We start from the raw sequence: 57,192 nt of genomic DNA, 5'->3' as shown, positions 1-57,192 counted from the left end.
ATCGTCTGCGGCGCGCTCTGCGTGTGCAGCGTGCCGAACACGAGGTGACCGGTCTCGGCGGCGGTGAGGGCGACCGAGATCGTCTCGAGGTCGCGCATCTCGCCGATCAGGATGACATCCGGGTCCTGTCGCAGCACCTGGCGCAGCGCCACCTGGAACGACGCCGTGTCGTGACCCACCTCGCGCTGGTTCACGATCGAACGCTGGTGCGGGTGCAGGAACTCGATCGGATCCTCGATCGTCATGATGTGGTCGGCGCGGGTCTTGTTGATCTGGTCGATCAGCGCCGCGAGCGTCGTGGACTTGCCCGATCCGGTGGGGCCCGTGACCAGCACCAGGCCGCGGGGCATCTCGGCGAAGCGCTGGATGGCGCGCGGCATGCCGAGTTCGGCGAGCGACTTGATCTTGGTCGGGATGAATCGGAACACGGCGCCGGCCGTGCCGCGCTGCTGGTAGATGTTCGCGCGGAAGCGCGCGCCCGGCGACAGCGGGTACGCGAAGTCGAGCTCGTGCGTCGACTCGAACTGCTCGCGCTGCGCGGGCGTCAGCAGCGTGCGGATTTCGCGCAGCACGTCGTCGGATGTCCACACCGGCGCGTCGTCGATCGGCCGCAGCGACCCGTGCAGGCGCATCATGGGCGGCACGCCCGCCGTGATGTGCAGATCGGAGCCGCCGTCGGCGACCACCCGGTGCAGGGCGTCGACGACGGTGAACGACGGGGCGTAGGGGCGTCCGAACGAGGGCTCGGACGCGGCGGGGGAGACCATGTCCACGGGCTCACTGTATCGGGGCATCCGTGCCGTCCGCGGACGCTGCCGCGCTGACCGGGACGGGGCGCCGGCACGCGGGCGCCTGCGGGTCGTGTGTCTCGTCCACAGGCGGTGCCGGATGGGCGTTGTCCACAGGTGCGGATTGGGTGCGGGGTCGGCGGTTTCGTGGCGTCGGGAATGTCGGTGGTGGCTGGGACGATGGGGGTATGACGACGCAGGCGACCGCTCCGGGTTCGTGGGTTCCCACGCCCGGTGAGCGCGCGCGGGCCGGGGCGTTGCTGGATGAGTTCGTGGATGTGCAGCAGCAGATCTCGCGACTCCAGGCCCGGGCTGCGGCCGTGCTGGCGGGGTTGGCGGAGGTCGCGGCGGTGCAGGCCCGGCGGAGCGGGTCGGAGTCGGAGTACGAGTTCGCGTCGCGGTCGATGGCCGCCGAGGTGGGCGCCGCAGTGCGGGTGCCGGATGGGACGATCCGGGCGCGAATGGCCGAGGCGGTGACCCTGGTGACCCGGTTCCCGGCGACGTTCGCCGCGCTCGAGGAGGGGCGGATCGGCCAGGAGCATGCCCGGGTGGTCGTGGCGGCGGGTGAGCGGATCGAGGACGACGATTCCCGCGCCGAGTACGAGACGGTCGTGCTCACGCGGGCGGAGAGGATGACGGCGGGCCGGTTGCGCTCGCTCGCGAAGACCGTCGCGGACAAGATCGAACCCCTGCCTCTGGTCGAGCGTCACGCCGAGGCGATGACCCAGCGGGGCGTGTGGGTGACCCCGTTGGAGGAGGGGATGGGTGAGTTGCGGGTGGTCCTGCCCGCCGTGCTCGCGTTCGGGGTGCATGACCGGCTCACCCAGATGGCCCGCACCCTCAAACGCACCGCCGACGATGGTGACGACCGGACGGTCGATCACCTCCGCGCCGATCTCCTCGCCGACCTGCTGCTCACCGGCACCGCCACTGCGGGTGAGGGGCTGGATGCGATCAGGGCCACCGTGCAGGTGACCATCCCCGTCGACACGGTCACCGGCCTCGGCGACGAGTCGGCGTTCCTCGCCGGGTACGGCCCGGTCGACCCCGACACGGCTCGCCGTCTCGCCGGCAACACCGCCACCTGGGTGCGGTTGTTCACCGACCGCGACACGGGATGCCTCCGCACCGCCGACACGTACACGCCGACGGCGGCGCAGCGCCGGTTCCTCGCAGCGCGCGACGAGCACTGCCGGTTCCCTGGATGCCGTCAGCCCGCCACCCGGTGCGACATCGACCACACCATCCCGCATGCCGAACACGGGCCCACGGATGTCGGCAACCTCGCCCACCTGTGCGAATCGCACCACCGGCTGAAACACCACACGCCCTGGCAGATGAGTCAGGGCCCCGGCGGGGTCATCCACTGGACGAGCCCGCTCGGCCGCAGATACGCCCACCAGCCCACGCCGGCCGTCCGGTTCCAGGCACTCGACGACATCCCCATGCCCGACCTCGCGATCGGCGAGCCCGCGCCGTTCTGAGAGAGCGGCCGCTACGCCACGACGCGCAGGATCTCCTCGATCGAGGTGATGCCGTCGAGGGCCTTGAGCCAGCCGTCCTCGCGCAGCGTGTGCATGCCCTGGCTGCGCGCGGTGTGCGCGATCTCGGTGCTCGACGCCCGGGCGACCGCCAGCCGCTCGATCTCCTCGGTCACGGCCATCACCTCGTGGATCGCCGTGCGCCCGCGGTATCCGGTCTCGGCGCAGTGCTGGCATCCCACCGGGCGGTACACGGGGCGGCCGTCGCCCTCGGGTCGCTGGAACCCGTTGACGGCCAGCTCGTCGTCGGTCACGGCATCCGGCTGCTTGCACCGGTCGCACAAGCGCCGGATCAGTCGCTGCGCGACCACCACATCCAGCGCCGAACCCACCAGGAACGGCTCGACGCCCATTTCGATCAGACGGGTCACGGCGCTGGGCGCGTCGTTGGTGTGCAGGGTCGACAGCACGAGGTGGCCGGTCAGGGCTGACTCGATCGCGATGTTCGCGGTCTCGGCGTCACGGATCTCGCCCACGAGCATCACGTCGGGGTCGGAGCGCAGGATGGCGCGCAGCGCGTTGGCGAACGTCAGGCCCGCCTGCGTGTTGATCTGCACCTGGTTCACGCCGTTCATCCGGTACTCCACCGGATCCTCGATGGTGATGACGTTCACCTCGGGCTTGGCGAGCTCGCTCACGGTCGAGTACAGGGTGGTCGACTTGCCCGAGCCGGTCGGACCGGTGACCAGGATCATCCCGTACGGCTTGGTGTACGCCGCACGGTAGGTCTCGAGGTTGCGCCGCGACAGGTTGAGACTCTCGAGCGACAGCGCCGTGCCCGACTGGTCGAGGATGCGCATGACGATCTTCTCGCCCCACACCGTGGGCAGCGTGGCGACGCGCAGGTCGACCTTGCGCCCCTCGTGCTGCACCGAGATGCGGCCGTCCTGGGGGATGCGCCGCTCGGCGATGTCGATGTCGCTCATGATCTTCAGGCGCGAGATCACGCCCGACTGGATCGACTTCGGCGCGCTGGGCATCTCGTGCAGCACGCCGTCGATGCGATACCGCACGCGCACGCGGTCGGCCGTGGGCTCGATGTGGATGTCGCTCGCGCGGTCGCGGATGCCCTGGCCCAGCACGAGGTTCACGAAGCGCACGATCGGCGCGTCGTCGTCGCCCGCGCCGCCCGAGACGACGAAGGTGCTGTCGTCGGTGGTGTCCTCGTCGCTCGTCTCGAAGCTCGTCGACAGGGCCGTGAGCTCCTCGTCGGCGCGGTGATGCCGGTCGATGTACGCGTGGATGTCGCTGGCCGTGGCCACCACGATCGTCACGGGCATGCCGTACGCCACGCGCACGTCATCGAGCGCCACGACGTTCTCGGGGTTCGCCATCGCGAGCACCAGCCGCGAGCCGTCGCGCACCGACAGCGGGGCGATCTCATTGGCGTGCGCGAACGACACCGACAGCCGCGACAGCAGCTCGGGGTCGCCGCTCTCCTCCTCGAGCTGCACGAACGGCACACCGAACTGCACCGCCCGGGCCCGCGCGAACGCCTGCTCCGACAGCTCGCCCGACTCGAGCAGCTCGCGCAGGCGCTGCAGCTCGTCCCGCTCCGAGCCGGCCAGCTGCAGCGCGCGCTCGCGCGGCAGCGCACCCTGCCTCACGAGGATGTGGATGAGAGCGGCCACGTGACTGCCTTCCGGGGGATGCCTGCGGTTGCCTTCGGGGGGAGGGGGAGGGGCGGTCGTCTGCGTCGTATGCGGGGGCGGCTATCTTATCCCCGCGCGGTGCGATCCCCACGAGGGCGAATTCTGTGTGACACGCCCGGAAGGCGCGGTTCTGGCCCCGATTCGCGCCCGAGCGCAGTGCCTGGTAACGTAGTCCCTCGGTTCGCGAGAGTGAAAAACCTCCGGATCATGCACCTCTAGCTCAATCGGCAGAGCAACTGACTCTTAATCAGTGGGTTCAGGGTTCAAGTCCCTGGGGGTGCACCACCCGAGACCCCCTCGAGATCGTCGCGATCGCGAGGGGGTCTCGCTCTGTCTGGCGGCGGCGCCCGCGACGGAGGTACCCGCCGTCGGCGCGGATGCCCTTCCCGTGCGGAACTGCGGACAGAATGGCCGTGCGGAGCGGGCGTGCGACCCTTCGCTCGGAGGACGAATCGGATGTCGACGATGGTGGGGGAGGATCCCCGTGTCAGCGCGATCTTCCGCGCGCTCGCGACCGGCGACTACGACGAGGCGATCGACCTGAGCGAGCGGCACTGGGCGTTCGTCACGAGCTTCCGCCGCGAGGTCAAGCGCGCCGTGGCCGATTCGCTGCCCGACGAGGTGCTGGCCCGCCGACCGGCGTGGGCCGTCGTGAAGCTCTCGCTGGCCCACACCTTCCTGGGCCGGCTGCGCCCCACGATGTGGGCCGCATCGCTGCCGCCGCTCGCACCCGATGCGAACCTGTTCGATCGCCTGGCGGTGCACACGGCCCATGCCTCCGCGGCCCGCTCGGCGGGACGCCTCGACGAGGCGCTGGCGTGGGTCCAGCGCGCGCGGCGTCAGCTGGCGGCCAGCACGCCCGCCGAGCGCGAGGGCGCGAGCTGCGCGCTGGCCGAGATGCACCACGAGTGGGGCCTGGTGGCCATGTTCGCGGGACGCGGCGACGAGGCCATCGGGTTGTTCGAGCAGTCGTTCGACTGGGCCGAGCAGCTCGACCATCCCCGGGCGGCGATCAACGCCGCCGCTGAGCTGGCGTGGCTCGTCACCTTCGCCGGTCATCGCGGCCAGGCGCTGGGATGGCTGCGTCTGATCGAGCAGCTGCGCGCCGCGAACCCGGCCGTGCAGCAGACGCGCCGCACCGACCGCATCGCCCGCGCCCACCTGCTGCTCAGCGAGCTCGACCTCGTCGGCGCCCGCGCCGAGCTCGAGGCCGTCGGCGACGCGCACGAGCACGAGCTGCTGCGGTGCGCCGTGCGGAGCATGATCGACGCGCACGATCCCGACCTCGACCCCGCGACGATCCTGGCGCAGCTGCAGGCCGACGTCGAGGCGTTCCATGACGGCTGGTCGTCGGCCGACCTCAACGCGAACATGATCGCCGTCGCACGCGCACGCCTGCATCTGCGGACGGGCCACGGCGAACGCGCCCTGCACGCCGTGCAGGGGGTCCAGAGCGCCAGGGCGGATGAGCGCCCGATCGAATCGGGGCGCGCCGCCGCGGTGCTCTATCAGCTCGGCGAGCACGACCGGGCATACGCCATCGCCACGAGATATGCCGCCGAGGGCACGCCCTGGCCGCGCATGCGGGTGGATGCGCTCGTCGTGCGTGCCGCCGTCCTGCTCCGGCGCGGGAAGCGTGCCGAGGCGGCCGGGACATTCGCCGACGCCCTCGACCTCGTCGCGGACAACCGCCTGCTGGTGGGCCTCGCGATCCTGCCGCCGTCCGAGCTGCGCGAGCTGGCCGACCTGCTGCCCGCGCACGATGAACGCGCGCAGCTCGCCCTCGCTGTCGCCGAGGCCCGCATCGCGTTCCCCGCCGGCGGGAAAGACGAGCGGCTGACGGCGCGCGAGCGGACGGTGCTGGGCGTGCTGGCCGAGGGAGTGACGGTGCCCGAGGCCGCGCGGCGCCTGACCGTGTCAGCGAACACCGTCAAGACGCAGCTGCGATCGCTGTACCGCAAGCTGGGCGTGCACGACCGGCAGGCGCTTCTCCTCGTCGCACGCGAGCGGGGCCTGCTGTGAGCCCCGACCCGCTCGTCGCCCAGGCCTACCTCGCGCTGGCGGACGCGCAGTGGCAGCGGGCCGTCGCGCTGGCCGAGGACAACTGGGACGCCCTGCTGGACTCGCGTGCGACGGTGCTGCGCGTGATCGCCGAGGCCGTGCCGGCCGAGCTGATCGCCGGGCGTGCGCGGTGGCAGCAGCTGCAGGCGCACACGCCGTACCGCCCGGCGCCGCCGCCGGGGCGCGCCGCCCGGCCCCCGGCCCACCCCGCGTGGCAGAGGATCGCCGATCTCACGGCCCTCAGCCGCACGGCTCGCATCTCGGGAGACATCGCCCGGGCGCTCGAGTGCGCGTTCGAGGCACGCGACATCTTCCGTCGCACGCGCACCGCCGTCGAAGCGCCTGCATCCGCCCCCCGGCTCATGTTCGAATGGGCCCTCGCGTTCGTCGTCGGAGGGCCCGTGGCGCGCGCCGGCTGGGAGACGCATCCCGAGTCTCAGCTCGAGGAGACGTTCTCGTGGGCCGTGGCCTGCGATGATCGCGAGATCGCCTCGCGCTGCGCCGCCGAGCTCGCCTGGCTGCACGCGTTCGCCGGTCGGGCCGACAGCACGGCGCAGTGGATGGAGCGCGCGTCGTTCATGAGCGCCGCGGCCGGGCAGCGGGAGACCACGACGCCCGCCCGCCTGGCGCGCTCGATGCGGCGCAGCGACGCCCTCGACTTCGAGGGCGCGCTGGAGACCGTGGCGACGCTGTCGGGCGACCACCTCTACGACCACCGCATCCTCGTCGCCGGCGCCGCCACGATGTACGCGGTGCATCTGGGCGGCACCGCCATCGCGCGCAGCCGGGAGGAGCTCGCGCGCGTGTGCGAGGCGTCGCCGGAGGGTGCGCGCAGCGCACCGCTCAACAGCGGGGCTCTGGCCTACGCCGAGTCGTACCGCCTGCTGCTCGAGCAGCGCCCCTCCCAGGCGCTGCGTCTGCTCGCTTCGGCCCCGGGCGGCCGGCTGCCGCTGTACGCCGAGGCGCGGCGCGGCACCGCCCTGCTGCAGCGCGGCGACCTGCGCGGGGCCGAGCTCGCGGCCATGGCGGCCATCGAGGAGGGCGGTGCCATGCCACGCTTCGCGGTCGAGGCCTGGGCCACGATCGCGGCCGTGCGGCTCCGGTCGGGATCGCCCGACGCGGCCGGGCAGGCGTTCGGTCGCGCCGTCGATCTGGCCGACCGCAACGGGCTGCCCGTGGCGCTGGGCCTCATCTCGACGGCCGACCACGAGGCGCTGCTCACGCTGCTCGAGGGGCGAGCGCACAGCCCGAGCCTCGCCGCGCTGCGCACGCACGCCATGCGCCGCCCCGAGCCCGTCGCCGCTCCCGCGCCGCTGACGGCGCAGGAGCTGCGTGTGGTCGAGGCCATGGGGGCGCACCGTTCGGTGCAGGATGTCGCCGTCCGGCTTGACGTCTCGGCCAACACGGTCAAGACGCAGCTGCGCTCGATCTACCGCAAGCTCGGCGTCTCGCGTCGCTCGGACATGCTGCGCGTGGCGCGCGAGCACGGTCTGCTCTGAGCGGACCGCGCGCGCTCAGGCGAGCGTCACTCGTCGCTGATGCCGTATTGCGCGCGGAGCGCCTGCTCCGCCGCGTCGGCGTCGCCGTCCCGCACCGCGTCGCGCAGCGTGCGGATGTTCTCCGCGAGCTCCTCGACGGTGTCGAGCGGCATGGTGGTGGCCGCGAGGTTGCGCTGGATCGCCATTGAGACGTCGTTCGACATCATCGACATGAAGGCGTTGCCCGCCAGAGCGACCAGCAGCGCGTGCAGGTCGCGGCGTGCCACAGCCGTGCTGCCGTCGCGCTCGAGGTGCGAGACGATCTCGTCGATCGCCCGGGCCGCGTCCGTGCGCTCGTCGGGGGTCATCCGCGCCAGGGCCATGCGCACGAGCGAGACCGAGTAGTGGCCCGAGAACTGGCGTGTGGCCTCCGCGAGGTCGGGCGTCACCTCGGTGACGCGCGTGTAGCGGCTCGCGGCCGTCTCGATCAGGCCCACGCGCTGCAGTCGCTGCAGCGCCTCGCGCACGGGCATGCGGGAGACGCCCAGCTGCTCGGCGAGGTCGTGGTCGCGCACGCGCGATCCGGCCGGGATGGTGCCGTCCATGATGGCCGACGCGATGCGCTCGGCGACCATGTCGCTGAGCCGTACGGGAGTGATCTCGAGGGTGTCGATCATCGTCTGCTCCTGAATCCTGTTGCGGGGGAGTCCGGAGACGGACGTGCGTCCTGGGTGCGGACGTGCGCGAGCCGGAAGGCGTGCGCGTCACGGTCGTCGTGCCGGTGCACGGGGCGGAGGCGAAGGTGGGACGGGGGAGGGGGGATCCGGCATCCGGCCACGTGCGGTCAGGCCACGATATGCCGGATGGTCCGGATCCCGGTCGTGGTCCGGACCATCCTCAGGTTCCCCCGGCGAAATTCACCCGCTGCATCACCTGATCGCGCGGCTGCTCGCAGCAGGGACGCCGGATCGCGAGATCCGGCGTCCGAGAGGTCTGCAGTCTGCGGCGTCAGCGGCGCGTCCGCTTCGCGACGTCCTTGTCCGCCGCCTGAGGGGAGTAGTACTTCGACTCCTTGCCCTTGATCGGCGAATCGTCCGACACAGGCCGGCCGCGGCTTGCCTTGCGGATGTCGAGGATCGTCCCGATCGTGAGCGCGAAGGTGATGCCCCAGCTCACCCACCCGAGCGCGGTGCGCCACGTGAACGTCTGTGCGTTCGCGCCCCGCAGCAGGGCGTAGCCGCTCGTGATCGTGCCGATCAGTCCCGTTCCGCTGAGGTATTTGCGCAGTGCCATAGCGTCCACGCTAGCGCTCACGCCCGCGCGGCGCAGGGGCTTGCGCGGGCACCGTCGCCCGTGGCAGCGGTCCATAACCGCCCGGGCATGCACCGTCAACCCCCGGCCCCCGGGTCGAGCCGCGAAAAGCCCGCTGATACGGTGAAACCAGCCCCCGAGGAGGAGCCCCATGTCCCGTGCAGATCTCGTCGTCGTCGCCAATCGTCTCCCCGTGGATCGGGTGATCACGCCCGACGGCGAGGAGAGCTGGCGCCGTTCGCCGGGCGGTCTCGTCACGGCCCTCGAGCCCGTCATGCGCAAGCCGGATCGCGCATGGGTGGGCTGGGGCGGCCAGCCCGACCTCGACATCGAGCCCTTCGATTTCGAGGGTGCCCGCCTCGTGCCGGTGCCGCTCAGCGCGGGCGAGATCGAGTCGTACTACGAGGGATTCGCCAACGGCACGATCTGGCCGCTGTACCACGACGTGATCGCGACGCCCGTGTACCGGCGCTCGTGGTGGGAGTCGTACGTGCGCGTCAACCGGCGTTTCGCCGAGGCCGCCGCCGAGACGGTCGAGCCGGGCGGCGTCGTGTGGGTGCAGGACTACCAGCTGCAGCTCGTGCCGAAGATGCTGCGCGAGCTGCGACCCGACGTGACCATCGGATACTTCCACCACATTCCGTTCCCCGCATACGGGCTCTACTCGCAGCTGCCGTGGCGGCGGCAGGTGTTGGAGGGGCTGCTGGGCGCCGACGTCATCGGCTTCCAGCGCCAGGCCGATGCGGGCAACTTCCAGCGCTCGGTGCGCCGCGTGTTGCACTACACGACCCGTTCGAACGAGATCGTGGTCACCTCCGCGCAGGACGGGAAGGACGAGTCGCGCGTCGCGATCGCCAAGGCGTATCCGATCTCCATCGACGCGCAGTCGTACATCGAGCTCGCCCAGGACCCCAAGGTGCAGGCGCGCGCCAAGGAGATCCGGCAGCAGCTGGGCGACCCGAAGACCATCCTGCTCGGCGTCGACAGGCTCGACTACACGAAGGGCATCCGCCACCGTCTCAAGGCGTTCGGCGAACTGCTGCAGGATGGCCGCCTCTCGGTGGGCGACGCGACGCTGGTTCAGGTCGCCAGTCCGTCGCGCCAGCGCGTCGAGGCCTACTCCGACCTGCGCGACGAGATCGAGCTGACCGTCGGGCGGATCAACGGCGACTACGACACGATGCACCACACGGCCATCCGATATCTGCACCAGGGCTTCCCGCGCGAGGAGATGGTGGCCCTCTATCTGGCCGCCGACGTGATGCTGGTCACGGCGCTGCGCGACGGCATGAACCTCGTCGCCAAGGAGTACGTCGCCTCGCGCATCGACCACAGCGGCGTGCTGCTGCTGAGCGAGTTCGCGGGCGCCGCGGACGAGCTCACGAGCGCCCTGCTGGTCAACCCGCATGACATCGACGGCATGAAGGACCTGATCATGCGGGCCGTGCAGATGTCGCCCGGAGAGCAGTCCCGCCGCATGCGCGCCCTGCGCCGACGGGTGCTCGACCATGACGTCGAGGACTGGTCGCACGACTTCCTCAGCGACATCGACAAGGTCCGGACCGCGCGCACCGGGCGCTGAGCCCACGGCGCCGAACCGCAACGGAGGGCACTCTGCCATGACACGCTCCTGGGCCGCGGAGGTGGACGAGCTGGCTCGCACCGAGAGACTTCTGGTCGCGCTCGACTTCGACGGCACGCTCGCTCCGCTCGGCGACGACCCGATGGCGGTGCGGGCGCTGCCCGAGACGGCGGCGGCCGTGCGGCGCCTGGTCGCCCTTCCCGACACGACGGTCGCGTTCGTGTCGGGGCGTCAGCTCGCCGACCTGCGGGTCATCGGCGAGCACGCGGACGACTCGCTCGTCTGGCTGGCGGGCTCGCACGGGGCGGAGCACTGGCGTCCGTCCGGTGTGGCCGTGGCGGAGTTCGAGGCCGAGGTCGAGCGCAGCACGATGGCCGACGATGCGGAGCACACGGCCGGCGCCGACGCCCTTGCGGCGGAGGCGGAGCGTGCCCTCGACGGCATCGCCGGGGCATGGATCGAGCGCAAGGCATACGGGTTCGCGCTGCATACGCGCCTGGCGGAGAGGGGCGACGCCGAGCGCGCGCAGGAGCTCGTCGACGCGCTGGTGGCCCAGAGGGCGCCCGACTGGCGCCGCCGCACGGGCAAGGACATCCTCGAATACGCCTGGCGGCATGAAGGCAAGGACGCGGCCATCGCGCGGCTGCGCGGGGAGACGGGCGCCACGGCCGTGCTGTTCGCGGGAGACGACGTGACCGACGAGGACGCCCTGCGCAGCCTCGGAGACGGAGATCTCGGGGTGCGCGTGGGCGAGGGCGAGACGGCCGCGCGCGTGCGCGTGGCCGACCCGTCCGAGCTCGGCGAGTTGCTCACCGCGCTGGCCGTCGCGCGAGCATCCTGAGCCGCTCCGGGGCGGGCCGTGGAGCGGTTTGCGCGCGCGTCGGGGCGCCCTGCGGCGCGGGCATAGACTTCCCACATGGTCGACCTCGCAACACCCGCCGGTTCCCCTGACATCAAGCCCCGCAGTCGCGTCGTCACGGACGGCATCGAGGCCACCACATCCCGCGGCATGCTGCGCGCGGTCGGCATGGGCGACGCTGACTGGGAGAAGCCGCAGATCGGCATCGCGTCGAGCTGGAACGAGATCACCCCCTGCAACCTCAGCCTCGACCGCCTCGCGCAGGGCGCCAAGGAGGGCGTGCACTCGGGCGGCGGCTACCCGCTGCAGTTCGGCACCATCTCGGTCTCCGACGGCATCTCGATGGGCCACGAGGGCATGCACTTCTCGCTCGTCTCGCGCGAGGTCATCGCCGACAGCGTCGAGACCGTGATCCAGGCCGAGCGCCTGGACGGCACCGTGCTGCTCGCCGGCTGCGACAAGTCCATCCCCGGCATGCTCATGGCCAGCGCGCGCCTCGGACTGTCGAGCGTGTTCCTCTACGCCGGCTCGATCGCCCCCGGATGGGTCAAGCTCTCGGACGGCACCGAGAAGGACATCACGATCATCGACTCGTTCGAGGGCGTCGGCGCGTGCCGCGCGGGGCTCATGAGCGAAGAGGACCTCAAGCGCATCGAGTGCGCCTTCGCGCCGGGTGAGGGTGCCTGCGGCGGCATGTACACCGCCAACACGATGGCGTCCGTCGCCGAGGCCCTGGGGCTGAGCCTTCCCGGCTCGGCGGCGCCGCCCTCGGCCGATCGCCGCCGCGACTACTTCGCCCACCGCTCGGGCGAGGCGGTCGTGAACCTGCTGCGCCAGGGCATCACCACCAGGGACATCCTGACCAAGGAGGCCTTCGAGAACGCGATCGCCCTCGCCATGGCCCTGGGCGGTTCGACCAATGTCGTGCTGCACCTGCTCGCGATCGCGCGCGAGGCCGAGATCGACCTCACGCTGCACGACTTCAACCGCATCGGCGACAAGACGCCTCACGTGGCCGACATGAAGCCGTTCGGCAAGTACGTCATGAACGACGTCGACCGCCACGGCGGCATCCCCGTGATCATGAAGGCCATGCTCGACGAGGGCCTGCTGCACGGCGACGCCCTGACAGTGACCGGCAAGACGCTCGCGGAGAACCTCGCCGACCTGAATCCCGACCCGGTCGACGGCGACGTGATCCACACGTTCGACAACCCCATCCACGCGTCCGGCGGCATCACGATCCTGCACGGCTCGCTCGCGCCCGAGGGTGCGGTCGTGAAGTCGGCCGGCTTCGACGCCGACGTGTTCGAGGGCCCCGCGCGCGTGTTCGAGCGCGAGCGCGCCGCGATGGACGCCCTCGCCGAGGGGCGCGTGAACGCGGGCGACGTGGTGGTGATCCGCTACGAGGGCCCCAAGGGCGGCCCCGGCATGCGCGAGATGCTCGCCATCACGGCGGCCATCAAGGGCGCCGGCCTCGGCAAGGATGTACTACTCTTGACGGACGGTCGATTCTCAGGCGGCACAACCGGACTGTGCATCGGCCATGTTGCACCCGAGGCGGTGGACGGAGGTCCGATCGCCCTGGTGCGCGATGGTGATCTGATCAGGGTCGATATCGCGGCTCGCACTCTCGACCTACTCGTCGACGACGCAGAGCTCGAATCCCGCCGTTCCGGCTGGGAGCCCCTGCCCCCGCGCTACACCCGAGGCGTTCTGGCGAAGTACTCGCGACTCGTGCGCTCCGCTGCGGAGGGCGCGACGACCGGCTGACATCCGCGCGTCCCCACGCGGATCCTCGACCCGACTCAAGGAAGCATCACCATGCCGTCCGATACCCCCTTCGACGCGGCCAAGGTCCTGCCGCGGCCTCCCGCCTCCCGCTCGGCGACGCCCGCCGCGCCCGTCATCACGGGCGCGGAGGCGGTCGTCCGCTCGCTCGAGCTGCTCGGCGTCACCGACGTGTTCGGGCTGCCCGGCGGCGCCATCCTGCCCGTCTACGACCCGCTGATGTCGGCTGCCACGCTGCGCCACATCCTGGTGCGCCACGAGCAGGGCGCGGGCCACGCGGCCGAGGGCTACGCCTCGGCCAGCGGCAAGGTCGGCGTCGCGATCGCCACGTCCGGCCCGGGTGCGACCAACCTCGTCACGGCCATCGCCGACGCGTACATGGACTCGGTGCCGATCGTCGCGATCACGGGCCAGGTGTTCTCGACCCTCATGGGCACGGACGCGTTCCAGGAGGCCGACATCGTCGGCATCACCATGCCGATCACGAAGCACTCGTTCCTGGTGAAGGACGCCGCCGACATCCCCGGCGCCATCGCGGCGGCCTACGAGATCGCCTCGACCGGACGTCCCGGCCCCGTGCTCGTCGACATCACGAAGGACGCGCAGCAGGCCGAGGCGCCGTTCGTGTGGCCGCCGAAGATCGATCTGCCGGGCTACCGTCCCGTGACCAAGGCGCACGGCAAGCAGATCCAGGCGGCCGCGGCGCTCATGGCGCAGGCCGAGCGTCCGGTGCTCTACGTCGGCGGCGGCGTGATCCGCGCCCGCGCCGCCGAGGAGCTCAAGGTGCTGGCCGAGGCGAGCGGCGCGCCCGTCGTCACGACGCTCATGGCGCGCGGGGCATTCCCCGACTCGCACCCGCAGCACCTCGGCATGCCGGGTATGCACGGCTCGGTGCCGGCGGTGCTCTCGCTGCAGGAGGCCGATCTGATCGTGGCGCTCGGCGCGCGATTCGACGACCGTGTGACCGGCAAGGCCGCGCTGTTCGCTCCCAAGGCCAAGGTCGTGCACGTCGACATCGACCCCGCCGAGATCTCGAAGATCCGCACGGCCGACGTGCCGATCGTGGGCGACCTCAAGGATGTGCTCGTCGATCTCGAGGGCGCCCTGCGTGCCGCGGGCGAGAAGAACGACATCTCCGAGTGGTGGGCGTACCTGCGCGGGCTGCAGGACCAGTACCCGCTGGGGTACGCGCCCACCAGCGACGGCCTGCTCGCGCCTCAGCACGTCATCCAGCGCATCGGCGAGCTCACCGGACCCGAGGGCGTGTACGCGGCGGGCGTGGGCCAGCACCAGATGTGGTCGGCGCAGTTCATCAAGTACGAGCGTCCCAATTCGTGGCTCAACTCGGGCGGCGCCGGCACGATGGGCTACTCGGTGCCGGCCGCGATGGGCGCCAAGGTCGCCCAGCCCGACCGCGTGGTGTGGGCGATCGACGGCGACGGCTGCTTCCAGATGACCAATCAGGAGCTGGCGACCTGCGCGATCAACAACATCCCCATCAAGGTCGCGATCATCAACAACTCGTCGCTCGGCATGGTGCGGCAGTGGCAGACGCTGTTCTACGACGGCCGCTACTCGAACACCGACCTCAACACGGGTCACGACTCGATCCGCATCCCCGACTTCGTGAAGCTCGCGGAGGCGTACGGATGCCTCGCCATCCGGGTCGAGAAGCCGGAGGACGTGGATGCCGCCATCCAGACCGCGCTCGAGACCAACGACCGGCCCGTCGTGATCGACTTCGTCGTGAGCGCCGATGCGATGGTGTGGCCCATGGTGCCCCAGGGCGTGAGCAACAGCTACGTGCAGTACGCGCGCGACCACGCCCCGGCGTTCTCGGAGGAGGACTGATATGACGACGCACGTGCTGAGCCTCCTCGTGGAGGACAAGCCCGGTCTGCTGACCCGCGTCGCAGGTCTGTTCGCGCGCCGCGGCTTCAACATCGAATCGCTCGCGGTGGGCGTGACCGAGGTGCCGGGCCTGTCCCGGATCACGGTGGTCGTCGACGTCGACGAGCTGCCCCTCGAGCAGGTCACCAAGCAGCTCAACAAGCTGATCAACGTGATCAAGATCGTCGAGCTGGATCCGGCTTCGAGCGTGCAGCGCGAGCACATGCTCGTGAAGGTGCGCGCCGACAACGCGTCGCGGTCCAACGTGCTCGAGGTCGTGAACCTGTTCCGCGCGAACGTGGTCGACTACGCGCCCGACGCGCTCGTGATCGAGATCACCGGCGACAAGGGCAAGGTCGACGCGTTCCTGAGGGCCATCGAGCCGTTCGGGATCCGCGAGCTCGCCCAGTCGGGCCTGCTCGCCCTCGGCCGCGGATCCAAGTCCATCACCGAGCGCGTCCTGCGCGGCTAGAACTCTGCAGACCCCAACCCCACCAAGGAGAACCACCAAGTGAGCACCGAGATCTTCTACGACGCCGACGCCGACCTGTCGCTCATCCAGGGCAAGAAGGTCGCGATCGTCGGGTACGGCTCGCAGGGCCACGCGCACGCCCAGAACCTGCGCGACTCGGGCGTCGAGGTCGCCATCGCGCTCAAGGACGGCTCGAAGTCGGCTGCCAAGGCGCAGGACGAGGGCTTCGAGGTCAAGAGCGTCGCGGACGCCACCGCCTGGGCCGACCTCATCATGATCCTCGCCCCCGACCAGCACCAGCGCGGCATCTACTCGGAGTCGATCGCGCCGAACCTGACCGAGGGCAAGACGCTCGCCTTCGCCCACGGCTTCAACATCCGCTTCGGCTACATCGACGCGCCCGAGGGCGTCGACGTGATCCTCGTCGCCCCCAAGGCGCCGGGCCACACGGTGCGCCGCGAGTTCGTCGCGGGTCGCGGCATCCCGGACATCATCGCCGTCGAGCGCGACGCGTCGGGCCAGGCCTGGGACGTCGCCCTGTCGTACGCGAAGGCCATCGGCGGCACGCGCGCGGGCGTCATCAAGACCACGTTCACCGAGGAGACCGAGACCGATCTGTTCGGCGAGCAGGCCGTGCTCTGCGGTGGCATGAGCCACCTCGTGCAGGCCGGCTTCGAGGTGCTGACCGAGGCGGGCTACCAGCCGCAGATCGCGTACTTCGAGGTGCTGCACGAGCTCAAGCTGATCGTCGACCTCATGTGGGAGGGCGGCATCGCGAAGCAGCGCTGGTCGATCTCCGACACGGCCGAGTTCGGCGACTACGTGTCGGGCCCCCGCGTGATCGACGCGGGCACCAAGGAGCGCATGAAGGAGATCCTCGCCGACATCCAGTCGGGCGCCTTCGCCAAGCGCTTCATCGACGACCAGGACAACGGGGCGCAGGAGTTCCTCGCGCTGCGCGAGAAGGAGCAGGGCCACCCGATCGAGGCGACCGGCAAGGAGCTGCGCGCCCTGTTCTCGTGGAAGAACACCGACGACGACTACGTCGAGGGCTCGGCTGCGCGCTGACCTTCCCCATAGACCGCTCCACCAGAGCCGGATCAGACCCCCGCACCCAGCCGGTGCGGGGGTCGCTCCGTCTCTCGGGACGACCGGCGTACGCTGACGGGATGCCTCCCGTGACCGACGAGATCCTGCGGCGGGCGCGCGAGCGGCTGGTCGCCGCGCGCGAGGAGGCCGAACGGCGGCTCGCGGCGCGGGCCACAGACCTCTCGGGCGTCGCCGCCGCACGCGGCGACGCGACCGCCGACGACGAGCATGACCCGGAGGGCGCGACGCTCTCGGGGGAGTGGTCGCGGCTCGCGGGTCTCAGCGCGGCGGCGCGGCGCGAGCTGGCCGACATCCACGCGGCGCTCGCGCGCGTGGACGGCGGCACGTACGGCGTGTGCGAGGTGTGCGGACAGCCGATCGCCGAGGGGCGGCTCGAGGCGCGCCCCACGGCGACCCGCTGTGTGCGCTGCGCTCAGCCGTAGTACTCGTCGCACTCCTCGGGCGTCAGCCCCGCGTCCTCGCACACCTGCTGGATGAAGTCGGGGTTGTCGGTGCCGTACTGCTCGACGTTGCCGATGACCCAGCTCGTGAAGGCGATGCTGATGATGGTTCCGGCGACGAGTCCCACGGCGCCGAGGATCAGAGCGGCGATGGCCATGCCCTTGCCGGGGTTCTTCTTGACCAGCACGATGATGCCGATCACGATCGCGGCGATCAGCAGCAGGCCCGCGAAGAGCACGCCGTACGGGAACAGCGAGCCGAGGAAGCCGACGATGCCGAGCACGAGGGCTGTGATGGCGAGCCCCTTGCCCGCCGGGCGCGGCGCGCCGTAGGGCGCACCGCCGTAGGGGGCGCCTGCATAGGGGGCCGCGCCGTACGGGGAGCCCGGATCGGCGGGCGGGGCCGGCTGGTCGGAACCGTACGGCGGCACGGGCGCTCCCGGATGACCCGGTCCTGCAGGCGCGCCATACGGCGGCTGAGGCGCGCCGGGGAAGCCTGGCGGGGGCGGCGGAACGGACCCGTCCCCCGCGGGCGGCGGAACCGGCGGGGTGGCGCCGTCCTGCGGATGCTGCGGATGCTGCGGATCCTGGGGCTGCTGGGGCCGCTGGGGCTCGTGCGGGTGCGGGGGCTCGTTCGGAGGAAGCGACATGGGGGAACCTTAGCGCGGAGGTCGGCCTCGATCGATGCGGCCGAAGCGCCCCGGTCAGCGGAGCACCAGCTGGGGCTCGACCAGCACGTGGCGCGCGCCGTCGGGTGCTGTGGCCGAACCCGACGGATCCAGCAGCAGGTCGAGCGCCGCCGATGCGACCTGCTCCGGAAGCTGCTCGACGCTGCTGAGGCCGATCGCCTCGGCGGCGGGAGTGTTGTCGAACCCCACGATCGGCAGGTCGGCCCGGCCCGCGGCGACCGCCGCGAGGTGCGCACCGATCGCGAGCGAGTCGCTCGCGCACACGAGGGCGTCGATCGCGGCGCCGGACGCCAGCACGTCGGCGACGACGGCGCGCGCGTCGCCGACGCTCTCCTCCGACACGAGCCGCAGGCCCGCCTGTGAGGGGAGCGCCGAGCGCCAGCCGAGCTCGCGGTCGTCGCCCGTGCCCGACCCGGCGGGCCAGCCGAGGAACGCGACGCGGGGCCCGGCAGCGTCCAGCGCCCACGCGGTCGCCTTGCGGGTGCCCGCGGCGCCGTCGACGTCGACCCAGGAGTGGTGATCGTCCTCACCCCACGGGCGGCCGAAGGCGACGAACGGCGTGCGGCGCGCGGCCAGCCAGCGGGTGCGCGGATCACCGTGGAACGTGCCCGTGATCACGGTCGCGTCTGCCTCGCCGCCGTCGAGCAGCTCGGCCAGGCGCGCGATCTCCTCATCGTGGTCACGCCCCGTGTAGAGCAGCACCCGCATGCCCCGTTCGCCGGCGAGGTCGGTGAGCGCGTGCACGAACCGGTCCAAGACCACACCCGAGATGCCGCCGGCGTACGGGTCGAGATGCATCGCGATGGTCGAGCTGCGCCGCGTGCGCAGGCTTCGCGCCGCGGCGTGGGGGCGGTAGCCGAGGTCGGCGATCGCGCGGCTGACCCGCTCTCGGGTGTCCTCCCGGACCAGCCCGGGGGAGTTGATCACGTTCGACACCGTCTGCCGAGACACCCCTGCGGCCGCGGCGACGTCCTGCAGTCGCGGCGCTCGTTCCACGTCATCCCCCTCTCGCGCCCGGCTTGCGAGCGCGGGCGCGCGACTCATCCTAGGGCCGATCGCGGAGCCGTTGACACGGCGATTGGAACGTTCATACACTGACCCTGCACCGCCAAGTGGAACGTTCCAATCCTCGGGTCGGTGCGATGTCAGCCCTCATCAAAGGAGAAGAGACGCATGGCACGGCACACGACATCCCGGGTCCTCGGCACCGCGGCCATCGCGGCGTCCACGGCGCTGCTCGCCACCGGCTGCGGCTCCGGCTTCGACGACGGCGGCGGGGGAGGCGGCACGGGCGGTGCTGACCCGTCGCCCACCGGTGAGCTCACGCTGCTGATCGGCTCGTCGGGCGATGCCGAGACCCAGGCGGTGCAGGATGCGGTCGCCGCGTGGTCGGAGGAGTCCGGGGTCGCGGCGAACGTGCAGGTCGCGAACGACCTGCCGCAGCAGCTGTCGCAGGGCTTCGCGGCGGGTTCGCCGCCCGACCTGTTCTACCTGTCCACCGACGCGCTCGCGGGCTACGCCGCGAACGGCTCCCTCGCGCCGTACGGCGACCAGCTGCAGAACAAGGACGACTTCTACCCGTCGCTCGTGGAGAACTTCACGTACGAGGGCGAGTTCTACTGCGCGCCCAAGGATTTCTCGACCCTGGCGCTGGTCATCAATCGGGCCGCGTGGGAGGAGGCCGGTCTCGCCGAGGACGATGTGCCGGCGACATGGGACGAGCTCGCTGACGTCGCCCAGCAGCTGACGACGGGCGATCGCGTGGGACTGGCCTTCGGAGCGGAGTATCAGCGCGTGGGCGTCTTTATGGCCCAGGCGGGCGGCGGGCTGATCGAGGACGGCGCGGCGATCGCCGACAGCGACGCGAACGTCGAGGCCCTGCAGTACGTCAAGGACCACCTGAGCGACGGCTCGTTCGCCTATGCGACCGACATCGGAGCGGGCTGGGGCGGCGAGGCCTTCGGCACGGGCGCCGCCGCCATGGTGATCGAGGGCAACTGGATCACGGGCGCCATGACCAACGACTATCCCGACGTCGACTACATGGTCGCGCCGCTTCCGGCGGGCCCCGCCGGCGAGGGCACGCTGCAGTTCACGAACTGCTGGGGCATGGCGGCCGACAGCCCGAACCAGGAGGCGGCCCTCGAGCTGGTCGAGCACCTGACGAGCACCGACCAGCAGCTCGCGTTCTCGGAGGCCTTCGGTCCGATGCCGTCGATCCAGTCCGCCGCCGCCGACTGGCAGGAGGCGAACCCCGAGCTGGCGCCGTTCCTGGACGGTGCGGAGAGCGCGCAGTTCCCGCCGAACATCGAGGGCGCCGCTGACATCATCACCGACTTCAACGCGCAGCTGGAAGGCCTGCGCGAGGGGGATCCGGCCGCGATCCTCGAGTCGGTGCAGGGCAACCTCGAAGCCGCGCTCGGCTGAGCCGACGGTCATGACCGCGGCGACGACCCGCGCGCCTCGCCGCGCCCGATCCTCCGGGATCCGGCGCGGCGAGGCCGCGGCCGGCTGGATCTTCACGCTGCCGGTGGTGCTCATCCTGGGCGTGTTCCTGCTGGTGCCCGTTCTGATGGCGCTCTGGGTGAGCGTCAGCGACTGGACGGGCCGCGGCAGCCCGCTGTCCTCGTCGGTGTCGTTCGTCGGGCTCGACAACTACGCCGCCGTCACGAGCGGAGGCGGGCTCGCCGAGCGCGACTTCGGCACCGCGATGCGCAACAACGTCTGGTACGTCGTGCTGGTCGTGCCGCTGCAGACCGCGCTCTCGCTGCTGCTCGCGGTGCTCGTCAACGGCGCGGCCCTCCGGGGAAAGGGGTTCTTCCGCACCGCGTTCTACTTCCCGTCGGTGACCAGCTCCGTCGCGATCACCGTGCTGTGGCTGTTCCTGTTCTCCACGAACGGCGTCGTCAACCGCGTGCTGTCGTACGCGGGAGTGGCGGGACCGAACTGGTTCAACGAGCCGCGCGGGGTCATCCACCACGCACTCGCCGCGATCGGCGTGACGCGCCCAGCCGGTGCGCTGACGGAGGGCGGGATGCTGGGCATCAGCTGGTGGGACTGGCTCGCGGGCCCCTCGGTCGCCATGAGCGCGTTCATCCTCATGGCCGTCTTCACCACGTCGGGCACCTTCATGCTGCTGTTCCTCGCGGCCCTGCAGAACCTGGGCGGCGACGTGCAGGAGGCCGCGATGGTGGATGGCGCCGGCGCGTGGCAGCGGTTCTGGCGCGTCACCCTGCCCCAGCTGCGACCGACCCTGTTCACCGTGCTGACCCTCGGCCTGATCGGCTGCTGGCAGGTGTTCGAGCAGATCTACACCGGCACGCAGGGCGGCCCGAGCAAGACGACGCTCACGCCCGCCTACCTCAGCTATCACGCGGCGTTCCGGTCGCAGGAGTGGGGCCAGGGCTCGGCGATCGCGTTCATCCTGTTCGCGATCATCGTCGTCATGACGCTCGTCCAGCGGTGGGCGCTGCGAGAGCGGCCGGTGTCGCGCCGGCGGATGCGGATGTACGAGGGCGTCGCGCGCCGGGGCGGTGCCCGATGAGCGGCGCGGCGATGCGTGTGGGCAGGTCGCGCGGCGTTATCGCCCGACAGGGCGCGCTGTACCTGCTGCTGATCGCGCTCGCCGTCGTGTACATCTACCCGTTCCTGGTGCAGGTGGCCACATCGTTCAAGCCGGACGCGGAGGCGGCCGTCTCGCCCGTCTCGCTGTTCCCCGCGACGGTCACGTGGGCGGCGTACGAACGGCTGTTCCTCAACTCGGACTTCCCGGTGTGGTTCGCGAACTCCGCCGTGGTCACCGTGCTCGTCACGCTCGGGCGCGTGTTCTTCAACTCGCTGGCCGGCTACGCGCTCGCGCGGCTGCGATTCCCCGGCCGCGGCATCGTCTTCGCCGCCGTCATCGCGGTGATGTCGGTGCCGACCGTCGTGCTGCTCATCCCGAAGTTCCTCGTGATCAACCAGCTCGGCATGTACGACTCGTACACGGGCATGGTGCTACCGCTCCTGGTGGATGCGGCGGGCGTGTTCATCATGAAGAACTTCTTCGAGTCGATCCCGACCGCGGTCGAGGAACAGGCGCGCATCGACGGCGCCGGAGTGTTCCGCACGTTCTGGTCGGTCGTGCTGCCGATGGCGCGGCCCGCGCTCGTCACGATCGTGATCCTGTCCTTCCAGGGATCGTGGAACGAGCTCAGCCACTTCATCGTGTCGACGCAGTCTCCCGAGCTCACCACACTGACCAAGGGCGTCGCCTCGCTCGCGAGCGGGCAGCTGAGCCAGGGCAGCCAGTACCCGCTCAAGCTCGCGGCGGCCGCCATCATGACCATCCCCGTCGCGGTGCTGTTCTTCGTCTTCCAGCGTCGCATCATGAACGCCAGCCAGGGAGCCGTGAAGGAATGATGTCGTACGAGCCGCAGGCTCAGCCGCCGCTGCAGCCGCTGCTGCACGATCGCGAGATCGCGCTGCGAGCCCCGACCCAGGTGTGGTCGGGACCGGGCGGCGATCTCGGCGCCGCTCCGATCGACGGCGTCTACCACGGGGATGTGCGCCACATCCGCGCGCTCGCGCTCACGTGCGACGAGTCGGCGATCGAGTGGGTCGGCACCGCCCGACACGGTGCCTCCCATGCGGTGTTCTCGGCGCTGCTGCGTGGCATCGACGACGCGACGCCCGACCCGCGGGTGCGGCTGATCCGCGAGCGGATCGTCGAAGCGGGCGTCGTGCGGGAGCGCCTGGCCCTGCGCAACGGGCGCGACACCGCGGTCGCCGCCACGCTCCGCGTGCGCCTCAGACCCGACTTCGCGTCGCTGCACGACGTCAAGGCGGGCCGCGCCGGTGCCGTCGCGTTCGAGATGCTCCCCGCCGACGGATCCGCGGCCGTCAGCTCCGGGGCTCAGCGCTTCGTCGTCAGCGCCGAGCGCGGCCGGGCGCGGACCGGGGAGGAGCAGATCGAGCTCGAGTGGCGTCTGCGTGCCGACGCGCGGGGGGAGGCGACCGCGGCGTGGTCGGTCGCTCTCGCCGACCAGACGCTCGTGGTGCGCGCCCCCTCGCGCCCGGCGCCGTGGGACGTGGGCGACCTCGCGGCGTCGGTCCCGCGCTCCGAGCCGCGGCTCGCGCGGTGGCTCGAGACCGCGCTCGATGACCTCGACGCGCTGCGGCTCGCCCTGCCCGACCATCCCGACGACGAGTTCTACGCGGCGGGCGCGCCGTGGTTCTTCACGCTCTTCGGGCGCGACTCCCTCTGGGCGGCCCGCCTGCTGCTGCCGATCGACGTGCGTGTGGCGGCATCGACCCTGCGGGTGCTCGCGCGGCTGCAGGGCACGCAGGACGACCCGGATGCCGCGCAGGAGCCCGGCAAGATCCTGCACGAGCTGCGCGCGACCGTGCTGGAGATCCCGGGGGAGGACGTGAGCCTGCCGCCGCTCTACTACGGCAGCGTCGATGCGACCCCGCTGTGGATATGCCTGCTGGCGGACGCCTGGCGAGCGGGGATGCCGGACGACGAGGTGCGGGCGCTGCTGCCCGCCCTGCGGCGAGCCCTCGCGTGGCTGACGGAGCGCGGCGACAGCGACGGCGACGGGTTCGTGGACTACCTCGACAGATCGGGGCGGGGCCTCGCGAACCAGGGCTGGAAGGACTCGGGCGACTCGATCCAGTGGCGCGACGGCAGGCTCGCGCAGGGGCCCATCGCGCTGTGCGAGGTGCAGGGCTACGCGTACGAGGCGGCCCTGGCAGGGGCGGACATCCTGGCGCACTTCGGCGAGGACGCCGGAGAGCTGCGCGAGTGGGCGTCGGCCTTGCGCGCGCGTTTCCGCGAGGCGTACTGGGTGCACACCCCCGAGGGGCGATACCCCGCGGTGGCTCTCGACCGCGATAAGCGGCCGGTCGACGCGCTCACCAGCAACATCGGGCACCTGCTGGGCACGGGCATCCTGGACCCGGACGAGGAGCGGCACGTCGCGTCGCTGCTGCTGCGGGAGACGATGGCGTCGGGCTACGGCCTCCGCACGATGTCGACCGGCGCCGCGGGGTACTGGCCCCTGTCGTATCACGGCGGCAGCGTCTGGACCCACGACACCGCGATCGCCGTGCACGGCATGCTGCGCGCGGGCCTGGCTGACGAGGCGCGGGCAGCGGCGGAGGGCCTGCTCGCCGCCGCGGAGGGATTCGGGTACCGTGTGCCGGAGCTGCACAGCGGGGACCCCCTCTCCGAGACCGGGGCGCCGACACCGTACCCCGCCGCGTGCCGTCCGCAGGCCTGGTCCGCGGCCGCCGCGGTCGTGGCATGGAGCGCGCTGGACGGCTCCCGCGCCAGGCCCTGATTCTGGTACCCTGGAGTGTCACGCGTGTGCGCGTCGCCCGGAGTCTTCCGGGAGGGACCACCGCGGGATGCACGAAGACAATCCAACTGCCGCGGTTCGCATCGTGGCCTCGCGCGTCCGGGAGACCGGAGGTGAGGGGCTGAGCCACGGCCCGAGTAAACATCCAACAAGGACAACCCACTACATGACTAACGCAACGACCGCCCCGGCCACCAAGCAGGTCGCGATCAACGACATCGGCTCTGCTGAGGACTTCCTGGCCGCGGTCGAGAAGACCCTGAAGTCTTTCAACGACGGCGACATCATCGAGGGCACGATCGTCAAGATCGACCGCGACGAGGTTCTGCTCGACGTGAGCTTCAAGACCGAGGGCGTCATCCCCTCGCGCGAGCTCTCGATCAAGCACGACGTCGACCCCAACGAGGTCGTCAGCGTCGGCGACGTCGTCGAGGCCCTGGTTCTCCAGAAGGAGGACAAGGAAGGCCGTCTGATCCTGTCGAAGAAGCGCGCGCAGTACGAGCGCGCCTGGGGCGACGTGGAGAAGATCAAGGAGAACGACGGCGTCGTGACCGGCACCGTCATCGAGGTCGTCAAGGGCGGTCTCATCGTCGACATCGGCCTGCGCGGCTTCCTGCCCGCGTCGCTCATCGAGCTGCGCCGTGTCCGCGACCTCACGCCGTACCTCGGCCAGGAGATCGAGGCCAAGATCCTCGAGCTCGACAAGAACCGCAACAACGTCGTGCTCTCGCGCCGCGCCCTCCTCGAGGAGACGCAGTCGGCCACGCGCACGCAGTTCCTCAACAACCTGCACAAGGGCCAGGTCCGCAAGGGCGTCGTCTCGTCGATCGTCAACTTCGGTGCGTTCGTCGACCTCGGCGGCGTGGACGGCCTCGTGCACGTCTCGGAGCTGTCGTGGAAGCACATCGAGCACGCCTCCGAGGTCGTCGAGGTCGGCCAGGAGGTCACCGTCGAGATCCTCGAGGTCGACCTGGACCGCGAGCGCGTCTCGCTGTCGCTGAAGGCGACCCAGGAGGACCCGTGGCAGGTCTTCGCCCGCACGCACGCGATCGGTCAGATCACGCCGGGCAAGGTCACCAAGCTGGTTCCGTTCGGTGCGTTCGTCCGCGTCGCCGACGGCATCGAGGGCCTCGTGCACATCTCGGAGCTGTCGTCGAAGCACGTCGAGCTGGCTGAGCAGGTCGTGTCGGTGGGCGAGGAGGTCTTCGTCCGCGTGATCGACATCGACCTCGACCGTCGCCGCATCTCGCTGTCGCTCAAGCAGGCGAACGAGATGGTCGACCCCAACGGCACCGAGTTCGACCCGGCGCTGTACGGCATGGTCACCGAGTACGACGAGAACGGCGAGTACAAGTACCCCGAGGGCTTCGACCCCGAGACCAACCAGTGGCTCGAGGGCTTCGACGAGGCTCGCGAGAAGTGGGAGCAGGAGTACGCCGCCGCGCAGGCCCGCTGGGAGCAGCACAAGGCCCAGGTCGCCAAGGCCCTCGAGGCCGAGGCGGAGGCGGGCGACGAGTTCGGCGGCGCCGCCGGCTCGTTCAGCTCGGAGTCGGCCGGTGCCGGCACCCTCGCCGACGACGAGGCCCTGGCCGCGCTTCGCGAGAAGCTGGCCGGTCGCTGATCCTCAGCTGACACCCCCGCAGAACGGGGCCGGATCCCTCGGGATCCGGCCCCGTTCTCTGTTGGCACGGTGCTCTCGATCGGAGCGCGCCCGTCCGCGCGGAGCGAATGTGTCGCTTCGTTTCGCCCCGATTCGGCCGGTCGCCCAGGGGCCGGGAGCATGGGGGCATGCCCGCCCTCACCGCACGCGACCACACGGCCTCGGTCGGTGCCGTGCGCCTCTCCGGCGTGGGGCGGACGTTCCTCGCGCCCGGCGGAGCCCGAGAGGTGCTGCGCGGCGTCGACGTCGACCTCGCCCCCGGCGAGATCGTCACGGTCATCGGCCCGTCGGGCTGTGGCAAGTCGACCCTGCTGCGCCTCGTCGCGGGGCTCGACCAGCCCACGCAGGGCTCCATCGCGCTCGACGGCACGGCGCTGTCCGACACCGACGAGCGCACGGCCGTCGCGTTCCAGGAGCCCCGCCTGCTGCCGTGGCGCACCCTGGCGCAGAACGTCGAGCTCGGACTGCCGCGTGGTGCGTTCGCCGGACGCGTCGGTCGTCGGGCCGGGCGCGAGCGCGTGCGCGAGCTGCTGCACCTGGTGGGCCTCGATCACGCGGCCGATCAGCGCCCCCGCGAGGTGTCGGGCGGCATGGCCCAACGCGCCTCGCTCGCCCGCGCGCTCGCCCGCAATCCCGGCGTCCTGCTGCTCGACGAGCCGTTCGGAGCCCTCGACGCGCTGACCCGCCTGCGCATGCAGGACCTGCTGCTCGAGATCCATGCGGCCCAGCCGCTGACCATCCTGCTCGTCACGCACGACGTGGAAGAGGCCCTCTATCTCGGCGACCGCGTGCTGCTGCTGCGCTCGCTGCACGGGCCGGGCCTCCACGACGAGCCGGCACGGCCGACAGCCGCTCCGGAGCACCGGGCACGGGTGGTCGCGCTCGGCTCGGACGCCGGCATCGGGGCATCGGGCGCCTCGCTCCCCGCCGCGGTGGAGCGTCACGACGCCGTCCCGGCTGTGGCGCCCGGCGCACCGGGCTCCCTCGCCCGGATCGTCGCCGTGCCCGGCAGACGACCTCGCGACCGCGCGGACCGCGCGCTCGCGGACCTGCGCGCCAGCCTGCTGGAAGGGCTCGGCGTGCCCACCCACCATCACCCGCTCGCCCCCAAGGAGAACCGATGAGCACCGTCATCCGCCGTACCGCGCCCACGATCACCCTGCTCGGCGCGATGGCGATGCTGGCCACGGGCTGCGTCGCGGGCGAGAACGCCGGATCCGGTGCTGCCGGTGCCGCCGGGGACGCCGGCGCGGGGGAGTGGTCGACCGACACCGTGACCCTCGACTGGGCCACGTACAACCCGCTGAGTCTGGTGGTGCGCGACCAGGGTCTCGTGGAGGCCGCCCTCGGCGACGACGTCACCGTCGAATGGGTGCAGTCGGCGGGATCGAACAAGGCGAACGAGCTGCTGCGCTCGGGCTCGGCCGACATCGCCTCGACCGCGGGCTCGGCGGCCCTCTTCGCGCGCGCCAACGGCTCGCCCATCAAGGTGATCGACATCTACTCGCAGCCGGAGTGGTCGGCGATCGTGGTCGCGCCAGGCAGCGGGATCACGTCGGTCGCCGACCTCGAGGGCGCGTCGGTCGCGGCGACCAAGGGCACGGACCCCTACTTCTTCCTGCTGCAGGCGCTCGAGGAGGCCGGGCTCTCCCTCGACGACGTCGAGGTGCAGAACCTGCAGCACGCCGACGGGCGCGCGGCACTCGAGGGCGGATCGGTGGACGCGTGGGCGGGTCTCGACCCGATCATGGCGGCCGCCGAGGTCGAGTCGGACGCCGAGCTGATCTACCGCAACGTCGACTTCAACACGTACGGGTTCCTCAACGCCACGGAGGACTTCATCGACAACCACGCCGACGTCGCGCAGGTGGTCGTCGACGCGTACGAGGAGGCGCGTACGTGGGCTCTCGCTCACCCTGAGGAGACCGCTGCCCTTCTGGCGGACGCCGCGGGCATCGCTCCCGAGGTCGCCACCACGGTCATCGCCGAGCGCTCGAACCTCGACGTCTCTGGCGTGCCCGGAGCCGACCAGCTCGCCGTGCTCGAGAAGATCGCGCCCGTGATCGTCGACTCGGGCGATGTCGCGGGCGGGCAGAAGGCGGTGGACGACGCGCTGGCCTCGATCATCGACGACTCGTTCGCCACGCGGGCCACGGGCGAGTGAGCGAGACGGATCGGGCGCACGTCGCGATCGGCGGCTTCGGCTCGTCGGTCGCGACCGTGCGTGCCGCACGCCGCCGGCCCGGACGCGGCGTCGAGGCGCGCGCGCCGCGCGGCACGTGGGCGCGCGTCGCGGGCGGGCTCGTGCTGCCCGTGGCCGTGCTGCTCGTCTGGCATCTCGCGTCCACCGCGGGCCTCGTGCCGGCCTACCGCCTTCCCGCACCGGGCGCGGTGGTGCAGGCGGGGGGCCAGCTCCTCGCCGACGGAAGCCTCTGGCTGCACATCGCGATCTCGACCCAGCGCGTCGTGATCGGCTTCCTGGCGGGGGCCGTGGTGGGTCTCGCCGCAGCGGCGGCCGTGGGCCTGTCGCGAGCGGGAGACATCCTGCTCAGCCCGACGCTCGTCGCGCTGCGCGCCGTGCCGTCCCTCGCCTGGGTGCCGCTGCTGATCCTGTGGCTGCGGATCGGCGAGGAGTCGAAGATCACGCTGATCGCGATCGGCGCCTTCTTTCCCGTGTACACGACCGTCGCGAGCGCGCTGCGGCGGGTCGATCCCCACCTGGTGGAGGCGGGACGCTCGTTCGGGCTGCGGGGCTGGTCGCTGCTGCGCACGATCCAGCTGCCGGCCGTCGTGCCCTCGCTCGTGGCGGGACTGCGCCTGGCCCTCGCCCAATCGTGGCTGTTCCTGGTGGCCGCCGAGCTGATCGCGTCGTCGATGGGCCTCGGATGGCTGCTGACCGATTCGCAGCAGACGGGCCGGGTCGACCGCATCCTGCTCGCGATCGTGCTGCTCGCGCTGCTGGGCACGCTCACGAACGCGCTGCTCGTGCTGTTCGAGCGGGCGGTGCTGAGGAGGTGGCTGTGATGGCCGAGACGCTGATCGACCAGGAGGCTCGCCTCGTGGAGACCCGCTCGTACCCGGCGCCCGAGGCGTTCGCCGCGCAGGCCAACGTCGGCGCCGAGGCCTATGAGCGAGCCGCCGCCGACCCCGTGGGGTTCTGGGAGGAGGCCGCGCGCCGGCTCGACTGGGCCGAGCCGTGGCACACGGCGCACGAGTGGCGACCGCCGGTGCCCGGCGCGGACGGCGAGCTCAGCGTGCCGGCTGCGCGGTGGTTCGACGGCGGGCGCCTCAATGTCGCCCACAACTGCGTCGACCGGCACGTCGCCGCCGGGCGCGGCGACAAGGTCGCGCTGCACTTCGAAGGCGAGCCGGGCGACCGGATCACCGTGACCTACTCCGACCTGCGGCGGCGCGTCGCGCAGGCGGCGAACGCGTTGACGTCGCTGGGCATCGGGCCGGGCGACCGCGTGGTGGTCTACCTTCCCGTGCTGGTCGAGACCGTGGTGGTCGCCCTGGCGTGCGCGCGCATCGGAGCGGTGCACTCGCTGGTGTTCGGCGGGTTCTCCGCCGAGGCGGTGCGCTTCCGCATCCAGGACACGGGCGCGAAGCTGCTCGTCACCTCGGACGGACAGTGGCGTCGAGGCTCGGCCGTCCAGGTGAAGTCGGCCGCAGACGCCGCCGCGGAAGACGTGTCGCACCTCGAGCACGTGCTCGTCGTGCGCCGCACGGGGCAGGATGTGCCCTGGACCGAGGGTCGCGACGTCTGGTGGCACGAGGCCGTCGAGACCGCGAGCGAGGAGCACGAGGCGCGCCCCTTCGACGCCGAGCATCCGCTCTTCATCATCTACACCTCCGGCACCACCGGGAAGCCGAAGGGACTGGTGCACACCTCCGGCGGCTATCTCACGCATGCCAGCTGGGCGCACTGGGCGCACTTCGACGCCAAGCCCGACGACGTGCACTGGTGCACGGCCGACCTCGCCTGGGTCACGGCCCACACGTACGAGATCTACGGGCCGCTCTCGAACGGCCTCACCCAGGTGATCTACGAGGGCACGCCCGACACACCCACGCAGGAGCGGCACCTCGAGATCATCGAGCGCTACGGCGTGACCGTCTACTACACAGCGCCCACGCTCATCCGAACGTTCATGACGTGGTGGGGCGACCGGCTGCCCGGAGGGCACGATCTGTCGAGCATCCGGCTGCTGGGCACGGTGGGCGAGGCGATCAACCCCGAGGCGTGGGTGTGGTTCCGCCGCAACCACGGTCGCGACGAGGTGCCCGTGGTCGACACCTGGTGGCAGTCGGAGACGGGCGCGGCCATGATCGCGCCGCTGCCGGGTGCGACGACGCTGAAGCCCGGATCGGCCAGCGTGCCGCTGCCGGGCATCGACGTGGCCGTGGTCGGCGAGGACGGCCGCGAGGTCGCGCCAGGCCGCGCCGGCACGCTCGTCGTGCGTCGCCCGTGGCCCGGCATGGCCCGCACGGTGTGGGGCGACCCGGCGCGCTACCGCGACTCGTACTGGGCGCCGTACGCGGGACACGGCGAGCACGGCGCGTACTACGTGGCGGGCGACGGCGCGACGGTCGACGAGGATGGGCACGTGTGGATCCTCGGCCGTCTCGACGACGTGGTGAACGTGTCGGGACACCGGCTGTCCACGATCGAGATCGAGTCGGCGCTCGTCGCGCATCCGGCTGTGGGCGAGGCCGGCGTCGCGGGCGTCGCGGATCCCCTCACCGGCCAGGCCGTGGCGGCCTTCGTGGCCCTGAGTGGCAAGGTGGATGCCGACGAGCTGCGCGCCCAGGTCGCCCGCGAGATCGGACCGGTGGCGAAGCCGAAGCACATCGTGTTCGTGCCGGAGCTGCCCAAGACCCGCTCGGGGAAGATCCTGCGCCGCCTGCTCGCGCAGCTCTGGCAGGGGGATGCGCTCGGCGACACGACGTCGCTGCAGAACCCCTGGGCCGTCGACGGCGTGCGCGTCGCCCTGCGACAGAACGAGGCCGCCGCGGCGGCCGGAAGGAGAACCGATGGCTGACGAGCACCGCTTCGGCTTCCGCACGCGTGCCCTGCACGCGGGCGGCACCCCGGACGCCGCCACGGGCGCGCGCGCCGTGCCGATCTACCAGACGACGTCGTTCGTGTTCGACGACGCGCAGGATGCCGCGAACCTGTTCGCCCTGCAGAAGTACGGCAACATCTACTCGCGCATCGGCAACCCGACGGTCGCGGCGCTCGAGGAGCGCCTGGCGTCTCTCGAGGGCGGCATCGGCGCGGTGGCCACCGCCAGCGGGATGAGCGCCGAGTTCATCACCTTCGCCGCGCTCGTGGGCGCGGGCGACCACGTGGTCGCATCGGCGCAGCTGTACGGCGGCACGATCACGCAGCTCGATGTCACGCTGCGCCGGTTCGGCGTCGACACGACGTTCGTCGCCTCGAGCGACCCGGCCGACTTCGCGGCGGCCATCCGGCCGAACACCAAGGTGGTCTACACCGAGGTCATCGGGAACCCCGGCGGCGAGATCGCCGACATCGCAGGCCTCGCCGACGTCGCGCACGCCGCGGGCGTGCCGCTCGTGGTGGATGCCACCCTCGCGACGCCCTACCTCGTGCGCCCGATCGAGCACGGAGCGGACATCGTGATCCACTCGGTCACGAAGTTCCTGGGCGGCCACGGCACGACGCTGGGCGGCGTGGTGGTCGAGGCCGGCCGGTTCGACTGGGGCAACGGGAAGTTCCCCACCATGACCGAGCCCGTGCCGTCGTACGGCGGCATCCGCTGGTGGGACAACTTCGGGGAGTACGGCTTCCTCACCAAGCTGCGCACCGAGCAGCTGCGCGACATCGGCCCGGCGCTCAGCCCGCAGGCCGCGTTCAACCTGCTGCAGGGCGTGGAGACGCTGCCGCAGCGCATCGACGCGCACGTGGCCAACGCGCGCGTCGTGGCCGAGTGGCTCTCGACCGACCCGCGGGTCTCGTTCGTGACCTGGGCGGGACTCGAGGGGCATCCGCACCACGAGCGCGCGCAGCGCTACTTCCCGCTCGGCCCGGGCTCGGTCTTCGCGTTCGGCGTCGCGCCCGCGGGGCAGCACGCGGACGAGGCGGAGCGCGTCGCGGCGGCGCGCCGGGCCGGAGAGGCGTTCATCGAGTCGGTGCGCCTGGCCTCGCACCTCGCCAACATCGGCGACGCACGCACTCTGGTGATCCATCCCGCATCCACCACGCATCAGCAGCTGACACCCGAGCAGCTCGTGGCGGCCGGCGTGCCGGCCGACCTCATCCGCATCTCGGTCGGTCTCGAGGACGCAGAGGACATCATCTGGGACCTGGATCAGGCCCTCACGCAGGCGACGGGAGCAGTTCGATGAGCGAGACGACGTCAGGCATCACCCCGGGCGGCGCGGGCATCGTCGCGTGCGAGCTGCCGCGGGCCGCCGCGGCCGCGCCGGGACGCACCTGGTCCGGGCCGAACGCCCAGGAGCGCTACGACATCCTGCGGCGCACGAAGTCGATCGCGATCGTCGGCGCGTCCGACAACCCGGCGCGCGCCAGCTACTTCGTCGCCACGTACCTGCTGGGCAGCTCGCCGTACGACGTGTACTTCGTCAATCCGCGCGCGACGACGATCCTCGGCCGGCCCGCGTACGCGTCGCTCGCCGACCTGCCTGTGACGCCCGACCTCGTCGACGTGTTCCGGCGGCACGAGGACCTCCCCGCGGTCGCACAGGAGGCGGTCGACGCGGGAGCGCAGACGCTGTGGCTGCAGCTCGGCTCGTGGAACGAGGAGGCCGCGGCCATCGCGGAGGGCGCCGGCCTGGCCGTCGTGATGGACCGCTGCGTCAAGATCGAGCACGCGCGGTTCCACGGCGGACTGCACCTGGCCGGCTTCGACACGGGCGTGATCAGCTCGAAGCGTCAGCTCGGCGCGCGCTGAGCCGGCGGCAGGTCAGCCCTCGTAGCTGCCCTCGAACAGGCCGATCACGTTGCCGTCCGGGTCTTCGAACAGGGCCCACCAGCTGGTGTCGCTGATCGCCTCGCGCTCTTTGAGCACGGTGCCGCCGGAAGCGGCGACCTTGGCCAGCGTGTCGTCGATCGAGTCGACCTCGACGATCGAGCGCGGCTGGGTGAACCCGTCCTCGCGCGGGGTCAGCGCGCCCCCCGACACCCTGTTGGGCGCCTGCCACATCGGGTACTCCTCGAACCCGGGCGGGGCCTGGAACTCCCACCCGAACAGCGCCGAATAGAACTCCTTCGCGCGCTCGAAGTCGCCGACGGGGATCTCCAGGTGGGTGACGTCGCCGTGTGCCATGAGAGGCCTTTCTGCATCGGTGGATGGGCGGACGCGCTCACCGTAGTGCCGGCCGCCGACAGCGGCAAGGGTCGCCGCGGACCGGCCCGGACGCCGTGTGTGACGTTCTATGAAGCGCCGTATGACGCTGTGTGAACGCCACGGCCCCTCGATCCGTCTGGTGATGCTGGACTGGCCGTCCCCCTACCAGAGGAGACGCTCACATGCCCCGGAACCCCCGGTCCCTCCGCAGTCGTGTCGGTCGCGCGATCCGCGCCACCACGATGCTCGCCGCGGTCGCTTCGCTCGTCGCGGGCTGCGCGGCCGGGCAGTCCGGAGACAGCGGTGCTCCGGTCGGCGACCCCGTCGCCGGCGGCAGCCTCACCTATCTCGAGCCCCAGACCTGGACGACTCTGTACCCGCCGTCCGCCGGGTTCTATCCGAACGGCGGCATCGTGAACAACATCACCGACCGCCTGCTGTACCAGAACCCTGAGACGCTGGAGCTCGAGCCGTGGATCGCGGCCGAGCTTCCCGAGGTCAACGAGGACGCCACGCAGTACACGTTCACGCTGCGCGAAGGCGTGACCTACTCGGACGGCACGCCGGTCGACGCCGAGAACGTGGCCAAGAACTTCGACCTGTTCGGCAAGGGCGACGCGGAGCGCGCACTGCCGGTGTCGGAGGCGATCAACAACTACGACCGCGCCGAGGTCGTCGACGACCACACCGTGACCTTCCACTTCTCGGCTCCGGCGCCCGGCTTCGCCCAGGCGACCTCGACCATCAACTCGGGCCTGCTGTCCAACGCGACGCTCGACAAGACGGGCGAGGAGTTCGGCCCGGGCAACGCGACGACGGTCATCGGGTCCGGACCGTTCGTCATCTCGGACGAGAAGATCGGCACCGAGGTCTCGCTCGAGGCGCGGGAGGACTATGACTGGGCGCCGCCGTCCCTCGCCCACCAGGGTCGCGCGCTGCTCGACGGCGTGAACCTCGTGGTCGCCGGCGAGAGCAGCGTGCGCGTCGGCACGGTGGTCGCGGGACAGGCGGATGTCGCGCGCGGCATCGACGCTCCCGACGAGCCGCAGTTCGCGGCCGACGGGCTCGCGCTGCACTCGGCGGCCACGAACGGCGTCAACAACGGCTTCAGCTTCCGCTTCCGCAACGACATCCTGTCCGACGTGAAGGTGCGCCAGGCGATCATCGCGGGCGTGGATCGTCAGGCGATCGTCGACACGCTCTTCACCGAGAGCTACCCGCTGGCGACCGGTGCGCTGGCCAAGACCGCGCTCGGCTACCTCGACACGTCGGAGTACTACGCATACGACCCCGAGAAGGCGGCACAGCTGCTGGACGACGCGGGATGGACGGCGGGTCCGGACGGCATCCGCGAGAAGGACGGGGAGCGCCTGCACCTCACCTTCAACGAGGCTCTGCCCCAGCCGCGCTCGAAGGACGTCGTGACGCTCGTGCAGGAGCAGCTGGCCCAGCTCGGGATCGAGGTGGAGCTGTTCCCGGGCGACCAGGCCGCGCAGACCGAGGCCTCGCTCTCGGCCGACACGATCCAGGTGTACCACTCGATGGTCGGGCGCGCCGATTTCGACGTGATCAAGTCGCAGTTCCACAGCGACAACCGCAACGCCCTGCTGAACCGCTCGAACGAGGACGACAGCGTCGGCGACCCGGAGCTCGACGAGCTCCTCGCGGCAATCGCCTCAGCCCCGACGACCGAGGAGCGACAGACGGCCTCGGAGGCGGCGCAGCGGCACATCGCCGAGAACGCCTACTTCCTGCCGATCTTCGAGGAGCCGCAGGTATTCGGGCTCCGCGCCGACGTGCAGGGCTTCGAGACCGAGTCCGTGGGACGCCCGTCGTTCTACGCGACGTGGCTGAACCGCTGACGGTCCGCATGGCGTACATCCTGCGGCGGGTGGGCCGGGCGCTTCTCGTGCTGGCGCTCACCTACACCGTGGCCTACCTGCTGCTCGCGGCGCTGCCGGGCGATGCGGTGCTGGCGCGGTACGGCAGCCCCGAGCTCGGCCTCTCCAAGGAGCAGCTGGCTGAGATCCGGGCCGCCTACGGCGCGGATCGCAGCCTGGTCGAGCGCTACGTCGACTCGACGCTGGGCGTGCTGCGCGGCGAGTTCGGCTACTCGGTGGCGAGCGGGGCGGCGGTCGGCGCCCTGATCGCCACCGCGCTGCCATCGACTCTCGTGCTCGCGGGGCTCGGCCTGGCCGTCGCGGTGTTCCTCGCCGTGACGATCGCGTTCACCGCCACGTACGGCGGCGCGGCGTGGCTGCGCCGGCTGTTCCGCGGCATCCCGCCGTTCCTCGTCTCGCTGCCGGTGTTCTGGATCGGGATCGTGCTCGTGCAGGTCTTCTCGTTCCGGCTCGGGCTCGTCCCCGTCATCGGGGCCGACCCCGTCGAGGCGCTCATCCTGCCGGTCGCGACCCTCGCGATCCCGATCGCGGCGCCGCTCGCGCAGGTGCTGATGCGCAGCATCGACGAGGTGCGCGAGCAGCCCTTCGTCTCCGTCGTGCGCGCCCGCGGGGCGAGCACATCGTGGCTGCTGTGGCGCAACGTCGCACGCAACGCGCTCGTGCCGACGCTGACCATGGCGGGACTGCTGTTCGGCGAGCTGGTGGGCGGCGCGGTCGTGACCGAGGCGGTGTTCGCGCGGGCGGGGATCGGCCAGCTCACCGCGCAGGCCGTGGCCAACCGCGACACGCCGGTGCTGCTGGCGGTCGTGATCCTGTCGACCGTGGTGTTCGTCCTCATCAACCTCGTGGTCGATCTGCTGTATCCCGTGCTGGATCCGCGGCTGCGACCGTCGCGGTCGTCGCGGCGCCGCGCCCCGGCCGGTCCCGATGAGGTCCTGTCGCCCGCACCGAGGGAGGTCGTCCCGTGACGCTCGCCGTCTCCGTTCCCCGCGGCCTCAGCCGCATCGACCCGCGCGCGCTGCTGCGTCCCGGCACCCTCGTGCCGGTCGTCGTGATCCTCGCGGCGCTCGCCTGGGCGCTGGCGCCGGGCGTGTTCGCGCCCGGCAGCCCGACCGAGTCGACCGGGGTGGCGCTGCAGGCTCCGAGCGCCGCTCACCTCTTCGGCACGGACGCCACCGGCCGCGACCTGTACACGCGGGTCGTGCACGGCGCTTCGCAGTCGATCACCGGCGCGCTCGTCGCGGTGCTCGTGGGGCTCGTGGCGGGCACCGCCCTCGGCGTGACCGCGGGTGCGGTGGGTGGCGCCGTCGAGGAGGCCCTGATGCGCGTGGTCGACGTGCTGCTCGCGATCCCCGCCCTGCTGCTGTCGCTCAGCGTCGTGATCCTGCTCGGCTTCGGCACCACGAACGCGGCGATCGCGGTCGGGGTGACATCGATCGCGGTGTTCGCCCGTCTGGCGCGCTCGCAGGTGGTGAGCGTGCGCGGCTCCGAGTTCGTCGAGGCCGCCTACGGCTCGGGCGGAACCTTCTTCAGCGTGCTGTGGCGGCACATCCTGCCCAACTCGCTCACGCCCGTGATCGCACTGGCGGCCCTGCAGCTGGGATCGGCCATCCTGCAGATCTCGACGCTCGGCTTCCTGGGATACGGCGCCCCGCCGCCGACCCCTGAATGGGGGCTGCTGATCGCCGAGGGGCGCAGCTACGTCGCCACCGCGTGGTGGCTCACGGTGCTGCCCGGCGCGATCGTCGCGCTCGTCGTGCTGGCCACCAACCGCCTGAGCCAGGCCATCGGAAGAGAGGATCGCGGATGACCCGCCCGCTGCTGGAGATCCGCGACCTGCGGGTCGCGTACCGGACGGGCCACGGCGAGGTGACGGCCGTCGACGGCGTCTCGTTCGAGGTGGAGGCGGGCCGCACGACCGCGCTGGTCGGCGAGTCCGGATCGGGCAAGTCGACGGTCGCCCAGACCGCGATCGGCCTGCTCGCGCGCAGCGGACGCGTGGCCGGTGGCAGCATCCTGCTCAACGAGCGGCGCGAGGGAGTGACGGAGCTCGTGGGACTGTCCGAGCGCCGTTGGCGTGGCCTGCGCGGTCGCTGCGTGGCGCTCATCCCGCAGGATCCGGGCACCTCGCTGAACCCCGTCGCGACGATCGGCGCGAGCGTGGGCGAGGCGCTGCGCATCCACGGGTGGAAGGACCGTCGCAAGATCGAGGCGCGCGTGCTCGAGCTGCTCGAACGCGTCGACATCGACGACCCCGAACGGCGCGCGCGACAGTACCCGCACGAGCTGTCGGGCGGCATGCGGCAGCGCGTGCTGATCGCCGCGGCGCTCGCGCTCGAGCCCGAGCTCGTGATCGCCGACGAGCCGACGAGCGCGCTGGACGTGACGGTGCAGCGGCGCGTGCTGGACCTGCTCGACCGGCTGCGGGAGGAGTCGGGCAGCGGTGTGCTGTTCATCACGCACGACCTCGCCGTCGCGGCCGACCACTCCGACGCCCTGGTCGTCATGCGCGGCGGGCAGGTGGAGGAGACCGGGCCGTCGGCTCAGGTGCTGACCGCGCCGTCGGCCGATTACACTCGCACGCTGCTGTCGGACGCGCCGTCGCTGGCCCGCATCGTCGAGCGCGCGCCGCACCAGCCGGCGCCGGGGGAGCGGCCGCTCGTCGAGGTGCGCGGCCTGCGTCAGGAGTACCGTGGCGGCGCGCGCGAGCCGTTCGTCGCGGTCGACGACGTGTCGTTCACGGTCGCGCGCGGCACCACGCACGCGCTGGTGGGCGAGTCGGGTTCGGGCAAGACCACGACGGGGCGCAGCATCGCGGGCCTGAACCGGCCCACCGCCGGGTCGATCCGGGTGGGCGACGTCGACGTCACCGGCGCGCACTCGGCGCGCGCGTTCCGCCGCGTCGCCCAGCTGGTGTACCAGAACCCGTACGCGTCGCTGGATCCGCGGCAGTCGATCGGACGCATCCTGGCCGAGCCCCTCGAGAACTTCGGCCTCGGCTCGCGCGCCGACCGAGCCGAGAAGGTGGCGCATCACCTCGAGCAGGTGGCGCTCGCGCCCGAGATCGCCCATCGCCGTCCGAGCGAGCTGTCGGGCGGGCAGCGGCAGCGCGTCGCGATCGCACGCGCGCTCATCCTCGAGCCCGAGCTCGTCGTGCTGGATGAGGCCGTCTCCGCGCTCGATGTGACGGTGCAGGCGCAGATCCTGCGGCTGCTGGCGCGGCTGCAGGATGAGCTGGGGCTCACCTACGTCTTCATCTCCCACGACCTGGCGGTTGTGCGGCAGATCGCCGACACGGTGTCGGTGCTGCAGCGCGGCCGGCAGGTCGAGCACGGGGCGACGGCGCGCGTGTTCGACGCGCCCGAGCACCCCTACACGCGGCGGCTGATCGCCGCCATCCCCGGCGTGGCCTTCCGGCCCGCCCTCGTCTCCCAGGAGGACGCCGAATGACTCCCGCCCCCGACGGACCGCGCATCGGATTCTTCAGCCGGCTGCTGGAGCAGGCCCCGGCCGCCGACCGGTACCGCTTCGCGATCGAGCAGATCGCCCAGGCCGAGGCATGCGGCTTCGCGTCGGCCTGGGTCGCGCAGCACCACTTCGGCGAGCATGAGGGCGGCCTGCCCTCGCCGTTCGTGCTGCTCGCGGCCGCGGCAGAGCGCACGTCGCGCATCGCGCTCGCGACCGGGGTGGTGACGCTGCCGATCGACGACCCGCTGCGGGCGGCCGAGGACGCGAGCGTGCTCGACGCGCTGAGCGGCGGACGCGTGCAGCTGGGCGTGGCATCCGGCGGCACGCCCTCGTCGTTCGCGCCTTTCGGGCGCGCGGCGGATCGGCGGCGGGAGATCTTCGCGGACCACTTCGCGGTGTTCCGCGACGCGCTCTCCGGTCGCGGCATCCGCGGCACCGACGCGCGCATCTACCCCGCGGGCGGCGACCTGGACCGCCGCATCTGGCAGGCCACCTTCTCGGTCGACGGCGGCGTGCGCGCGGGCCGCGACGGCGACGGGCTGCTGCTCTCGCGCACGCAGCCACGTCCGGGGGGTCAGGACCTGCCGCTGCACGATCTGCAGCTGCCGATCATCGAGGCGTACCGCGAGGCGCTCCCCGAGGGCGCGCCCTTCCGCGTGCTGGCGTCGCGCACGGCCGTGGTCGTGGACGAGGAGAACCGCACGCGCGTGCTGGAGCTGGCCGAGCGCGGGCTGCGCGAGCTGGCCGAGGGCATGCTCGGGGTCGACACGGCCGGTCTCGGCATCGACGAGGTCGCGCGCCTGACCGACACGCACGTGGGCACGCCCGACGAGGTCGCGGCCTCGCTCGCCGCCGACCGGGCGATCGCCGCCTCGACCGACGTGTCGTTCCAGGTGCACTCGATCGACGCGCCGCACGAGATCACGCTGCGCTCGCTCGAGCTGCTCGCCACCGAGGTCGCACCGCGCCTCGGGTATGTCACAGGGCCCGCGGCGTTCGACGCGCTCGGTGCCGCACATCTCACCCACGGAAAGGCGACCGCATGACCACGCAGCAGACCCCTGGCGGCACCGCGCCGCAGGCCGACATCGTCGATCTGCTGGCCGGCATCGCGCCGGGCAGCCGGCTCGACGCGGTGCGCGCGCAGCGCCCGCAGGCGCGCGAGAACGCGCAGCGCAGCTTCGCGGCGCTTCTCGAGCCCGCCGAACCGGGGGCCTTCCCGCTCGGAGAGCGATACGCCGTGGCCGCCTTCGTGGCAGACCTGCACGGGTTCGACCGCGCTGCGGAGTTCTATGCCGACCTGCTGGCCGACGAGGATCCGGCTCTCGTCGGCGTCGTCGCGGCCGCGGCGGCCGACGGAGCGAGCTCGGGGCCCTACGGCGTCTACCGGGAGCCGGGGCTCGCGCGGGAGAGCGCGTCGGGGCCCGCGTGGAGCGCGCCGGCCGACGACCTCGGGCCTCGCCTCGCCGCCGCCTTCACGCACGCGCACCTGCTGGTCTTCCGCCCGCGTGAGGCGAGCGCCGCCGCGATCCGTGCGCTCGTCGAGGCCGGATGGAGCGCCGACGACATCGTGACGCTGTCGCAGCTCGTGTCCTTCCTGAGCTTCCAGCTGCGCCTGGCGTGGGGCCTGCGTGCGCTCGACCAGAACCCGGCCACCGGCCATGAGACGGCCGGCTCCGCCACGACCGAAGGAGCAGTGCGATGACCGAGCTCGTGACCGAGTACCCCGAGCTGGCGCGGCCCGATCGCTTCACCCAGGAGGGCCTGGGGTGGGTGCCGTGGCTCGCCCCCGTGCCGGAGGACGAGCTGACCGACGAGCAGCGCACCGCGCTGATCGAGCCGGCGCGCGCGAAGATGCCGTACTTCCGGCTGCTCGCGCGGGATGCCGCGGCGCTCGAGGCGCGCACGCTGACCGATCTCGACATCTTCTTCAACACCGAGGGCGGGGCGGCCCGTGCCGAGCGCGAGCTCGCCGCGGCCGCGACGTCGCGCCACAACGGCTGCGTGTTCTGCGCCTCGGTGCACGCCGCGGCCGCCACGCGCGAATCAGGGCGTCGCGACGACGTGCAGCGGCTGCTCGACGAGGGCGTGGGCGCCGATCTCGGCGATGAGCGATGGAACGCCGTGGTGGCGGCCTCGGTGGCCCTCGCCGACACGCCCCTCGCGTTCGGCTCCGACGACATCGCGCGACTGCGCCGCGCGGGGCTCGACGACGCGGCCATCGCGGACGTCCTGGGAGGTGCGGCGTTCTTCAACTGGGCCAACCGGCTCATGCTGTCGCTCGGCGAGCCGGAGGTGCCCGCTCGTCGCGCGGCGAAGGCCGACGGATGAGCGTGCCGCGGCTGCTCGACCACGTCGTCATCGCCGGTCCGGATCTCGCCGAGCTGGTCGGGTGGTTCGCCGAGCGCACCGGCGTCACCGCGGCGCCTGGCGGCGCCCACCCGACCGGCACCGCGAACGCGCTCGTCGCGCTCACGGTGGACGGCAACCGAGCGCCGCACTACGTCGAGCTGATCGGGCCGGACCCCGATGCCGCGCGCGAGGAGCCGGTCACGACGTTCGGCATCGATCGGCTCGACGGCCCCGCCATCGTGACCTACGCGATCCATCCCGACGACATCGACGCGGTGGTCGCGGGCGCGCGCCGGCGCGGCGTCGACCCGGGCGACGTCTGGGAGCTCTCGCGCCGCAGGCCCGACGGCACGCTGCTGCAATGGCGGCTCACGCGCGGTGACGCCGATTTCGACAGGCCCTTCCTCATCGATTGGGGCGCGACCGAGCAACCAGGTCTGAGCCGCATCCCGACCCTCGAGATCGTGTCGTTCCAGCGCATCGAGCCGGATCCCGCGCCCCTCCGTCGCGCGTACGACGCGCTCGGGCTTCCGGACGGGGCGGCGGCCGAGGTCGTGCAGGGGTCGCCTGCCCGCTTCCGGCTGGTCGTGCGCCGGGCGGATGGCGAGACGGTCGTGCTCTGAGCGAACCGTGGGCAACGCCTCCGGCGCAGTGCGGCGGTGAGGGCATGGAAGACTGTCGCCATGCCCCTTGTCGCTCTCACGGGCGGGATCGCGTCCGGCAAGTCCACGATCGCGCGGCGGCTCGCCGAGCACGGCGCCGTCGTCATCGACGCGGATGCGCTCGTGCGCGAACTGCAGCAGCCGGGCCAGCCGGTGCTCGCCGCGATCGCCGCCGAGTTCGGGCCGGAGGTGCTGACTGCCGATGGCGAGCTGGATCGCGGGACGCTGGGGACGCTCGTGTTCGGCGACCGCGACAAGCTCGGGCGGCTCAACGGCATCGTTCATCCCGCGGTCAAGGAGGAGTCGCAGCGCCGGTTCCGCGCCGCCTTCGACGCCGATCCGCGCGCGGTGGTCGTGTACGACGTGCCGCTGCTCGCCGAGGCGCGGGGGGCGGGGGAGTGGGACCGCATCGTCGTGGCCCACGCCCCGGTCGACATGCGGGTGGCGCGCATGGTGGCGCACCGCGGCATGTCGGAGGACGAGGCGCGCGCGCGGGTCGCCAACCAGGTGCCCGACGAGGAGCGTCTGAAGCTCGCCGATGTCGTGATCGACACGTCGGGCACGATGGAGGAGACGCTGGCGCAGACCGACGCGCTGTGGGACTCGCTCCACCGCTGAGCCGGGACGCGCGATGACCTCGATCGACCTGAACTCCGACCTCGGCGAGAACGAGCCCGCGCGCGTGGTGGCCGATGACGAGGCCATGCTGCGGGTGGTCACGAGCGCGAACGTGTCGTGCGGGGCGCACGCGGGCACGCCGGAGGGCATCCGTCGGACGCTCTCCGACGCCGCCGCGCACGGCGTCGCAGTGGGAGCCCACCCCGGCTATCCCGACCGGGAGGGCTTCGGGCGTCGCGCCCTGGCACTGTCGTCGGCGGCTCTGCAGTCCGAGGTGGAGCGGCAGCTCGACGCGCTGCTCGGCCTCGCGTCGGCGGCGGGGGTTCCCGTTCGCTACGTCAAACCCCATGGCGCCCTGTACAACGCGATCGCGCGCGACGAACGGCAGGCGCGAGACGTCGTCGCCGCGGTGCGCGCGGTCGATCCTTCGCTGGTGCTGCTCGGACTGGCGGGCAGCGTCGTGCTCCACGTCGCGCACCGAGCGGGCCTCGCCACGGCGGCCGAGGCCTTCGCCGACCGCGGCTACGCGCCCTCGGGCGAGCTCGTGCCGCGCGGCGAGCCGGGAGGCGTGCTGCACGACGCCGACGCGGTGGCGCGGCGCATGCTCCGGCTCGCGACGGAGGGAACGGTGCGCGCGGTCGACGGCAGCGACGTGCACGTCCGTGCGGACTCGGTGTGCGTGCATGGCGACAGCCCGGGGGCGGTCGCGATGGCGCGGGCCGTGCGCACGCGCCTCGAGGTCGCCGGCGTGCGGCTGGCTCCGTTCGCGGGCGCGACGGGATGACTGCACCCAGGCGCATCCTTCCGGTCTCCGACCGTGCGCTGCTGGTCGAGGAGGCCGATCTCGCGGGCGCGATGCGGCTGCACGCCGCGCTGTCGGAGGCCGATGTGCCGGGCGTGCACGAGCTGGTCCCGGCCGCCCGCACGGTGCTCGTGCGCTTCGATCCGCTGAGGGTCACGGCCGGGCGCCTGCGCGAGATCCTCGAGACCCTTCCGGCGCCGGATGTCCCTGCCGGGCACGGACCGACCATCGCGATCGCGGTGCGTTACGACGGGGAGGATCTGGCCGACGTCGCGGCCGCCCTCGGCGTGAGCGTCGACGAGCTCGTGGCGCGGCACTCCGGAGCGTCATGGCGGGTCGCGTTCACGGGGTTCGCACCGGGATTCGGATACCTCGTCGGCGACGACCCGCTGTTCGACGTGCCGCGCCGCGCCTCGCCGCGCACGCGCATCCCGGCCGGATCGGTCGCGCTCGCCGGTCCGTACTCGGGCGTGTATCCGCGCGAGAGTCCGGGCGGATGGCAGCTGATCGGCCGCACGGACGTCCCGATGTGGGACCTTCGACGCGAGCCGCCCGCGCTGCTGGCCCCCGGCACCCGCGTGCGCTTCGAGGCCGTCGAGCGACCGATGCCCACCGGCCGCATGGTGCCGGCGCCGACACCATCTCGAGCGCGCATGCCCGTGGTCGGCCCGCACGCGGTCGAGGTGGTGTCGCCGGGCGCCCAGCTCACGGTGCAGGATGGCGGACGCTCCGGGCACGCGCGATGGGGCGTGTCGCGATCGGGCGCCGCGGATCGGCGCGCGCTGCGGGCGGCGAACGAGGCGGTGGGCAACCCGCCGCACGCCGCGGCGCTCGAGCTCGCCGGCGGGGGCGCGGTGCTGCGGTTCCGCGGACCGGGCGTCGTGGCGGTCTCCGGGGCGGCGATGGACCCCGTGCTCGTCCATCCGGATGGCGACGTGCTGCCGCTCTCGCATGCGGCTCCGGCGCCGGTGCAGACCGGTGACGAGCTGCACCTGGGGCCGGCTCGCGCCGGCCTCCGCGCCACCATCGCGATCCGCGGTGGCCTCGCTCTGACGCCCGTGCTCGGAAGCCTCTCGAGCGACACGCTCGCCGACATCGGCGCGCGTGAGGTCGGCGGTGCCACGCTCGCGGCGGGGTGTGTGCTGCCCCTGCGCGGACCGTCGGCGGTGCGCACGGCGGTCGAGCCCGCGCCGCCACCGCCGCCTTCGCTCCCGGCGCCGGGCGACGTGGTCGTGCTGAGGATCGTGCTCGGCCCCCGCGACGACTGGTTCACGCCCTCGGCGCGGGAGTCGCTCGTGGGGCGGGAGTGGACCGTGACGCCGCGGTCGGATCGCGTGGGCATGCGCCTGGAGGGCGACACGCCGCTCGCGCGTGCGGTGGTCGGCGAGCTTCCGAGCGAGGCCACGGTTGCGGGTGCCCTGCAGGTTCCACCTGACGGGCAGCCGGTGCTCTTTCTGGCGGATCATCCGCTGACCGGCGGCTACCCGGTCATCGCGGCGGTCGTCGACGCCGACCTCGACCTCGCCGGCCAGCTTCCCGCCGGGGCGCGCATCCGGTTCCGGATGCTGACCGGCCGCGTCACCGGCTGAGTGTCGGCCGCGAGCGGTGTGCGCACGGGCCGGCGTGTCGGTGGCCCCTTCTAGGCTGGAGACATGCAGACCACCACCCGCAGTGTGCGCCCGTTCGAGGTGATCAGCGAGTACATGCCGTCGGGTGACCAGCCCAAGGCGATCGCGGAACTCGCGGCCCGCATCAACGCGGGCGAGACGGATGTCGTGCTGCTGGGCGCGACGGGCACGGGCAAGTCGGCGACGACGGCATGGCTCATCGAGCAGGTGCAGCGGCCCACGCTGGTCATGGCGCACAACAAGACGCTGGCGGCGCAGCTGGCCAATGAGTTCCGCGACCTGCTGCCCAACAACGCGGTCGAGTACTTCGTGTCGTACTACGACTACTACCAGCCCGAGGCGTACGTGCCGCAGACGGACACCTTCATCGAGAAGGACTCGTCGATCAATGCCGAGGTCGAGCGACTGCGCCACTCCACGACCAACTCGCTGCTCAGCCGGCGCGACGTCGTGGTGGTCAGCACCGTCTCGTGCATCTACGGCCTGGGCTCGCCCGAGGAGTACCTCCGCGCGCTCGTCGCCCTGCAGGTGGGGGAGCGGTACGACCGCGACGCGCTCATCCGGCAGTTCATCGCGATGCAGTACAACCGCAACGACGTCGACTTCTCGCGCGGCAACTTCCGGGTGCGCGGCGACACGATCGAGATCATCCCCGTGTACGAGGAGCACGCGATCCGCATCGAGCTGTTCGGCGACGAGATCGAGGCGCTGTACAAGCTGCATCCGCTCACGGGCGACGTGCTCGAGCGGATGGACGCGGTCGCGATCTTCCCGGCCACCCACTACGCCGCGGGAACCGACACGGTCCAGCGCGCGATCAAGACCATCGAGCACGAGCTCGAGGAGCGCCTGAAGGAGTTCGAGCAGCAGGGCAAGCTGCTCGAGGCGCAGCGCCTGCGCATGCGCACGACGTTCGACCTCGAGATGCTGCAGCAGCTGGGGTTCTGCTCGGGCATCGAGAACTACTCGCGCCACCTCGACGGTCGCATGGCGGGCGAGCCGCCGCACACGCTGCTCGACTTCTTCCCCGACGACTTCCTGCTGGTCATCGACGAGTCGCACGTGACCGTGCCGCAGATCGGCGCGATGTACGAGGGCGACGCCTCGCGCAAGCGCACGCTGGTGGAGCACGGCTTCCGTCTGCCGAGCGCGATGGACAACCGCCCGCTGCGCTGGGACGAGTTCAAGAACCGCATCGGCCAGACCGTGTACCTGTCGGCGACGCCGGGCAAGTACGAGATGGGCATCGCCGACGGAGTGGTCGAGCAGATCATCCGTCCGACGGGGCTCGTCGACCCCGAGATCGTGGTGAAGCCGTCGAAGGGACAGATCGACGATCTGCTCGAGCAGATCCGCATCCGCGTGGATCGGGACGAGCGCGTGCTCGTGACGACGCTCACCAAGAAGATGGCAGAGGAGCTGACCGACTTCCTCGGCGAGCATGGCGTGCGCGTGCGCTACCTGCACTCCGACGTCGACACGCTGCGCCGTGTCGAGCTCCTCACCGAACTGCGTCAGGGCGTGTACGACGTGCTGGTCGGCATCAATCTGCTGCGCGAGGGGCTCGACCTGCCCGAGGTCTCGCTCGTGGCGATCCTCGACGCCGACAAGGAGGGCTTCCTGCGGTCGGGCACGTCGCTCATCCAGACCATCGGACGCGCGGCGCGCAACGTCTCGGGTCAGGTGCACATGTACGCCGACACGATGACCGATTCGATGAAGAACGCGATCGAGGAGACCGAGCGGCGCCGCGAGATCCAGATGGCGTACAACCGCGAGAACGGTATCGACCCGCAGCCGCTGCGCAAGCGCATCGCCGACATCACCGATCAGCTGGCACGGGAGGGCGCAGACACCGACGCGCTGCTCTCCCAGCGCGACGCGTCGCGTCTCAAGAGCGGCAAGGGCAAGAGCCCCACGCCCGTGCGCAAGCGCGAGGGCATCGCCGCCGAGGGTGCTCAGCAGCTCGAGGGCGCGATCGCCGATCTCACGCAGCAGATGCTCGCGGCGGCCGAGGAGCTCAAGTTCGAGCTGGCGGCGCGATTGCGAGACGAAGTGCAGGACCTCAAGCGCGAGCTGCGGCAGATGGAGAAGGCCGGGCACGCGTGAGTCCGCGGACTCCGCGGCGACGGGCAGGCTCGCGCGAGCGTCAGCTCGTGGGACAGACCAGCGCGCCGGCGGCGTCCTGCGTGTGCTCGTCGCGGCGGCGCCCGCAGTTCGCGCACGGGTCGGCGTCGCGGTTGCGGGGCAGGTTGGGGCTCACGTGCGGCGGGCCGGCCAGGCGGATCAGCGTCGTGTTGGCCCACTGGTAGAGGCCGCCCGCCTCGCGGATGCGGTCTCGCAGGGGAGTCTTCTCTGCCATAACGCTTAGTGTACTAAATGCCCGGTGGTTAGGATGGTCCCGTGCAGAACTCGAAGGACGATCTGCTGAAGCTCGAGAACCAGCTCTGCTTCGCGATCGTGACGGCGGCTCGGAACGTCGTGTCCATCTACCGGCCGGTGCTGGAGCCCCTGGGGCTCACTCACCCGCAGTACCTGGTGATGCTGGCGCTCTGGGAGAGCGCGCCCCGCTCACTCGGCGAGATCGCCGAGGAGCTGGCCTTCGATCCGGCCACGGCGTCGCCGCTCGTGAAGCGTCTGGAGGCTCAGGGGCTGGTGCGCCGCACGCGGCGCGTCGACGACGAGCGCCGCCTCGACATCGATCTGACGGAAGAGGGGCTCGCGCTGCGCGAGCGCGCTCTCGCGGTGCCCGAGCAGATCATGAACCGCGTCGGGATGACGGTCGACGAGGTCGCCGCCCTGCGAGACGCGCTGAGGCCGTTCTCGGGTCGCCTCGACCGGACGGTGTGAGCCTGGGCTTCCGCTGAGCATCGCTCCCGCCGGTTCGAACAAACGTCCGGATGTCGGTGGGGGCGCCTAGACTGGAATCGTGCCGATCGTCCCTGTCTCCAGCCCCGGAAAGATCAGTGTTCGCGGTGCCCGCGTGCACAATCTGAAGAACGTCGATCTCGAGATCCCGCGCGACTCCATGGTCGTCTTCACGGGCCTGTCGGGCTCCGGCAAGTCCAGCATGGCGTTCGACACGATCTTCGCCGAGGGTCAGCGCCGCTACGTCGAGTCGCTGAGCGCGTACGCGCGCCAGTTCCTGGGTCAGGTCGACCGCCCCGACGTCGACTTCATCGAGGGCCTGAGCCCTGCCGTGTCGATCGACCAGAAGTCGACGAACCGCAACCCGCGCTCGACGGTGGGCACCATCACCGAGATCTACGACTACATGCGTCTGCTGTGGGCGCGCATCGGCGTGCCGCACTGTCCCGAATGCGGTGAGCGGATCCAGCGGCAGACCGTGCAGCAGATCGCCGACCAGCTGCACGCTCTGCCCGAGGGCACCCGCTACCAGGTCGTGGCCCCCGTGGTGAGCCAGAAGAAGGGGGAGTTCGTCGACCTCTTCAAGGAGCTGGGAGCCAAGGGGTACTCGCGCGCGATCGTCGACGGCGAGCTCATCCAGCTGGCCGAGCCTCCCACGCTGAAGAAGAGCTACAAGCACGACATCGCGGTCGTCGTCGACCGGCTGGTCGCCCGCGGCGACATGCTGGGGCGCATCACCGACTCGGTCGAGACGGCCCTGGGGCTCGCGGGCGGCGTCGTGCAGGTCAACCTCGTGGACGAAGAGGGCGACGACGCGTGGCAGTCGTTCTCCGAGAAGCTCGCCTGCCCGAACGGCCATGCGCTGCAGCTCACCGAGATCGAGCCGCGCACCTTCTCGTTCAACGCGCCGTTCGGCGCGTGTCCGGCGTGCTCCGGTCTGGGCACCCGCATGTCGGTCGATGTCGAGCTCATGCTCGGCGACGAGGATCTGTCGATCCGCGAGGGCGTCATCGTTCCGTGGACGACCCAGGGCAAGGGCCTCTTCCAGTACTACGAGCGTCTGCTCGTCGGCCTCGCGCACGATCTCGGCTTCTCGCTCGACACCCCGTGGCGCGCGCTGCCGAAGTCGGTCAAGGAGGCCGTGCTCTACGGCGAGGGCTACAACGTCAACGTCCGCTACAAGAACCGCTGGGGCCGCGAGGTGCGCTACGCGAGCGGCTTCGAGGGCGTCGTGCCGTACATCGAGCGGCAGTGGTCGCAGGCCGAGAGCGACAGCCAGCGGCAGCGCTGGGGCGAGTACCTTCGCGAGGTGCCCTGCCCCGTGTGCGATGGCGACCGCCTCAAGCCCGAGGTGCTCGCGGTCAAGATCCACGACCGCTCGATCGCCGAGGTGTCGCACCTGAGCCTCGAGGACGCGCGCGGCTTCATGGATCTGCTGACGCTGACCGACCGCGAGGCCCACATCGCCGCGCAGGTGCTGCGCGAGATCCGCGTGCGTCTCGACTTCCTCATCCGCGTGGGCCTGAACTACCTCACGCTCAGCCGCGCCGCCGGCTCGCTGTCGGGCGGCGAGGCGCAGCGTATCCGCCTGGCCACGCAGATCGGCACGGGGCTCACGGGGGTGCTCTATGTGCTCGATGAGCCCTCCATCGGTCTGCACCAGCGCGACAACCGCCGGCTCATCGAGACCCTGATCACCCTCCGCGATCTCGGCAACACGCTCGTCGTGGTCGAGCACGACGAGGAGACCATCGAGGCCGCCGACTGGATCGTCGACATCGGTCCCGGCGCCGGCGAGGGCGGCGGCGAGGTGGTCCACTCGGGGCCCTACGAGCAGCTTCTCTCCGACACGGGCTCCATCACGGGCGACTATCTGTCGGGCCGCCGTGAGATCCCGACTCCCGCGAAGCGACGCCGCATCGATCGGAAGCGCGCGCTCAAGGTCGTCGGCGCCCGCGAGAACAACCTGCGGGACGTCACGGCCGAGTTCCCGCTCGGCGTGCTGACGGCGGTCACCGGGGTGAGCGGATCGGGCAAGTCGACGCTCGTGAACGACATCCTGTACGAGGTGCTGGCCACGCGCCTCAACGGCGCGCGCCGGGTCGCGGGCAAGCACACGCGGGTCACGGGTCTCGAGCACCTCGACAAGGTGGTGCACGTCGACCAGGCGCCGATCGGTCGCACCCCGCGCTCCAACCCCGCCACGTACACGGGCGTCTTCGACCGCATCCGCAGCCTCTTCGCCGAGACGCCCGAGGCGAAGGTGCGCGGCTACCAGGCGGGGCGCTTCAGCTTCAACGTCAAGGGCGGCCGGTGCGAGGCATGCTCGGGCGACGGCACGCTGAAGATCGAGATGAACTTCCTGCCCGACGTCTACGTCGACTGCGAGGTCTGCCACGGCAAGCGCTACAACCGCGACACGCTGCAGGTGCACTACAAGGGCAAGAACATCGCCGAGGTGCTCGAGATGTCGATCGCCGAGGCGGCCGAGTTCTTCGAGCCGATCCAGGCCATCCACCGCTACATGAAGACCCTCGTGGATGTGGGTCTCGGCTACGTGCGGCTCGGTCAGTCGGCCACGACCCTGTCCGGCGGCGAGGCGCAGCGCGTCAAGCTCGCGACCGAGCTCCAGCGTCGCAGCAACGGCCGCACCGTGTACGTGCTCGATGAGCCGACCACCGGCCTGCACTTCGAGGACGTGCGACGACTGCTGGAGGTGCTGAACAGCCTGGTCGACAAGGGCAACTCGGTGATCGTGATCGAGCACAACCTCGATGTGATCAAGTCGGCCGACTGGATCGTCGACCTCGGTCCCGAGGGCGGCTCGGGCGGCGGCCAGATCGTCGCGACCGGCACGCCGGAGCAGGTCGCCGAGGTCGAGGGCAGCCACACGGGCGCGTTCCTCGCCGAGGTGCTGGGGCTTCGCGAGCGGCACCGCAAGGCCGGTTAGGCATGGCGGGGCAGCTTCCCTACAAGCCGAAGCCGGGGGAGATCCCCACCAATCCGGGGGTCTACCGCTTCCGCGACGCGCATGGACGCGTGCTGTACGTCGGCAAGGCGAAGAACCTGCGTCAGCGGCTGTCGAACTACTTCGCTCCGTTGCACACCCTGCACGAGCGCACGCGGCGCATGGTCACCACGGCCGCCTCGGTGGAGTGGACCGTGGTCCCCACCGACGTCGACTCCCTGCAGCTCGAGTACCAGTGGATCAAGGAGTTCGATCCGCCGTTCAACGTGCGCTACAAGGACGACAAGTCCTACCCGTTCATGGCGATCACCCTCGGTGACGAGGCCCCTCGCGTCATGGTCACGCGCAACCGCCGCATCCCCGGTGCCAAGTACTTCGGCCCGTATCCGAAGGTGTGGGCCGTGCACGACACGATCGACCTGATGATCAAGGTCTTCCCGATCCGCACCTGCAGCGACGCGTCGTACAAGCGGGCGATGCAGACCGGGCGCCCCTGCTTCCCCGGTCAGATCGGCAAGTGCGGCGGTCCCTGCTCGCACCGCGTGACGATCGAGGAGCACCGGGCGATCGTCGACGACTTCATCGCCTTCATGCAGGGCGGCGACGAGCGCTTCACCCGCGATCTGACGGCCCGCATGAAGGCCGCCGCAGCGGCCATGGACTACGAGCAGGCGGCGGTGCTGCGTGACAAGCTGACGTCCATCGAGGCCGTGCTGAACAAGAGCGCGCTGGTGCTGCCGAGCGACACCGACGCCGACCTGTTCGGCGTCGCCGAAGACGAGCTGTCGGCCGCGGTGCAGCACTTCGTGATCCGCGGCGGCCGCGTGCGGGGCGTGAGCTCCACGACGATCGACAAGGAGCTCGACATCGCGGGCGGCGATCTCGTCGACCAGATCCTGCAGCGGGTCTACGGCGACGCCGCGCCCGCGGACATCCCGCGGCGCGTGCTCGTGCCCGTCCTGCCGCCCGACGCCGACGAGCTCGAGGAGTGGCTGCGCGTGCGGCGCGGAAAGGCGGTCGAGATCGCGGTCGCTCAGCGCGGTCAGCGCGCCGAGCTCCTGCGCAACGCCACGCTCAACGCGCAGCAGGCGCTGCTGCGACACAAGACGCGGCGCACGAGCGACTACGCCGCGCGCACGCAGGCTCTGAGCGACCTCCAGGAGGCGCTCGGCATGGACGAGGCGCCGCTGCGCATCGAGTGCTTCGACATCTCGCATCTGCAGGGGACCAACGTGGTCGGCTCCATGGTCGTGTTCGAGGACGGGCTGCCTCGCAAGGATCAGTACCGGTCGTTCTCGATCGCCGAGACGACCGACGACACCGACTCGATCCACCAGGTGCTCACGCGCCGGCTGGCGCACCTCGACCGCCCGGAGGAAACCGGCGATGCGGCCGAGGCGCAGGCCGCCCCGGCCGAGGCGCAGGAGGTCGCCCCGGCCGAGGCCGGGGTCGTGGTGGAGACGCAGCCGAAGAAGCGCCGGCGCTTCGCCTACCCGCCGCAGCTGCTCATCGTGGACGGCGGCAAGCCGCAGGTCGAGGCCGCGGCGCGCGCGCTGCGCGAGTCCGGGCACGAGGAGATCGCCCTGTGCGGCATCGCCAAGCGGCTCGAGGAGATCTGGCTGCCCGGCGATGACTTCCCGGTCATCCTGCCGCGCACCAGTGAGGCGCTCTACCTCGTCCAGCGCCTGCGCGACGAGGCCCACCGCTTCGCGATCTCGCACCAGCGGCGCCGGCGCAAGCGCGACATCCGCAGTGTGCTGAGCGAGGTGCCGGGCCTCGGCGAGACCCGCATCAAGGCGCTGCTGCGGCACTTCGGATCGGTCGCCGCGCTGCGCAGCGCGACGGTCGCCCAGATCGAGGAGCTGCCGGGCATCGGCCCGAAGCTGGCAGAGACGGTCCACCGGCACCTGCAGGCCGCCGAATCGCCCGACGCGCCCGCCGGGCAGTCGGCCCCCGCGATCGACGGGCTGGCGGCCGTCGCCACGGCGGACGGCGCGACGGCATAGGGTGGAGCTGATGATCGACGACGCGGGGCAGCGCGGCGAGGAGCCGGGTGGCACGGGTGAGGTGCTGATCGTCACCGGCATGTCCGGGGCCGGTCGGTCGACTGTGGCGAACGCCCTCGAGGACCTCGACTGGTACGTCGTCGACAACCTGCCGCCTCAGATGCTCCGGCCGCTTCTCGACCTCGCGGGCCGTCTGGGGGGCCGGCTTCCGCGCGTCGCCGCGGTGGTCGACGTGCGCGGACGAGACCTGTTCGCCGAGCTGCCCGCCGAGGCCCAGGCGATCCGGCACAGCCGGAATCTCCGCGTGGTCTTCCTGGACGCGTCCGACGACGTCCTCGTGCGCCGCTTCGAGGCGGTGCGCCGTCCGCACCCGCTGCAGGGCAACGGCACGCTCGTCGACGGCATCCAGCGGGAGCGCGCGCTGCTGCAGCCGTTGCGCGAGAGCGCGGACGTGATCATCGACACCACGCGGTTCAACATCCATCAGCTCGCGAACCGGGTGTCCGACCTCTTCGCGGATGCCGAGGCGCCGGCGCACACGCTCACCGTGCAGAGCTTCGGCTTCAAGTACGGCGTACCGCCCGACGCCGACCTCGTGGCCGACATGCGGTTCCTTCCGAACCCGTTCTGGAACGACGACCTGCGCGCGCTGACCGGTGAGGACGCGGAGGTCAGCGAGTACGTCCTCGGCCAGGAGGGCGCCACCGACTTCCTCGACGCCTACGCGACCGCGCTGCGCCCCGTGCTCGCGGGGTATCAGCGCGAGAACAAGCGGCACTCCACCGTCGCGGTGGGCTGCACCGGCGGCAAGCATCGCTCCGTCGCGATGGCGAACGCGCTCGCCGAGCGACTCAAGGACGTGCCGGGCGTCGCCGTGCGCGTCCGCCACCGCGATCTGGGTCGCGAGTAGACGTCGGTCCCATGCGCGAGCCGACGCGCCACGAGCCGACGCGCCACGAGCTGCGGATCGACGGCCGGCTGCGCGCGTTCACGGCGGTCGGGGCCGACGAGGGCCCCGAGGGCCGCGCTCTCGTGATCGCGTTCCACGGCTCCACGCAGACGGGCGCCGGCTTCCGCGATTTCACCGGCCGCGCGCTCGACCGGCTCGCCGCGGAAGGGCGAGCGGTGGTGCTGTATCCGGATGGCTGGCGCGGCCACTGGAATGACGACCGCCGCGAGAACTGGTTCGCGGCGCGACGTGTCGGCATCGATGAGGTGGCCTTCTTCCACGCCCTCGTCGCACACGCCGCCGAGCGCTATCGCACCGGGCCGGTCCACGTGGTCGGCTACTCCAACGGCGGCGAGATGGTGCTGACGCTGCTGCACCGCGTACCGGAGGCGCTCGCGGGAGCCGTCGTGATCTCGGCGACGCAGCCCGTGCCGGAGAACTGGCTCTCCGAGCAGGGCGGGACGTCACCGCGGCCGTCCCCGGTCGTCGTCGTCCACGGCACGGCGGACCCTGTGGTCCCGTACCACGGCGGTCCCATGCCCTGGTATGCGCGCTGGCTCTTCCGGGTCTCGGGAGCGGCCCTGTCCGCGCCCCAGACGGCTGAGTACCTCGCGCGCCGCAACGGCATCGACGCCGCTCCGGACGAGGCTGAGGTGCCCTCCCGTCGGGGCATGGTGCAGCCGGCCCGGCGGGCGCGGCAGCGCCCCGCGGTGTCGCGCATCCGCTACGGCGCGGGGCCAGGGGAAGTGGTGCTGTACCGCGTCGAAGGCGGCGGGCACACCGTGCCGGGGTCGCCCCCGGCGCCCGCCATCCTCGGCGCGACGGCGGATGTCCCCGCCCTCCAGGATGTCGTGGGCGCGCTGATCGAGGGAGCGCACGCCGAGTAGCGCCCCTGGCTGGGAAGTAGCCCCCGGGTGAGACGCCCGCCTGCCCGGTAGGCTGTTCCTTCGCGCCCGCTGTGGCGCTGCAGTCTGAGAAGTGGGGAGAACGGTGTCACTGACCGCCGATGTCAAGGCCGAGCTGATCGCGGTACGGGACCCGCGTCCGACCGTGCGAGTCGCTGAGCTGACGGCGCTGCTGCGCTTCGCCGGCGGGCTGCACTCCATCGCCGGCCGCGTGGCGGTCGAGGCCGAGGTGGACACCCCCGATCTGGCACGCCGCACGGCACGCGACATCGCCGAGATCTACGGCGTGCGCCCCGAGCTGGCCCGCATCCAGGGCTCTGGCAGCCGTGAGGGCGAGTCGTTCGCGGTGCGCGTGGTGGACGGCGGCGAGACGCTCGCCCGGCAGACCGGCCTGCTTGACATGCGTCGGCGGCCCGTGCGCGGACTGCCCAACCGCCTGACCACCGGCTCGCGCGACGACCTGTCGGCGGTCTGGCGTGGCGCGTTCCTCGCGTCGGGGAGCCTGTCCGAGCCGGGCCGCTCCGCCTCGCTTGAGATCGCCTGCCCGACGGGGGAGGCCGGCATGGCTCTGGTCGGCGCCGCGCACCGCATCGGCATCGCCGCCAAGGCGCGGGAGGTGCGCGGCGTGCCGCGCGTGGTGGTGCGCGAGGCCGAGGCCATCCGGGGCATGCTCGTCGCGATGGGCGCGGCTCAGACGGCCGACGAGTGGGACCAGCTGCGGCAGCGCCGCGAGGTGCGCGCGGGCGTGAACCGCCTCGTCAACTTCGACGACGCGAACCTGCGCCGCTCGGCGCAGGCGGCGGTCGCCGCGTGTGCGCGTGTGGAGCGCGCGCTCGAGATCCTGGGCGACGAGGTGCCCGCGCACCTGCGCCAGGCGGGGGAGCTGCGCCTCGCCCACCGAGATGCGAGCCTCGACGAGCTCGGTCACCACGCCGAGCCGCCGCTCACGAAGGACGCCGTGGCGGGCCGCATCCGCCGGCTGCTCGCGATGGCCGACAAGCGGGCCGAGCAGGACGGCGTGCCCGGCACCGAGTCGGCCGTTCCCGCCGGCTCCTGAGCCGTTCCCGCGCCCGCGCTCGGCGGGCCCGCGCGAGGCGCGGGTCGGGGTATCCGCTGTGGGCTCGGCCTGACGAGGCCGACGGGCGCGGTCGGTGTCCGGCGTCCCGTCAAGGGGCATCCCCAGGGGGTTCGGCGTCACTAGGATGAGGATCGTCCGGTCCCGTCGCGCGAGCGACGCGGAGGTACACCGATAGCGCCGGCAGCCCGGCGCGGATGGGAACATCGCATGGCTGTCTACACCCTCCCCGATCTGCCCTACGACTACGCGGCGCTCGAGCCGCACATCTCGGGCAAGATCATGGAGCTGCACCACGACAAGCACCACGCCACCTACGTGGCGGGCGCCAACACGGCGCTCGAGCAGCTGGCCGCCGCGCGTGAGAGCGGCGACTTCGCCAACGTGAACAAGCTCGAGAAGGACCTCGCGTTCCACCTCGGCGGTCACACCAACCACACCATCTTCTGGAACAACCTCTCGCCGAACGGCGGGGGCGAGCCCGAGGGCGAGCTCGCCGCCGCGATCGCCGACCAGTTCGGCTCGTTCGCCGCCTTCCAGGCGCAGTTCGGCGCCGTCGCCAACGGCATCCAGGGCTCGGGCTGGTCGGTGCTGGCCTGGGACGCGATCGGCCAGCGCCTCGCGATCTTCCAGCTCTTCGACCAGCAGGGCAACGTGCCGCTGGGCCTCACGCCGCTGCTCATGCTCGACATGTGGGAGCACGCGTTCTACCTCGACTACCTCAACGTGAAGGCGGAGTACGTCAAGGCGTTCTGGAACATCGCCAACTGGCAGGATGTCGCCGCCCGCTTCGACGCCGCTCGCGAGAAGACCGCCGGACTGCTCGTCGCCGGCTGAACGACGCCAGATCCCGGCGGGGTGCGTGCCCGCCGGGATCGGACGTCATACCCACCGCGCGCGTCCGCGCGCTAGACAAACAGGAGACCTCAGTGTCCGTCAGGATCGGAATCAACGGCTTCGGCCGCATCGGCCGCAACTTCGTCCGCGCCGCTCTCGCCCAGGGCGCAGACTTCGAGATCGTGGGTGTCAACGATCTCACCGACAACAAGGCGCTCGCGCAGCTGCTCAAGTACGACTCGGTGGGCGGCCCGCTGGGCAAGGACGTGACCTACGACGAGCAGTCGATCACGGTCGACGGGAAGACCATCCGCGCCTTCGCCGAGAAGGACCCGGCCGCCCTGCCGTGGGGCGAGATCGGCGCCGACATCGTCATCGAGTCGACGGGCCGCTTCACCAAGCCCGATGACGCCGCCAAGCACCTCCAGGGCGGCGCCCGGAAGGTGCTCATCTCGGCGCCGGCGAGCGGCCCGGCTCCCACGTTCGTGATGGGCGTGAACGAGGACCGCTACGACCCCGAGAACGACCACGTCATCTCGAACGCGTCGTGCACCACGAACGCCCTCGCGCCGCTGGCCAAGGTCTTCCAGGACGCGTTCGGCATCGAGCGCGGCTTCATGATGACCGCGCACGCCTACACGGCCGACCAGAACCTGCAGGACGGCCCGCACAAGGACCTCCGTCGCGCGCGTGCGGCCGCGGTCAACATCGTCCCCACGTCGACCGGCGCCGCCAAGGCCATCGGGCTCGTGCTGCCCGAGCTGCAGGGCAAGCTCGACGGCACCAGCTACCGGGTGCCCGTGCCGACCGGCTCGATCGTCGATCTGACCCTCGTGACGAAGGACGGGCTGACGAAGGACGAGATCAACGCCGCGTACGCGGCCGCCGCTGCGGAGGGGCGTCTCAACGGCATCCTGCAGTACTCGGAGGACCCGCTGGTGTCGAGCGACATCCAGCTCAACCCGTTCTCGTCGATCTTCGACTCGGGCCTGACCAGCGTCGCCGGCCCCCTGGCCAAGGTCTCGGCCTGGTACGACAACGAGTGGGGCTACTCGAACCGTCTGGTCGACCTCGCGGAGTACGTCGGCGAGCGTCTCTGACGCGACAGACGCGATGCATGTGAGGGCCCGTCGGCACCGGAGATCCGGAGCCGG

General features: G+C 71.6%; 49 protein-coding genes and 1 tRNA gene (1 of these 50 running past the window's edge). 42 read left to right on the top strand and 8 right to left on the bottom strand.

What is annotated here, in order from left to right; translation table 11 throughout:
- A protein-coding gene (locus ABTW64_RS11125; RefSeq protein ID WP_350622520.1) for a type IV pilus twitching motility protein PilT crosses the window boundary here: on the bottom strand, nt 1–767 show its 5' portion. 412 nt of this gene lie to the left of the window's left edge; the window shows 767 of its 1,179 coding nt (coding positions 1–767); it begins with the start codon at nt 765–767; its stop codon lies beyond the left edge, outside the window.
- 209 nt (nt 768–976) lie between these two features.
- On the opposite strand from ABTW64_RS11125, the gene ABTW64_RS11120 reads away from it, so the two are divergent.
- On the top strand, nt 977–2,272 hold the full coding sequence (locus ABTW64_RS11120; RefSeq protein ID WP_350622339.1) for an HNH endonuclease signature motif containing protein: 1,296 nt from the start codon (nt 977–979) through the stop codon (nt 2,270–2,272).
- A gap of 11 nt (nt 2,273–2,283) precedes the next feature.
- Here ABTW64_RS11120 and ABTW64_RS11115 read toward each other — a convergent pair whose 3' ends face one another.
- The gene (locus ABTW64_RS11115; protein WP_502892327.1) at nt 2,284–3,960 is read right to left on the bottom strand and encodes a GspE/PulE family protein; all 1,677 of its coding nucleotides are present in this window, start codon (nt 3,958–3,960) and stop codon (nt 2,284–2,286) included.
- A gap of 230 nt (nt 3,961–4,190) precedes the next feature.
- On the opposite strand from ABTW64_RS11115, the gene ABTW64_RS11110 reads away from it, so the two are divergent.
- The 3 genes from ABTW64_RS11110 to ABTW64_RS11100 all read left to right on the top strand — a co-directional run bounded on the left by ABTW64_RS11110 (nt 4,191) and on the right by ABTW64_RS11100 (nt 7,541).
- Nucleotides 4,191–4,266, top strand: a tRNA-Lys gene (locus tag ABTW64_RS11110).
- Between the two features lie 171 nt (nt 4,267–4,437).
- Nucleotides 4,438–6,003: a LuxR C-terminal-related transcriptional regulator gene (locus tag ABTW64_RS11105; RefSeq protein WP_350622337.1), complete on the top strand. Its 1,566-nt coding sequence runs from the start codon at nt 4,438–4,440 to the stop codon at nt 6,001–6,003.
- The gene (locus tag ABTW64_RS11100) at nt 6,000–7,541 is read left to right on the top strand and encodes a LuxR C-terminal-related transcriptional regulator (RefSeq protein WP_350622335.1); all 1,542 of its coding nucleotides are present in this window, start codon (nt 6,000–6,002) and stop codon (nt 7,539–7,541) included. Before ABTW64_RS11105 ends, ABTW64_RS11100 begins: the two co-directional genes overlap by 4 nt.
- A 26-nt stretch (nt 7,542–7,567) precedes the next feature.
- Here the strand turns inward: ABTW64_RS11100 and ABTW64_RS11095 are convergent, their stop codons facing one another.
- Together ABTW64_RS11095 and ABTW64_RS11090 are read right to left on the bottom strand one after the other, a co-directional pair.
- Nucleotides 7,568–8,197, bottom strand: a complete 630-nt coding sequence (locus tag ABTW64_RS11095; RefSeq protein ID WP_350622333.1) for a GntR family transcriptional regulator — start codon at nt 8,195–8,197, stop codon at nt 7,568–7,570.
- Nucleotides 8,198–8,528: 331 nt separating this feature from the next.
- Complete coding sequence (locus ABTW64_RS11090; protein WP_350622331.1) at nt 8,529–8,813, bottom strand: hypothetical protein; 285 nt, start codon at nt 8,811–8,813, stop codon at nt 8,529–8,531.
- Nucleotides 8,814–8,982: 169 nt separating this feature from the next.
- On the opposite strand from ABTW64_RS11090, the gene ABTW64_RS11085 reads away from it, so the two are divergent.
- The 7 genes from ABTW64_RS11085 to ABTW64_RS11055 all read left to right on the top strand — a co-directional run bounded on the left by ABTW64_RS11085 (nt 8,983) and on the right by ABTW64_RS11055 (nt 16,957).
- Nucleotides 8,983–10,413, top strand: coding sequence for an alpha,alpha-trehalose-phosphate synthase (UDP-forming) (locus ABTW64_RS11085; RefSeq protein WP_350622329.1), 1,431 nt, complete (start codon nt 8,983–8,985; stop codon nt 10,411–10,413).
- 37 nt (nt 10,414–10,450) lie between these two features.
- Complete coding sequence (otsB, locus tag ABTW64_RS11080; protein ID WP_350622327.1) at nt 10,451–11,254, top strand: trehalose-phosphatase; 804 nt, start codon at nt 10,451–10,453, stop codon at nt 11,252–11,254.
- A gap of 75 nt (nt 11,255–11,329) precedes the next feature.
- On the top strand, nt 11,330–13,045 hold the full coding sequence (gene ilvD, locus ABTW64_RS11075) for a dihydroxy-acid dehydratase (protein ID WP_350622325.1): 1,716 nt from the start codon (nt 11,330–11,332) through the stop codon (nt 13,043–13,045).
- Between the two features lie 51 nt (nt 13,046–13,096).
- Entirely contained in the window at nt 13,097–14,914 is a 1,818-nt protein-coding gene (locus ABTW64_RS11070) for an acetolactate synthase large subunit (protein ID WP_350622323.1), read from the top strand.
- Between the two features lies 1 nt (nt 14,915).
- Nucleotides 14,916–15,425, top strand: coding sequence for an acetolactate synthase small subunit (gene ilvN, locus ABTW64_RS11065; RefSeq protein WP_350622321.1), 510 nt, complete (start codon nt 14,916–14,918; stop codon nt 15,423–15,425).
- Between the two features lie 39 nt (nt 15,426–15,464).
- Entirely contained in the window at nt 15,465–16,493 is a 1,029-nt protein-coding gene (gene ilvC / locus ABTW64_RS11060; protein ID WP_350622319.1) for a ketol-acid reductoisomerase, read from the top strand.
- Between the two features lie 101 nt (nt 16,494–16,594).
- Nucleotides 16,595–16,957, top strand: a complete 363-nt coding sequence (locus ABTW64_RS11055) for a TraR/DksA family transcriptional regulator (RefSeq protein ID WP_350622317.1) — start codon at nt 16,595–16,597, stop codon at nt 16,955–16,957.
- On the opposite strand, the gene ABTW64_RS11050 is transcribed toward ABTW64_RS11055, so the two are convergent.
- Nucleotides 16,948–17,625, bottom strand: coding sequence for a hypothetical protein (locus ABTW64_RS11050; RefSeq protein WP_350622315.1), 678 nt, complete (start codon nt 17,623–17,625; stop codon nt 16,948–16,950). The two genes, ABTW64_RS11055 and ABTW64_RS11050, sit on opposite strands and share 10 nt — an antisense overlap.
- A 54-nt stretch (nt 17,626–17,679) precedes the next feature.
- Complete coding sequence (locus ABTW64_RS11045; protein ID WP_350622313.1) at nt 17,680–18,660, bottom strand: LacI family DNA-binding transcriptional regulator; 981 nt, start codon at nt 18,658–18,660, stop codon at nt 17,680–17,682.
- Nucleotides 18,661–18,837: 177 nt separating this feature from the next.
- On the opposite strand from ABTW64_RS11045, the gene ABTW64_RS11040 reads away from it, so the two are divergent.
- From ABTW64_RS11040 to ABTW64_RS10990, 11 genes are all read left to right on the top strand, one after another.
- On the top strand, nt 18,838–20,091 hold the full coding sequence (locus ABTW64_RS11040; RefSeq protein WP_350622311.1) for a sugar ABC transporter substrate-binding protein: 1,254 nt from the start codon (nt 18,838–18,840) through the stop codon (nt 20,089–20,091).
- A gap of 10 nt (nt 20,092–20,101) precedes the next feature.
- Nucleotides 20,102–21,208: a carbohydrate ABC transporter permease gene (locus tag ABTW64_RS11035; RefSeq protein WP_350622309.1), complete on the top strand. Its 1,107-nt coding sequence runs from the start codon at nt 20,102–20,104 to the stop codon at nt 21,206–21,208.
- 11 nt (nt 21,209–21,219) lie between these two features.
- Nucleotides 21,220–22,065 (top strand): carbohydrate ABC transporter permease, encoded by an 846-nt coding sequence (locus ABTW64_RS11030; protein WP_350622307.1) that lies wholly within the window; start codon nt 21,220–21,222, stop codon nt 22,063–22,065.
- Nucleotides 22,065–23,987, top strand: a complete 1,923-nt coding sequence (locus ABTW64_RS11025) for a glycogen debranching N-terminal domain-containing protein (protein ID WP_350622305.1) — start codon at nt 22,065–22,067, stop codon at nt 23,985–23,987. The genes ABTW64_RS11030 and ABTW64_RS11025 overlap by 1 nt, the downstream gene beginning before the upstream one ends.
- Before the next feature lie 184 nt (nt 23,988–24,171).
- Nucleotides 24,172–25,626: a 30S ribosomal protein S1 gene (gene rpsA, locus ABTW64_RS11020; RefSeq protein WP_350622303.1), complete on the top strand. Its 1,455-nt coding sequence runs from the start codon at nt 24,172–24,174 to the stop codon at nt 25,624–25,626.
- 167 nt (nt 25,627–25,793) lie between these two features.
- The gene (locus ABTW64_RS11015) at nt 25,794–26,789 is read left to right on the top strand and encodes an ABC transporter ATP-binding protein (protein WP_350622301.1); all 996 of its coding nucleotides are present in this window, start codon (nt 25,794–25,796) and stop codon (nt 26,787–26,789) included.
- Complete coding sequence (locus tag ABTW64_RS11010) at nt 26,786–27,829, top strand: aliphatic sulfonate ABC transporter substrate-binding protein (protein ID WP_350622299.1); 1,044 nt, start codon at nt 26,786–26,788, stop codon at nt 27,827–27,829. The genes ABTW64_RS11015 and ABTW64_RS11010 overlap by 4 nt, the downstream gene beginning before the upstream one ends.
- Nucleotides 27,830–27,885: 56 nt before the next feature.
- Nucleotides 27,886–28,689, top strand: a complete 804-nt coding sequence (locus ABTW64_RS11005) for an ABC transporter permease (RefSeq protein WP_502892333.1) — start codon at nt 27,886–27,888, stop codon at nt 28,687–28,689.
- Nucleotides 28,689–30,707 carry an acetate--CoA ligase gene (acs, locus tag ABTW64_RS11000; RefSeq protein ID WP_350622295.1) on the top strand — a complete coding sequence of 673 codons (2,019 nt, stop codon included), beginning with the start codon at nt 28,689–28,691 and terminating at the stop codon, nt 30,705–30,707. Before ABTW64_RS11005 ends, acs begins: the two co-directional genes overlap by 1 nt.
- A complete protein-coding gene (locus ABTW64_RS10995) occupies nt 30,700–32,037 on the top strand; it encodes an O-acetylhomoserine aminocarboxypropyltransferase/cysteine synthase family protein (RefSeq protein WP_350622293.1) in 1,338 nt (445 codons plus the stop codon). Before acs ends, ABTW64_RS10995 begins: the two co-directional genes overlap by 8 nt.
- On the top strand, nt 32,034–32,603 hold the full coding sequence (locus ABTW64_RS10990; RefSeq protein WP_350622291.1) for a CoA-binding protein: 570 nt from the start codon (nt 32,034–32,036) through the stop codon (nt 32,601–32,603). The genes ABTW64_RS10995 and ABTW64_RS10990 overlap by 4 nt, the downstream gene beginning before the upstream one ends.
- Nucleotides 32,604–32,615: 12 nt before the next feature.
- Here ABTW64_RS10990 and ABTW64_RS10985 read toward each other — a convergent pair whose 3' ends face one another.
- Nucleotides 32,616–32,978 carry a VOC family protein gene (locus tag ABTW64_RS10985; RefSeq protein ID WP_350622289.1) on the bottom strand — a complete coding sequence of 121 codons (363 nt, stop codon included), beginning with the start codon at nt 32,976–32,978 and terminating at the stop codon, nt 32,616–32,618.
- A 263-nt stretch (nt 32,979–33,241) separates the two neighbouring features.
- Between ABTW64_RS10985 and ABTW64_RS10980 the strand changes: the two genes are divergently transcribed.
- From ABTW64_RS10980 to uvrB, 12 genes are all read left to right on the top strand, one after another.
- Nucleotides 33,242–34,861, top strand: a complete 1,620-nt coding sequence (locus ABTW64_RS10980; RefSeq protein ID WP_350622515.1) for a TIGR04028 family ABC transporter substrate-binding protein — start codon at nt 33,242–33,244, stop codon at nt 34,859–34,861.
- Nucleotides 34,862–34,869: 8 nt separating this feature from the next.
- Nucleotides 34,870–35,868: an ABC transporter permease gene (locus ABTW64_RS10975; protein ID WP_350622513.1), complete on the top strand. Its 999-nt coding sequence runs from the start codon at nt 34,870–34,872 to the stop codon at nt 35,866–35,868.
- Nucleotides 35,865–36,710 carry an ABC transporter permease gene (locus tag ABTW64_RS10970; protein ID WP_350622287.1) on the top strand — a complete coding sequence of 282 codons (846 nt, stop codon included), beginning with the start codon at nt 35,865–35,867 and terminating at the stop codon, nt 36,708–36,710. The genes ABTW64_RS10975 and ABTW64_RS10970 overlap by 4 nt, the downstream gene beginning before the upstream one ends.
- Nucleotides 36,707–38,350, top strand: a complete 1,644-nt coding sequence (locus tag ABTW64_RS10965; protein WP_350622285.1) for a dipeptide ABC transporter ATP-binding protein — start codon at nt 36,707–36,709, stop codon at nt 38,348–38,350. The genes ABTW64_RS10970 and ABTW64_RS10965 overlap by 4 nt, the downstream gene beginning before the upstream one ends.
- Nucleotides 38,347–39,414 (top strand): putative FMN-dependent luciferase-like monooxygenase, encoded by a 1,068-nt coding sequence (locus ABTW64_RS10960; protein WP_350622283.1) that lies wholly within the window; start codon nt 38,347–38,349, stop codon nt 39,412–39,414. The genes ABTW64_RS10965 and ABTW64_RS10960 overlap by 4 nt, the downstream gene beginning before the upstream one ends.
- A complete protein-coding gene (locus ABTW64_RS10955; protein WP_350622281.1) occupies nt 39,411–40,073 on the top strand; it encodes a CMD domain protein in 663 nt (220 codons plus the stop codon). Before ABTW64_RS10960 ends, ABTW64_RS10955 begins: the two co-directional genes overlap by 4 nt.
- Nucleotides 40,070–40,699, top strand: a complete 630-nt coding sequence (locus tag ABTW64_RS10950) for an alkylhydroperoxidase domain protein (RefSeq protein WP_350622279.1) — start codon at nt 40,070–40,072, stop codon at nt 40,697–40,699. Before ABTW64_RS10955 ends, ABTW64_RS10950 begins: the two co-directional genes overlap by 4 nt.
- Nucleotides 40,696–41,343 carry a VOC family protein gene (locus ABTW64_RS10945; RefSeq protein ID WP_350622277.1) on the top strand — a complete coding sequence of 216 codons (648 nt, stop codon included), beginning with the start codon at nt 40,696–40,698 and terminating at the stop codon, nt 41,341–41,343. The genes ABTW64_RS10950 and ABTW64_RS10945 overlap by 4 nt, the downstream gene beginning before the upstream one ends.
- 60 nt (nt 41,344–41,403) lie before the next feature.
- On the top strand, nt 41,404–42,000 hold the full coding sequence (coaE, locus tag ABTW64_RS10940; protein WP_350622275.1) for a dephospho-CoA kinase: 597 nt from the start codon (nt 41,404–41,406) through the stop codon (nt 41,998–42,000).
- Nucleotides 42,001–42,013: 13 nt separating this feature from the next.
- Nucleotides 42,014–42,784, top strand: a complete 771-nt coding sequence (locus ABTW64_RS10935) for a LamB/YcsF family protein (protein WP_350622273.1) — start codon at nt 42,014–42,016, stop codon at nt 42,782–42,784.
- Nucleotides 42,781–44,391 (top strand): 5-oxoprolinase subunit B/C family protein, encoded by a 1,611-nt coding sequence (locus ABTW64_RS10930; RefSeq protein ID WP_350622271.1) that lies wholly within the window; start codon nt 42,781–42,783, stop codon nt 44,389–44,391. The genes ABTW64_RS10935 and ABTW64_RS10930 overlap by 4 nt, the downstream gene beginning before the upstream one ends.
- Nucleotides 44,392–44,454: 63 nt before the next feature.
- Complete coding sequence (uvrB, locus tag ABTW64_RS10925; protein ID WP_350622269.1) at nt 44,455–46,539, top strand: excinuclease ABC subunit UvrB; 2,085 nt, start codon at nt 44,455–44,457, stop codon at nt 46,537–46,539.
- Between the two features lie 40 nt (nt 46,540–46,579).
- Here uvrB and ABTW64_RS10920 read toward each other — a convergent pair whose 3' ends face one another.
- Nucleotides 46,580–46,792: a hypothetical protein gene (locus tag ABTW64_RS10920; protein ID WP_350622267.1), complete on the bottom strand. Its 213-nt coding sequence runs from the start codon at nt 46,790–46,792 to the stop codon at nt 46,580–46,582.
- 41 nt (nt 46,793–46,833) lie between these two features.
- Here ABTW64_RS10920 and ABTW64_RS10915 point away from each other — a divergent pair, with 41 nt between their 5' ends.
- The 8 genes from ABTW64_RS10915 to gap all read left to right on the top strand — a co-directional run bounded on the left by ABTW64_RS10915 (nt 46,834) and on the right by gap (nt 57,138).
- Nucleotides 46,834–47,280: a MarR family winged helix-turn-helix transcriptional regulator gene (locus ABTW64_RS10915; RefSeq protein WP_350622265.1), complete on the top strand. Its 447-nt coding sequence runs from the start codon at nt 46,834–46,836 to the stop codon at nt 47,278–47,280.
- A 79-nt stretch (nt 47,281–47,359) separates the two neighbouring features.
- Nucleotides 47,360–50,248, top strand: coding sequence for an excinuclease ABC subunit UvrA (gene uvrA / locus ABTW64_RS10910; protein WP_350622263.1), 2,889 nt, complete (start codon nt 47,360–47,362; stop codon nt 50,246–50,248).
- Nucleotides 50,249–50,250: 2 nt separating this feature from the next.
- Nucleotides 50,251–52,272: an excinuclease ABC subunit UvrC gene (gene uvrC / locus ABTW64_RS10905; RefSeq protein WP_350622261.1), complete on the top strand. Its 2,022-nt coding sequence runs from the start codon at nt 50,251–50,253 to the stop codon at nt 52,270–52,272.
- A gap of 10 nt (nt 52,273–52,282) precedes the next feature.
- On the top strand, nt 52,283–53,182 hold the full coding sequence (rapZ, locus tag ABTW64_RS10900) for an RNase adapter RapZ (RefSeq protein ID WP_350622259.1): 900 nt from the start codon (nt 52,283–52,285) through the stop codon (nt 53,180–53,182).
- Nucleotides 53,183–53,193: 11 nt separating this feature from the next.
- Nucleotides 53,194–54,108: a CE1 family esterase gene (locus ABTW64_RS10895; protein ID WP_350622257.1), complete on the top strand. Its 915-nt coding sequence runs from the start codon at nt 53,194–53,196 to the stop codon at nt 54,106–54,108.
- 103 nt (nt 54,109–54,211) lie between these two features.
- Entirely contained in the window at nt 54,212–55,183 is a 972-nt protein-coding gene (gene whiA, locus ABTW64_RS10890) for a DNA-binding protein WhiA (protein WP_350622255.1), read from the top strand.
- Nucleotides 55,184–55,411: 228 nt separating this feature from the next.
- Nucleotides 55,412–56,038 carry a superoxide dismutase gene (locus ABTW64_RS10885; RefSeq protein ID WP_350622253.1) on the top strand — a complete coding sequence of 209 codons (627 nt, stop codon included), beginning with the start codon at nt 55,412–55,414 and terminating at the stop codon, nt 56,036–56,038.
- A gap of 92 nt (nt 56,039–56,130) precedes the next feature.
- Entirely contained in the window at nt 56,131–57,138 is a 1,008-nt protein-coding gene (gap, locus tag ABTW64_RS10880) for a type I glyceraldehyde-3-phosphate dehydrogenase (protein ID WP_350622251.1), read from the top strand.
- Nucleotides 57,139–57,192 lie beyond the last annotated feature (54 nt).

Origin of the sequence: Microbacterium sp. NPDC096154, from assembly GCF_040302945.1 — a bacterium.
In the GTDB taxonomy this organism is placed as follows: Bacteria; Actinomycetota; Actinomycetes; order Actinomycetales; family Microbacteriaceae; genus Microbacterium.
This window is presented reverse-complemented; position numbering and strand designations above follow the sequence as displayed.

Excerpts from the sequence above, each read along its gene's own strand:
- ABTW64_RS11085 (WP_350622329.1), top strand. The coding sequence starts at position 8,983 with ATGTCCCGTGCAGATCTCGTCGTCGTCGCCAATCGTCTCCCCGTGGAT.
- rpsA (WP_350622303.1), top strand. The coding sequence starts at position 24,172 with ATGACTAACGCAACGACCGCCCCGGCCACCAAGCAGGTCGCGATCAAC.
- ABTW64_RS11040 (WP_350622311.1), top strand. The coding sequence starts at position 18,838 with ATGGCACGGCACACGACATCCCGGGTCCTCGGCACCGCGGCCATCGCG.
- ABTW64_RS11095 (WP_350622333.1), bottom strand. The coding sequence starts at position 8,197 with ATGATCGACACCCTCGAGATCACTCCCGTACGGCTCAGCGACATGGTC.
- coaE (WP_350622275.1), top strand. The coding sequence starts at position 41,404 with ATGCCCCTTGTCGCTCTCACGGGCGGGATCGCGTCCGGCAAGTCCACG.
- otsB (WP_350622327.1), top strand. The coding sequence starts at position 10,451 with ATGACACGCTCCTGGGCCGCGGAGGTGGACGAGCTGGCTCGCACCGAG.
- ABTW64_RS10885 (WP_350622253.1), top strand. The coding sequence starts at position 55,412 with ATGGCTGTCTACACCCTCCCCGATCTGCCCTACGACTACGCGGCGCTC.
- ABTW64_RS11090 (WP_350622331.1), bottom strand. The coding sequence starts at position 8,813 with ATGGCACTGCGCAAATACCTCAGCGGAACGGGACTGATCGGCACGATC.
- ABTW64_RS11010 (WP_350622299.1), top strand. The coding sequence starts at position 26,786 with ATGAGCACCGTCATCCGCCGTACCGCGCCCACGATCACCCTGCTCGGC.
- rapZ (WP_350622259.1), top strand. The coding sequence starts at position 52,283 with ATGATCGACGACGCGGGGCAGCGCGGCGAGGAGCCGGGTGGCACGGGT.
- ABTW64_RS10995 (WP_350622293.1), top strand. The coding sequence starts at position 30,700 with ATGGCTGACGAGCACCGCTTCGGCTTCCGCACGCGTGCCCTGCACGCG.
- ABTW64_RS10950 (WP_350622279.1), top strand. The coding sequence starts at position 40,070 with ATGACCGAGCTCGTGACCGAGTACCCCGAGCTGGCGCGGCCCGATCGC.
- ilvN (WP_350622321.1), top strand. The coding sequence starts at position 14,916 with ATGACGACGCACGTGCTGAGCCTCCTCGTGGAGGACAAGCCCGGTCTG.
- ABTW64_RS10895 (WP_350622257.1), top strand. The coding sequence starts at position 53,194 with ATGCGCGAGCCGACGCGCCACGAGCCGACGCGCCACGAGCTGCGGATC.
- ABTW64_RS10980 (WP_350622515.1), top strand. The coding sequence starts at position 33,242 with ATGCTCGCCGCGGTCGCTTCGCTCGTCGCGGGCTGCGCGGCCGGGCAG.
- ABTW64_RS10945 (WP_350622277.1), top strand. The coding sequence starts at position 40,696 with ATGAGCGTGCCGCGGCTGCTCGACCACGTCGTCATCGCCGGTCCGGAT.
- acs (WP_350622295.1), top strand. The coding sequence starts at position 28,689 with ATGGCCGAGACGCTGATCGACCAGGAGGCTCGCCTCGTGGAGACCCGC.
- ABTW64_RS10965 (WP_350622285.1), top strand. The coding sequence starts at position 36,707 with ATGACCCGCCCGCTGCTGGAGATCCGCGACCTGCGGGTCGCGTACCGG.
- ABTW64_RS10990 (WP_350622291.1), top strand. The coding sequence starts at position 32,034 with ATGAGCGAGACGACGTCAGGCATCACCCCGGGCGGCGCGGGCATCGTC.
- ABTW64_RS11015 (WP_350622301.1), top strand. The coding sequence starts at position 25,794 with ATGCCCGCCCTCACCGCACGCGACCACACGGCCTCGGTCGGTGCCGTG.
- ABTW64_RS10985 (WP_350622289.1), bottom strand. The coding sequence starts at position 32,978 with ATGGCACACGGCGACGTCACCCACCTGGAGATCCCCGTCGGCGACTTC.
- ABTW64_RS11105 (WP_350622337.1), top strand. The coding sequence starts at position 4,438 with ATGTCGACGATGGTGGGGGAGGATCCCCGTGTCAGCGCGATCTTCCGC.
- ABTW64_RS10930 (WP_350622271.1), top strand. The coding sequence starts at position 42,781 with ATGACTGCACCCAGGCGCATCCTTCCGGTCTCCGACCGTGCGCTGCTG.
- ABTW64_RS10975 (WP_350622513.1), top strand. The coding sequence starts at position 34,870 with ATGGCGTACATCCTGCGGCGGGTGGGCCGGGCGCTTCTCGTGCTGGCG.
- ABTW64_RS11120 (WP_350622339.1), top strand. The coding sequence starts at position 977 with ATGACGACGCAGGCGACCGCTCCGGGTTCGTGGGTTCCCACGCCCGGT.
- ABTW64_RS10955 (WP_350622281.1), top strand. The coding sequence starts at position 39,411 with ATGACCACGCAGCAGACCCCTGGCGGCACCGCGCCGCAGGCCGACATC.
- ABTW64_RS10920 (WP_350622267.1), bottom strand. The coding sequence starts at position 46,792 with ATGGCAGAGAAGACTCCCCTGCGAGACCGCATCCGCGAGGCGGGCGGC.
- ABTW64_RS11025 (WP_350622305.1), top strand. The coding sequence starts at position 22,065 with ATGTCGTACGAGCCGCAGGCTCAGCCGCCGCTGCAGCCGCTGCTGCAC.
- uvrC (WP_350622261.1), top strand. The coding sequence starts at position 50,251 with ATGGCGGGGCAGCTTCCCTACAAGCCGAAGCCGGGGGAGATCCCCACC.
- ABTW64_RS11035 (WP_350622309.1), top strand. The coding sequence starts at position 20,102 with ATGACCGCGGCGACGACCCGCGCGCCTCGCCGCGCCCGATCCTCCGGG.
- ABTW64_RS10960 (WP_350622283.1), top strand. The coding sequence starts at position 38,347 with ATGACTCCCGCCCCCGACGGACCGCGCATCGGATTCTTCAGCCGGCTG.
- uvrB (WP_350622269.1), top strand. The coding sequence starts at position 44,455 with ATGCAGACCACCACCCGCAGTGTGCGCCCGTTCGAGGTGATCAGCGAG.
- ABTW64_RS11050 (WP_350622315.1), bottom strand. The coding sequence starts at position 17,625 with ATGTCGCTTCCTCCGAACGAGCCCCCGCACCCGCACGAGCCCCAGCGG.
- ABTW64_RS11030 (WP_350622307.1), top strand. The coding sequence starts at position 21,220 with ATGCGTGTGGGCAGGTCGCGCGGCGTTATCGCCCGACAGGGCGCGCTG.
- ABTW64_RS10935 (WP_350622273.1), top strand. The coding sequence starts at position 42,014 with ATGACCTCGATCGACCTGAACTCCGACCTCGGCGAGAACGAGCCCGCG.
- ilvD (WP_350622325.1), top strand. The coding sequence starts at position 11,330 with ATGGTCGACCTCGCAACACCCGCCGGTTCCCCTGACATCAAGCCCCGC.
- ABTW64_RS11055 (WP_350622317.1), top strand. The coding sequence starts at position 16,595 with ATGCCTCCCGTGACCGACGAGATCCTGCGGCGGGCGCGCGAGCGGCTG.
- ABTW64_RS11070 (WP_350622323.1), top strand. The coding sequence starts at position 13,097 with ATGCCGTCCGATACCCCCTTCGACGCGGCCAAGGTCCTGCCGCGGCCT.